The 57,390-nt window shown below is 55.0% G+C and carries 52 protein-coding genes and 1 tRNA gene; 15 read left to right on the top strand and 38 right to left on the bottom strand.

The features are described 5' to 3' along the window. Positions 1-188 precede the first annotated feature (188 nt). From GKAS_RS07000 to GKAS_RS06990, 3 genes are read right to left on the bottom strand one after another with little or no spacing between them, the layout of a single operon-like run. Positions 189-425, bottom strand: a complete 237-nt coding sequence (locus GKAS_RS07000) for a non-oxidative hydroxyarylic acid decarboxylases subunit D (protein WP_035892892.1) — start codon at positions 423-425, stop codon at positions 189-191. A 10-nt stretch (positions 426-435) separates the two neighbouring features. Further along, a complete protein-coding gene (locus GKAS_RS06995; protein ID WP_035892890.1) occupies positions 436-1,863 on the bottom strand; it encodes a non-oxidative hydroxyarylic acid decarboxylases subunit C in 1,428 nt (475 codons plus the stop codon). Then, positions 1,863-2,456 (bottom strand): non-oxidative hydroxyarylic acid decarboxylases subunit B, encoded by a 594-nt coding sequence (locus GKAS_RS06990; protein WP_035892889.1) that lies wholly within the window; start codon positions 2,454-2,456, stop codon positions 1,863-1,865. The genes GKAS_RS06995 and GKAS_RS06990 overlap by 1 nt, the downstream gene beginning before the upstream one ends. Before the next feature lie 161 nt (positions 2,457-2,617). Between GKAS_RS06990 and GKAS_RS06985 the strand changes: the two genes are divergently transcribed. Then, positions 2,618-3,022, top strand: a complete 405-nt coding sequence (locus GKAS_RS06985) for a MarR family winged helix-turn-helix transcriptional regulator (RefSeq protein WP_035892887.1) — start codon at positions 2,618-2,620, stop codon at positions 3,020-3,022. A gap of 61 nt (positions 3,023-3,083) precedes the next feature. On the opposite strand, the gene rpoS is transcribed toward GKAS_RS06985, so the two are convergent. The 12 genes from rpoS to cysD all read right to left on the bottom strand — a co-directional run bounded on the left by rpoS (position 3,084) and on the right by cysD (position 12,883). Then, positions 3,084-4,076 (bottom strand): RNA polymerase sigma factor RpoS, encoded by a 993-nt coding sequence (gene rpoS, locus GKAS_RS06980; protein WP_035892885.1) that lies wholly within the window; start codon positions 4,074-4,076, stop codon positions 3,084-3,086. Between the two features lie 115 nt (positions 4,077-4,191). Then, entirely contained in the window at positions 4,192-5,340 is a 1,149-nt protein-coding gene (gene nlpD / locus GKAS_RS06975; protein ID WP_035892883.1) for a murein hydrolase activator NlpD, read from the bottom strand. 122 nt (positions 5,341-5,462) lie between these two features. Continuing rightward, on the bottom strand, positions 5,463-6,092 hold the full coding sequence (locus tag GKAS_RS06970) for a protein-L-isoaspartate(D-aspartate) O-methyltransferase (RefSeq protein WP_035892881.1): 630 nt from the start codon (positions 6,090-6,092) through the stop codon (positions 5,463-5,465). Then, on the bottom strand, positions 6,086-6,847 hold the full coding sequence (surE, locus tag GKAS_RS06965; RefSeq protein WP_035892880.1) for a 5'/3'-nucleotidase SurE: 762 nt from the start codon (positions 6,845-6,847) through the stop codon (positions 6,086-6,088). Before surE ends, GKAS_RS06970 begins: the two co-directional genes overlap by 7 nt. After that, positions 6,828-7,877 carry a tRNA pseudouridine(13) synthase TruD gene (truD, locus tag GKAS_RS06960; RefSeq protein ID WP_035892878.1) on the bottom strand — a complete coding sequence of 350 codons (1,050 nt, stop codon included), beginning with the start codon at positions 7,875-7,877 and terminating at the stop codon, positions 6,828-6,830. Before truD ends, surE begins: the two co-directional genes overlap by 20 nt. Beyond that, positions 7,874-8,353, bottom strand: coding sequence for a 2-C-methyl-D-erythritol 2,4-cyclodiphosphate synthase (ispF, locus tag GKAS_RS06955; protein ID WP_035892877.1), 480 nt, complete (start codon positions 8,351-8,353; stop codon positions 7,874-7,876). The genes truD and ispF overlap by 4 nt, the downstream gene beginning before the upstream one ends. A gap of 15 nt (positions 8,354-8,368) precedes the next feature. Then, positions 8,369-9,064: a 2-C-methyl-D-erythritol 4-phosphate cytidylyltransferase gene (gene ispD / locus GKAS_RS06950; RefSeq protein ID WP_035892876.1), complete on the bottom strand. Its 696-nt coding sequence runs from the start codon at positions 9,062-9,064 to the stop codon at positions 8,369-8,371. A gap of 19 nt (positions 9,065-9,083) precedes the next feature. Further along, complete coding sequence (gene ftsB, locus GKAS_RS06945; protein WP_035892874.1) at positions 9,084-9,401, bottom strand: cell division protein FtsB; 318 nt, start codon at positions 9,399-9,401, stop codon at positions 9,084-9,086. A 161-nt stretch (positions 9,402-9,562) separates the two neighbouring features. Next, positions 9,563-9,889: a DUF3561 family protein gene (locus tag GKAS_RS06940; RefSeq protein ID WP_035892872.1), complete on the bottom strand. Its 327-nt coding sequence runs from the start codon at positions 9,887-9,889 to the stop codon at positions 9,563-9,565. Between the two features lie 43 nt (positions 9,890-9,932). Continuing rightward, positions 9,933-10,538 (bottom strand): adenylyl-sulfate kinase, encoded by a 606-nt coding sequence (cysC, locus tag GKAS_RS06935; RefSeq protein ID WP_035892870.1) that lies wholly within the window; start codon positions 10,536-10,538, stop codon positions 9,933-9,935. Then, complete coding sequence (gene cysN, locus GKAS_RS06930) at positions 10,538-11,965, bottom strand: sulfate adenylyltransferase subunit CysN (RefSeq protein WP_035892868.1); 1,428 nt, start codon at positions 11,963-11,965, stop codon at positions 10,538-10,540. The genes cysC and cysN overlap by 1 nt, the downstream gene beginning before the upstream one ends. Before the next feature lie 9 nt (positions 11,966-11,974). Further along, the gene (gene cysD / locus GKAS_RS06925) at positions 11,975-12,883 is read right to left on the bottom strand and encodes a sulfate adenylyltransferase subunit CysD (protein ID WP_035892866.1); all 909 of its coding nucleotides are present in this window, start codon (positions 12,881-12,883) and stop codon (positions 11,975-11,977) included. 330 nt (positions 12,884-13,213) lie between these two features. On the opposite strand from cysD, the gene GKAS_RS06920 reads away from it, so the two are divergent. Beyond that, positions 13,214-14,254 carry an aminopeptidase gene (locus GKAS_RS06920; protein WP_035892864.1) on the top strand — a complete coding sequence of 347 codons (1,041 nt, stop codon included), beginning with the start codon at positions 13,214-13,216 and terminating at the stop codon, positions 14,252-14,254. A gap of 53 nt (positions 14,255-14,307) precedes the next feature. Here the strand turns inward: GKAS_RS06920 and cysH are convergent, their stop codons facing one another. The 3 genes from cysH to cysJ all read right to left on the bottom strand — a co-directional run bounded on the left by cysH (position 14,308) and on the right by cysJ (position 18,658). Then, complete coding sequence (gene cysH, locus GKAS_RS06915) at positions 14,308-15,042, bottom strand: phosphoadenosine phosphosulfate reductase (protein ID WP_035892862.1); 735 nt, start codon at positions 15,040-15,042, stop codon at positions 14,308-14,310. Between the two features lie 101 nt (positions 15,043-15,143). Then, positions 15,144-16,856 (bottom strand): assimilatory sulfite reductase (NADPH) hemoprotein subunit, encoded by a 1,713-nt coding sequence (gene cysI / locus GKAS_RS06910; RefSeq protein WP_035892861.1) that lies wholly within the window; start codon positions 16,854-16,856, stop codon positions 15,144-15,146. Beyond that, positions 16,856-18,658 (bottom strand): NADPH-dependent assimilatory sulfite reductase flavoprotein subunit, encoded by a 1,803-nt coding sequence (gene cysJ, locus GKAS_RS06905; RefSeq protein ID WP_035892860.1) that lies wholly within the window; start codon positions 18,656-18,658, stop codon positions 16,856-16,858. The genes cysI and cysJ overlap by 1 nt, the downstream gene beginning before the upstream one ends. Before the next feature lie 304 nt (positions 18,659-18,962). Here cysJ and queD point away from each other — a divergent pair, with 304 nt between their 5' ends. Together queD and agp are read left to right on the top strand one after the other, a co-directional pair. Beyond that, a complete protein-coding gene (queD, locus tag GKAS_RS06900; RefSeq protein ID WP_163446301.1) occupies positions 18,963-19,328 on the top strand; it encodes a 6-carboxytetrahydropterin synthase QueD in 366 nt (121 codons plus the stop codon). Positions 19,329-19,493: 165 nt separating this feature from the next. Beyond that, on the top strand, positions 19,494-20,735 hold the full coding sequence (gene agp / locus GKAS_RS06895) for a bifunctional glucose-1-phosphatase/inositol phosphatase (protein WP_035892858.1): 1,242 nt from the start codon (positions 19,494-19,496) through the stop codon (positions 20,733-20,735). A gap of 93 nt (positions 20,736-20,828) precedes the next feature. Here the strand turns inward: agp and queE are convergent, their stop codons facing one another. Then, the gene (gene queE, locus GKAS_RS06890) at positions 20,829-21,500 is read right to left on the bottom strand and encodes a 7-carboxy-7-deazaguanine synthase QueE (RefSeq protein WP_035892896.1); all 672 of its coding nucleotides are present in this window, start codon (positions 21,498-21,500) and stop codon (positions 20,829-20,831) included. Positions 21,501-21,792: 292 nt separating this feature from the next. Between queE and GKAS_RS06885 the strand changes: the two genes are divergently transcribed. Both GKAS_RS06885 and GKAS_RS06880 read left to right on the top strand, forming a co-directional pair. Beyond that, positions 21,793-23,130: a gluconate:H+ symporter gene (locus GKAS_RS06885; protein WP_035892857.1), complete on the top strand. Its 1,338-nt coding sequence runs from the start codon at positions 21,793-21,795 to the stop codon at positions 23,128-23,130. A 341-nt stretch (positions 23,131-23,471) separates the two neighbouring features. Then, complete coding sequence (locus tag GKAS_RS06880) at positions 23,472-24,581, top strand: SDR family oxidoreductase (RefSeq protein ID WP_035892855.1); 1,110 nt, start codon at positions 23,472-23,474, stop codon at positions 24,579-24,581. 50 nt (positions 24,582-24,631) lie between these two features. On the opposite strand, the gene eno is transcribed toward GKAS_RS06880, so the two are convergent. The 5 genes from eno to rlmD form a co-directional block, all read right to left on the bottom strand. Continuing rightward, positions 24,632-25,930, bottom strand: a complete 1,299-nt coding sequence (gene eno, locus GKAS_RS06875; protein ID WP_035892853.1) for a phosphopyruvate hydratase — start codon at positions 25,928-25,930, stop codon at positions 24,632-24,634. Between the two features lie 79 nt (positions 25,931-26,009). After that, on the bottom strand, positions 26,010-27,644 hold the full coding sequence (pyrG, locus tag GKAS_RS06870; protein WP_035892851.1) for a glutamine hydrolyzing CTP synthase: 1,635 nt from the start codon (positions 27,642-27,644) through the stop codon (positions 26,010-26,012). Positions 27,645-27,867: 223 nt separating this feature from the next. After that, positions 27,868-28,659 (bottom strand): nucleoside triphosphate pyrophosphohydrolase, encoded by a 792-nt coding sequence (gene mazG, locus GKAS_RS06865; protein ID WP_035892850.1) that lies wholly within the window; start codon positions 28,657-28,659, stop codon positions 27,868-27,870. 61 nt (positions 28,660-28,720) lie between these two features. Next, positions 28,721-30,958 carry a GTP diphosphokinase gene (gene relA / locus GKAS_RS06860; RefSeq protein WP_035892849.1) on the bottom strand — a complete coding sequence of 746 codons (2,238 nt, stop codon included), beginning with the start codon at positions 30,956-30,958 and terminating at the stop codon, positions 28,721-28,723. A gap of 50 nt (positions 30,959-31,008) precedes the next feature. Further along, on the bottom strand, positions 31,009-32,307 hold the full coding sequence (gene rlmD / locus GKAS_RS06855) for a 23S rRNA (uracil(1939)-C(5))-methyltransferase RlmD (protein WP_035892848.1): 1,299 nt from the start codon (positions 32,305-32,307) through the stop codon (positions 31,009-31,011). Positions 32,308-32,363: 56 nt separating this feature from the next. On the opposite strand from rlmD, the gene barA reads away from it, so the two are divergent. Continuing rightward, complete coding sequence (barA, locus tag GKAS_RS06850) at positions 32,364-35,117, top strand: two-component sensor histidine kinase BarA (RefSeq protein ID WP_035892846.1); 2,754 nt, start codon at positions 32,364-32,366, stop codon at positions 35,115-35,117. Positions 35,118-35,197: 80 nt separating this feature from the next. On the opposite strand, the gene GKAS_RS06845 is transcribed toward barA, so the two are convergent. From GKAS_RS06845 to syd, 8 genes are all read right to left on the bottom strand, one after another. Then, positions 35,198-36,337 (bottom strand): glycerate kinase, encoded by a 1,140-nt coding sequence (locus GKAS_RS06845; RefSeq protein WP_035892844.1) that lies wholly within the window; start codon positions 36,335-36,337, stop codon positions 35,198-35,200. Between the two features lie 86 nt (positions 36,338-36,423). Next, entirely contained in the window at positions 36,424-37,764 is a 1,341-nt protein-coding gene (gudD, locus tag GKAS_RS06840; RefSeq protein WP_035892843.1) for a glucarate dehydratase, read from the bottom strand. A gap of 19 nt (positions 37,765-37,783) precedes the next feature. After that, the gene (locus GKAS_RS06835) at positions 37,784-39,124 is read right to left on the bottom strand and encodes an enolase C-terminal domain-like protein (protein WP_035892894.1); all 1,341 of its coding nucleotides are present in this window, start codon (positions 39,122-39,124) and stop codon (positions 37,784-37,786) included. After that, positions 39,124-40,479 carry a galactarate/glucarate/glycerate transporter GudP gene (gene gudP / locus GKAS_RS06830; RefSeq protein WP_035892841.1) on the bottom strand — a complete coding sequence of 452 codons (1,356 nt, stop codon included), beginning with the start codon at positions 40,477-40,479 and terminating at the stop codon, positions 39,124-39,126. The genes GKAS_RS06835 and gudP overlap by 1 nt, the downstream gene beginning before the upstream one ends. Positions 40,480-40,957: 478 nt before the next feature. Beyond that, positions 40,958-41,401 carry a flavodoxin gene (locus GKAS_RS06825; RefSeq protein ID WP_035892839.1) on the bottom strand — a complete coding sequence of 148 codons (444 nt, stop codon included), beginning with the start codon at positions 41,399-41,401 and terminating at the stop codon, positions 40,958-40,960. A gap of 15 nt (positions 41,402-41,416) precedes the next feature. Next, positions 41,417-42,199: a tRNA pseudouridine(65) synthase TruC gene (truC, locus tag GKAS_RS06820; RefSeq protein WP_035892837.1), complete on the bottom strand. Its 783-nt coding sequence runs from the start codon at positions 42,197-42,199 to the stop codon at positions 41,417-41,419. Continuing rightward, complete coding sequence (locus GKAS_RS06815) at positions 42,199-42,528, bottom strand: YqcC family protein (RefSeq protein WP_035892835.1); 330 nt, start codon at positions 42,526-42,528, stop codon at positions 42,199-42,201. The genes truC and GKAS_RS06815 overlap by 1 nt, the downstream gene beginning before the upstream one ends. 634 nt (positions 42,529-43,162) lie before the next feature. Next, positions 43,163-43,708, bottom strand: a complete 546-nt coding sequence (syd, locus tag GKAS_RS06810) for a SecY-interacting protein (protein WP_035892833.1) — start codon at positions 43,706-43,708, stop codon at positions 43,163-43,165. A 69-nt stretch (positions 43,709-43,777) separates the two neighbouring features. Here syd and queF point away from each other — a divergent pair, with 69 nt between their 5' ends. From queF to xni, 5 genes are all read left to right on the top strand, one after another. Beyond that, on the top strand, positions 43,778-44,623 hold the full coding sequence (gene queF, locus GKAS_RS06805) for an NADPH-dependent 7-cyano-7-deazaguanine reductase QueF (protein ID WP_035892832.1): 846 nt from the start codon (positions 43,778-43,780) through the stop codon (positions 44,621-44,623). Positions 44,624-44,738: 115 nt separating this feature from the next. Further along, on the top strand, positions 44,739-46,103 hold the full coding sequence (ppnN, locus tag GKAS_RS06800; protein ID WP_035892831.1) for a nucleotide 5'-monophosphate nucleosidase PpnN: 1,365 nt from the start codon (positions 44,739-44,741) through the stop codon (positions 46,101-46,103). 501 nt (positions 46,104-46,604) lie between these two features. Further along, positions 46,605-47,894 (top strand): HAAAP family serine/threonine permease, encoded by a 1,290-nt coding sequence (locus GKAS_RS06795; protein ID WP_035892829.1) that lies wholly within the window; start codon positions 46,605-46,607, stop codon positions 47,892-47,894. A 53-nt stretch (positions 47,895-47,947) separates the two neighbouring features. Continuing rightward, positions 47,948-49,315 (top strand): L-serine ammonia-lyase, encoded by a 1,368-nt coding sequence (locus GKAS_RS06790; RefSeq protein ID WP_035892828.1) that lies wholly within the window; start codon positions 47,948-47,950, stop codon positions 49,313-49,315. Positions 49,316-49,436: 121 nt separating this feature from the next. Beyond that, positions 49,437-50,192: a flap endonuclease Xni gene (xni, locus tag GKAS_RS06785; protein WP_035892827.1), complete on the top strand. Its 756-nt coding sequence runs from the start codon at positions 49,437-49,439 to the stop codon at positions 50,190-50,192. 64 nt (positions 50,193-50,256) lie between these two features. On the opposite strand, the gene rlmM is transcribed toward xni, so the two are convergent. From rlmM to GKAS_RS06765, 4 genes are all read right to left on the bottom strand, one after another. Continuing rightward, positions 50,257-51,357: a 23S rRNA (cytidine(2498)-2'-O)-methyltransferase RlmM gene (rlmM, locus tag GKAS_RS06780; protein WP_035892826.1), complete on the bottom strand. Its 1,101-nt coding sequence runs from the start codon at positions 51,355-51,357 to the stop codon at positions 50,257-50,259. Then, positions 51,350-51,745 carry a DUF423 domain-containing protein gene (locus tag GKAS_RS06775; protein ID WP_035892825.1) on the bottom strand — a complete coding sequence of 132 codons (396 nt, stop codon included), beginning with the start codon at positions 51,743-51,745 and terminating at the stop codon, positions 51,350-51,352. Before GKAS_RS06775 ends, rlmM begins: the two co-directional genes overlap by 8 nt. A gap of 19 nt (positions 51,746-51,764) precedes the next feature. Further along, positions 51,765-52,682: a glycine cleavage system transcriptional regulator GcvA gene (gene gcvA / locus GKAS_RS06770; protein ID WP_035892823.1), complete on the bottom strand. Its 918-nt coding sequence runs from the start codon at positions 52,680-52,682 to the stop codon at positions 51,765-51,767. Positions 52,683-53,034: 352 nt separating this feature from the next. Next, complete coding sequence (locus tag GKAS_RS06765) at positions 53,035-53,262, bottom strand: YgdI/YgdR family lipoprotein (protein ID WP_035892822.1); 228 nt, start codon at positions 53,260-53,262, stop codon at positions 53,035-53,037. Positions 53,263-53,454: 192 nt separating this feature from the next. Between GKAS_RS06765 and csdA the strand changes: the two genes are divergently transcribed. Both csdA and csdE read left to right on the top strand, forming a co-directional pair. Further along, complete coding sequence (csdA, locus tag GKAS_RS06760; RefSeq protein WP_035892821.1) at positions 53,455-54,660, top strand: cysteine desulfurase CsdA; 1,206 nt, start codon at positions 53,455-53,457, stop codon at positions 54,658-54,660. Continuing rightward, positions 54,660-55,109 (top strand): cysteine desulfurase sulfur acceptor subunit CsdE, encoded by a 450-nt coding sequence (csdE, locus tag GKAS_RS06755; RefSeq protein WP_035892820.1) that lies wholly within the window; start codon positions 54,660-54,662, stop codon positions 55,107-55,109. The genes csdA and csdE overlap by 1 nt, the downstream gene beginning before the upstream one ends. Here csdE and tcdA read toward each other — a convergent pair. Both tcdA and mltA read right to left on the bottom strand, forming a co-directional pair. Further along, positions 55,094-55,906 (bottom strand): tRNA cyclic N6-threonylcarbamoyladenosine(37) synthase TcdA, encoded by an 813-nt coding sequence (gene tcdA, locus GKAS_RS06750; protein ID WP_035892819.1) that lies wholly within the window; start codon positions 55,904-55,906, stop codon positions 55,094-55,096. The two genes, csdE and tcdA, sit on opposite strands and share 16 nt — an antisense overlap. 82 nt (positions 55,907-55,988) lie before the next feature. Beyond that, positions 55,989-57,086 (bottom strand): murein transglycosylase A, encoded by a 1,098-nt coding sequence (gene mltA, locus GKAS_RS06745; protein ID WP_035892818.1) that lies wholly within the window; start codon positions 57,084-57,086, stop codon positions 55,989-55,991. A gap of 207 nt (positions 57,087-57,293) precedes the next feature. Between mltA and GKAS_RS06740 the strand changes: the two genes are divergently transcribed. Next, positions 57,294-57,370 (top strand) — tRNA-Met (locus GKAS_RS06740). Positions 57,371-57,390 lie beyond the last annotated feature (20 nt).

The following is a 57,390-nucleotide window of genomic DNA, read 5'->3' as shown; positions in this document are numbered from 1 at the left end:
TGCTGTTAAAACTCAATTTACGCATTTACCACACGGTGTCAATACTGTTTTTAAAATCATGTCTATATTTACATACTTTGAAATATTGAGCGTCGCAGAAATAAGACCAGATCACAGTATGTGGGCAGTGTTCCCCATAAAAAAGCAGGCAATAGCGACGAGGTGAATCCCCATCGCTGTTGAGTACATTAACGCTTATCTTCCGCCAGCAGCGGCGGAATGCTTGGCACCATCGGCGCGTCATCAATATCTTTCTGCGTCATGCGGAACGCTTCTGGATAATGTTCACGGCTGGTGCGGCGTAGCGGTTCGGTATCGCGCCAGGTGTACAGGCAATGCTGGCACTGGTACACGGTCCAGACATCTTTTACCGGCGATTTCGCCATTACTTCAATATGTTCATCGGCGCAACGTGGACAAATCATCTTTTCCTCCTTACTTACGGTTAGCCAGCATAGCGGTCAGTTTCTCAGCCCAGGCTTTGGTTTCAGGCAAATCCTGTACCGGCTGGCTGTAGTGACCACGGTTGTCCGGCGCAACCGGGGTGGTAGCGTCGATAATCAGTTTGTCGGTAATCCCCGCCGGGCTTGAACCAGGGTCGAGTTCCAGCACCGACATGTTTGGCAGCTGCACCAGATCCCCCGCAGGGTTGACCTTCGACGACAGCGCCCACATCACCTGCGGCAAGTTGAACGGGTCGACGTCTTCATCAACCATAATCACCATCTTCACATAGCCCAGACCGTGCGGCGTGGTCATCGCACGCAGCCCAACCGCGCGGGCAAAGCCGCCATAGCGTTTTTTGGTGGAGATAATGGCCAGCAGGCCGTGGGTGTACATGGCGTTAACCGCCTGCACTTCCGGGAACTCCGCTTTCAACTGCTGATACAGTGGTACGCAGGTGGCCGGGCCCATCAGGTAGTCAATTTCAGTCCACGGCATACCGAGATAGAGAGACTCAAAAATAGGCTTGGTGCGATAAGAAACTTTATCGATACGGACCACCGTCATATTACGGCCGCCGGAATAGTGGCCAGTGAACTCGCCAAACGGGCCTTCGATTTCACGCTTACGACCTTCGATAACTCCTTCAATGATCACCTCAGAGCCCCACGGCACATCAAAACCGGTGAGCGGTGCGGTGGCAATAGGGTACGGGCTTTCGCGCAGCGCACCGGCCATCTCGTATTCGGACTGATCGTATTTCAGCGGCGTGGCACCCATCAGGGTAATCACCGGGTCGTTACCCAGGGTGATAGCAATCGGCAGGTCTTCACCACGCTCTTCCGCTTTATGCAGGTGCAGCGCGATATCGTGCATTGGCACCGGCTGCAGGCCAAGCTTACGCTTGCCCTTCACTTCCATACGGTAGATACCGACGTTCTGCTTGCCGAAGTTGTCCGGGTCCAGCGGGTCGCGGGAAACCACGCACGCTTTATCGAGATAGAAACCGCCGTCGCCGTCGTTCAGGCGGAACAGCGGCAGGATGTCGAACAGGTTAATGTCGTCACCATCGACGGTGTTTTCCGCCCATGCCGGGTTCGCGCGGCGTTCCGGAGCAATCGGGAATTTATCCCAGCGGCGAATAAACTCATCAATCTGTTTTTTGACCGGCGTATTCATCGGCAGGCCCATTGAAATGGCATGGTTCTGCCAGGAGCCAATGGTGTTCATCACCACGCGAGCATCGGTAAAGCCACGGATGTTATCGAACCATACGGCTGGCGCACCGTCGCCAATACGGCCTGTCGCATTGGCCGCGGCCGCCAGATCCGGCTCGGCGTTTACCTCTTCACTGATTTTCAGCAGTTGCCCCTGGTCTTCCAGCGCCTGCAAAAAACCGCGTAAGTCATCAAAAGCCATTATGCATTCTCCTGTGATAATTGTTTCGTCGCCGGTAAACCCTGCCAGCGGCGCGCTTTATCGTATTTGAGGCCGAACTGATCGAGCACCCGCGTGACCACGTGTTGAACGATGTCGTCGACCGTTTCCGGGTGGTTGTAGAACGCCGGCATGGGCGGCACCATCGCCACGCCCATGCGGGAGAGCGCCAGCATGTTTTCCAGATGGATAGTGCTGAGCGGCATTTCACGCGGCACCAGCACGAGCTTGCGCCCTTCTTTCATCACCACGTCAGCGGCGCGCCCTACCAGTCCGTCGGCGTAGCCTGCGCGGATACCGGCCAGCGTTTTCATGCTGCACGGAATAATAATCATGCCGTCGGTCTGGAAAGAACCGGAGGAAATGGTGGCCGCCTGGTCCGCCGGGCTGTGGCTAAAGTCGGCCATTGCCGCGACGTCGCGCGCGCTCCACGGCGTTTCCAGTTCGATGGTAGTTTTCGCCCATTTCGACATGACCAGGTGAGTTTCCACCTCCGGCATATCGCGTAGTGCCTGGAGCAGTGCAACACCTAACGGTGCCCCGGTGGCGCCGGTCATGCCAATAATCAGTCTCATTGCTCACCTCAATTTCGTTCGTGTACGAACAATATGAGTTAACTTACTCCTATTGCATGACGCTGACAAGATTGTTCGTATACGCACGCATTTTTTGTTCATTTTGTTCAACGTGCCTGAAACGGCTATCATAGAGACGCGCACACTGCCGGAGAGTCATCATGGAAATCAAAAACGAAGCATTCCACCTGCTTCGCCATCTTTTTCAACAGCATACTTCACGCTGGCAGCATGAATTACCCGAGCTGACCAAGCCGCAGTATGCGGTGATGCGCTCCATCGCCGAAAGCCCGGGTATTGAACAGGTGGCGTTGACCAGCGTGGCGGTCAGCACCAAGGCGACGCTCGCCGAGATGCTCAGCAGGATGGAAATTAAAGGATTAGTCAGACGCGAGCAGGACCCCGACGATAAGCGTCGTCGATTTGTCTTTTTGACCGAAGAAGGTGAAGCCTTGCTGGCAGCCAGCCAGCCGGTGGGAAACCGCGTGGACAACGAATTTTTGCAGCGTTTAACGCCCGAGGAGCAGGATCAGTTTACGCATCTGGTGCGTAAGATGATGGAATAGTTCGGAAAAAAGGCAAAGAAAAAGGCCAGCCTCGCGGCTGACCTCTTTGAACAAAACCGTATTACTCGCGGAACAGCGCTTCGATATTCAGCCCCTGAGTCTGCAAAATTTCACGCAGACGACGCAGACCTTCAACCTGAATCTGACGCACGCGCTCGCGGGTCAGGCCAATCTCGCGACCAACATCTTCCAGCGTCGCTGCTTCATACCCCAACAGACCAAAACGACGCGCCAGCACTTCTCGTTGTTTGGCGTTCAGTTCGAACAGCCATTTCACGATGCTTTGCTTCATGTCATCGTCCTGCGTGGTGTCTTCCGGACCGTTTTCATTTTCATCGGCCAGGATGTCGAGCAGTGCTTTCTCAGAGTCCCCGCCCAGCGGCGTATCAACTGAGGTGATGCGTTCGTTGAGACGAAGCATACGGCTTACGTCATCAACCGGTTTATCAAGCTGTTCGGCAATTTCTTCCGCACTCGGTTCGTGATCCAGCTTGTGCGACAGTTCACGCGCGGTACGCAGATAAACGTTCAGCTCTTTAACAATATGGATTGGCAGACGAATAGTACGGGTTTGGTTCATGATAGCCCGTTCAATGGTCTGACGGATCCACCAGGTGGCGTAGGTTGAAAAACGGAACCCACGTTCTGGGTCGAACTTTTCTACGGCACGAATCAGCCCCAGATTGCCCTCTTCGATAAGATCCAGCAGCGCCAGACCACGATTGCCGTAACGGCGGGCAATTTTCACGACCAGACGGAGGTTACTCTCAATCATCCGACGGCGTGAGGCAACATCGCCACGCAGAGCACGACGAGCAAAATAGACTTCTTCTTCAGCGGTCAATAACGGAGAATAGCCGATCTCGCCTAAGTAAAGCTGAGTCGCGTCGAGTACACGTTGAGTGGCACCCTGCGATAAGAGCTCTTCTTCTGCGAGTTCGTTGTCACTGGGTTCCTCTTCACTCAAGGCTTTCTCATCGAAAACCTCTACTCCATTCTCATCAAATTCCGCGTCTTCATTTAAATCATGAACTTTCAGCGTATTCTGACTCATTAAGGTGACTCCTACCCGTGATCCCCAGGCAATGCACCTTATCATGTCACTTTTCAGGCGGCTCCAGCAGCGGCCAGCGTCGCCTGAAAGCGTTCATGTGAAGTACTTTGCCGAATTATCGCTGCGGTAAATACTGCAGCGGGTTGACGGATTTCCCCTTGTAACGAATTTCAAAATGCAAACGTGTTGAACTGGTTCCGGTGCTACCCATGGTAGCGATTTTCTGCCCCGCTTTTACGTCCTGTTGTTCCCGGACCAGCATTGTATCGTTATGAGCGTAGGCACTCAGGTAATCATCGTTGTGTTTGATGATAATAAGATTACCGTAACCGCGCAGTGCGTTACCGGCATAGACGACGCGCCCATCGGCGGTTGCGACGATTGCCTGTCCTTTACTGCCCGCAATATCGATACCTTTGTTGCCACCGTCGGTGCCGCTAAAGTTTTCGATAATCTTGCCGTCAGTTGGCCAGCGCCATGAAGAGATTGGCGAACTGGTTGAAGTACTGCTGGCAGTCGGTATGGTCGTGCTCGCAGTTGGTGCCGTTACAGGCGCTGTGACGGTGCTCGTCGCAGGCTTGTTGTTAGGCAACATTTTGTTAGCACTTTGTTCACCTGAATCCTCAGAATACGTAATTGTCGGAGTCGACGCAACAACCGCGGTTGAATTTTGTGCAGGTTTTGAGACTAATCCGGAACTTCCATTGCTGGACTGTGAACTGGCTATCGCAACCGGGTTATTGCCGGTAATTGGCTGACCAGAAGCATTTCCTACCTGCAGCACCTGACCGACGTTCAGCGCATATGGCGCGGCGACGTTGTTGCGCTGGGCAAGGTCACGGAAGTCATTGCCGGTAACCCAGGCAATGTAGAACAGCGTATCGCCGTGCTTCACCGTATAGGTGCTGCCACCTGCGTAGCTGCCTTTTGGAATATCACCGTATTTACGGTTGTAGACGATATGGCCGTTTTCCATCTGCACCGGCTGCGCAGCAACAGGCTGAGCGACGCGCGGCTGGGTCTGAACGGGCTGCGTTTGGACCGGCTGTACCGGCTGAATCTGAGGAGTAGACTGCGCCGTGCTGCCCATTTTCGGCGGCGGCGTAATCAACATGCCGGAACTCGTGCTGCTGGAACCGTTACTGTTCACGGAGCTGACTGGCGCTGGTGCATTATTCGATGATGTACAACCGGCCAGCCAAAGTGAAGCCAGTGATAATGCCACAATACGATTAACGGTAAATTTAGGGCTTCCCGCGCTCATTTATCCCCCAGGAATAGGTTAACTGCCAGTGACTGAATACCGCGCAACGCACGTGCTGAACACTGGAAAACGTGTCCACCATACGCTGAATCAGGCCAAAAAACCTCAGAATAATCCGGGTCTCAGGCCAGTTCCCCTTTCACCAGGGGAACGAAGCGAACGGCCTCTACGGTATCGATAATGAATTCGTCTCCCCGCCGATGAACGCGCTTCAGGTACTGCTGATCATCGCCCACGGGTAAAACGAGAATACCGCCTTCGTCGAGCTGCGACATCAGCGCAGTCGGAATCTCCAGCGGAGCCGCCGTGACAATAATGGCATCAAACGGGGCGCGCGCCTGCCACCCCTGCCAGCCATCGCCGTGACGGGTAGATACATTGTGTAAATCAAGCTGTTTCAGGCGACGACGCGCGTGCCATTGCAGACTTTTTATACGCTCAACGGAACAGACGTGATGCACCAGATGTGCGAGGATTGCCGTTTGATACCCCGAGCCGGTACCAATTTCCAGCACCCTTGAATCAGGGGTCAACTCCAGCAATTCCGTCATTCGCGCCACCATATACGGCTGCGAAATGGTCTGCCCCTGCCCTATCGGCAGCGCCACGTTATCCCACGCGCTGTGTTCAAACGCTTCATCAATAAATTTTTCGCGCGGCACCTGCGCCATGGCGTCCAGCACCCGCTCGTCATGAATGCCAAGCTGGCGTAGCTGGTTCAACAGGCTCTGGATGCGTTTACTGACTACCATTGCGCATCAACCCTCGCTTGCTCAAGCCAGTCGTTGACGACCTCATTTGCGCTATGGGCAGTGAGATCGACGTGTAGAGGCGTGACGGAGACGTAGCCCGCATCCACGGCAGCAAAGTCGGTGTCCGGGCCAGCATCGCATTTGTCACCCGGCGGGCCAATCCAGTAGAGCGTATTGCCGCGTGGATCTTGCTGCGGGATGACTTTATCCGCCGGGTGGCGGCTGCCACAGCGCGTGACGCGAATGCCTTTGATTTGGTCGAGCGGCAAATCTGGCACGTTAACGTTCAGAATGCGCCCGGTGCGCAGCGGCTCGCGCGCTAAGGCGCGCAGCAGCGAGCAGGTAACGGCGGCGGCGGTGTCGTAATGCTGATGACCGTTTAATGAGACCGCCAGCGCAGGAAAGCCTAAGTGACGGCCTTCCATCGCGGCCGCCACCGTGCCGGAATAGATAACGTCGTCGCCCAGATTGGGGCCGGCGTTAATGCCAGAAACCACGATATCCGGGCGCGGACGCATCAGCGCATTAACACCCAGATAGACACAGTCCGTTGGCGTGCCCATCTGGACGGCGATGTCGCCGTTATCGAAAGTGAAGGTACGAAGCGAGGACTCAAGCGTCAGCGAATTCGACGCACCGCTGCGGTTACGATCGGGTGCAACTACCTGAACCTCGGCAAACTCCCGTAAGGCTCTGGCCAGCGTCTGAATGCCTGGCGCATGGATCCCGTCATCGTTACTCAGCAATATTCGCATAATCACCTGTTGTATTGATAAGTTCCCTTACCACGCTGGTCGCGAAGCTTCCCGCCGGCAGCCAGAAACGCAGTTCGACGGTGACGTCGTCCCACCAGTTCCAGCTGAACTGCTGCGGATAGAGCAGTTGAGCGCGACGTGCGGCTTCAACCTTTTCACGCTGCAGCAATGACTGCAACGCGGTCTCCTCAGCCAGCGTCGTTTGTTCAAACTCCAGGGCGGTTCGCTGCGTGCCCCAATCGCCGCTGCCTGGCAGCGCGGCGGTAATCATCAGTTCACGCGCGTCAACGCGGGCCTGCAGCACCGCAAGCTCGTCGTCGGTGGCAACAAACCAGCTGCCACGCCCCGATAATTGTAGCGCATCACCGTCAACAACTTGATTAAAGTCCGGTTTTTTTAGGCGCTCACTCACAATCTGATTAAACAACGCGCTGCGCGCCGCCGACAACCAAAAACTGCGTTTATTACGATCGCGCACCGGCGCACCGCTCTCGGCCCAGCGCAGCGCGCCAAGCAGGTTGCTGCCGCCAATACCAAAGCGCTGAGCGCCAAAATAGTTCGGCACGCCGCGCTCGGCGATCGCCTGCAGACGCGCTTCAACGTCCTCGCGGTCTTTAATTTCACGCAGCACCAGCGTGAACTGGTTGCCCTTCAGCGCGCCTAAACGCAGTTTACGCTTGTGCCGCGCGTATTCCAGCACCTGACAGCCTTCCAACTGGAACTGGCTGAGATCCGGCATCGCATTGCCCGGCACGCGCGCGCACAGCCACTGTTCGGTCACCGCGTGTTTATCTTTTTGCCCGGCAAAGCTCACTTCGCGGGCATGTATTTTAAGGAATTTTGCCAGCGCGTCGGCAACAAATCGGGTATTGCAGCCATTTTTCAGAATACGCACCAGAATATGTTCGCCTTCGCCATCTGGCTCAAAGCCTAAATCTTCGACCACCAGAAAATCTTCCGGGTTGGCCTTCAGCAGCCCGGTTCCCTGCGGTTTTCCGTGCAGGTAGGTGAGTGCATCAAACTGAATCATGGTTTCGCCTTATGCAACAGCGCGACCGCTTCGCAGGCAATGCCTTCACCACGCCCGGTAAAGCCGAGTTTTTCGGTGGTGGTCGCTTTGACGTTTACGTCGTCCATATGGCAGCCGAGGTCTTCGGCAATAAACACGCGCATCTGCGGGATGTGCGGCAGCATTTTCGGCGCCTGAGCAATAATCGTCACATCGACGTTGCCCAGCGTGTAGCCCTTGGCCTGCACGCGTTTCCAGGCTTCGCGCAGCAATGCACGGCTGTCCGCCCCTTTAAATGCAGGGTCGGTATCCGGGAACAGTTTGCCAATATCGCCCAGCGCCGCTGCGCCCAGCAGGGCGTCGGTCAGCGCATGCAGCGCCACGTCGCCGTCGGAGTGCGCCAGCAGCCCTTTTTCATAAGGGATACGTACGCCGCCGATAATAATCGGGCCAACACCGCCAAACGCGTGTACGTCAAATCCGTGTCCAATGCGCATTATGTCTTCTCCAGGTCAACCCAAGCGGGTGAGGTAAAATTCGGCAAGCGCCAGATCTTCCGGGCGAGTAACCTTAATATTATCAGCACGTCCAGCAATCAACTCAGGATGAAAGCCACAATATTCTAGTGCCGATGCTTCGTCGGTAATCGACGCCCCTTCGTTCAACGCCCGGGTTAAACACTCCAGCAGCAGTTCACGAGGGAAAAATTGCGGGGTCAGCGCGTGCCACAAATCGTTACGATCGACCGTGTGCGCAATCGCCGCTTTACCGGGCTCCGCACGCTTCATGGTATCTCGCACCGGCGCGGCCAGAATGCCGCCAACGCGGCTGGTGTCGCTGAGACTAAGTAGTCGAGTGAGGTCATCCTGATGCAGGCACGGACGCGCCGCATCGTGCACCAGTACCCATTCGGCGTCATCAATCACCCGCAGACCTGCCAGAACGGAATCGGCACGTTCGACACCGCCTTCGACGACGGTTATCTGCGGATGTTGTGCAAGGGAGGTTTGTTGGAAGCGTTCGTCTCCGGCGGAGACCGCGATAATCACCCGCTGGACGCGGGCATTAGCCAGCAGCGCATCCACCGAGTGTTCCAGAATCGTTTTGTTACCGATTGAGAGATATTGCTTTGGGCAGTCCGTTTGCATGCGGCGGCCAAATCCGGCTGCCGGCACCACGGCGCATACGCCCGGAAAAGTTACGGCCATGTCGTCATCCTGGGACTGATTATCGATTAGTTTGCGCTTGCCCCGCGCCCTGAGTGCGTTTAGACGCATCCGGAACCAGACGATAGAAAGTTTCGCCCGGACGGGTCATGCTGAGTTCGTTACGTGCGCGTTCCTCGATCGCTTCCTGGCCGCCGTTGAGGTCATCAATTTCGGCGAAGAGCTGATCGTTGCGCGCTTTTAATTTTGCGTTGGTTGACTGTTGTACGGTCACATCATCACGGACTTTACTGAAGTCATGCAGACCATTTTTTCCGAACCACAACGAATATTGTAGCCAGACCAGCAAAGCCAGTAATAGCAGCGTTAATTTACCCATCCTGCCCCCTGAAAAACGGCCCTATCATCCCATAACTTACCGTCATTCTCCACTCCGGCCGCAGGCGATACCGCATATCGCTGGAAATTTACCATATTTCAGCGGCACAGAGACACGTATTGTCATGGTCTAAGGTGCGGATAATCGCTAATGAAGAAGCATTAACTCATCAGCCACATGAATAACAAACCGCACAGAGCAGCGACCGTCAGCAGAGTTGCAACAATTGTGTAGCCTAGTTTGCCTTTTACTAATGAGTGAAAGGCAACACCAATAACGACCGCAACAGGCATGAGGGCGAGGAAGAATGGCCAGGTGTACAAAAAGAAGAACAGCGTGTTATTGCCGTAATGCAGGTAGGGAATACCCAGTGCCATCAACCACGCTACAAAGCCGACAAAAGCCCCTGACAAAGACCATGTGGTTTCATCATAGCTAGGGGCGAGTGACTCTGATTGGGCCACGTTGATGTTCTGAGTATTGCGCATAAATAATCCTGTTAGGCCGGAGCCAACAAACTCCGGCACGTTTTCAGGATCTGATAATATCGCTCTGCTTGAGTAGATCTAATAATTGCGCAACCAAATTTGTTACTAATTGTTCACCATCAAGGCGGACAGCAGGCCGCTCGGGAGATTCATACGATGAATCAATTCCGGTAAAATTACGCAGTTCACCGGCCCGCGCTTTTTTGTACAGCCCCTTCGGATCGCGCGCCTCGCAGGTCGCCAGCGACGTATCGACAAACACCTCAAAGAAACGGTCATCGCCCACGCGTTCGCGTACCATTTGACGTTCTGCACGGTGCGGCGAGATAAACGCGGTCAATACCACCAGCCCGGCATCAACCATTAGCTTCGCCACTTCACCCACACGACGAATATTTTCCTTACGGTCTGCATCGGTAAAGCCTAAATCGCTGCACAGGCCATGACGCACATTGTCACCATCCAGCAGATAGGTGCTGACGCCAAGCTCATGCAGCGCCTCTTCCAGCGCGCCGGCTACGGTGGATTTCCCCGAGCCCGAAAGCCCGGTGAACCACAGCACAACCCCACGATGACCGTGGAGTTGCTCGCGCTGTTGTGCGGTGACAGGATGGGCGTGCCAGACGACGTTTTCGTCATGCTGAGCCATTATTTGCCTCCCAGCAAATCGCGCGCACCCCAGTGTGGGAAGTGTTTGCGCACCAGCGCATTCAGCTCCAGCTCAAAGACGCTGAATTCTGAAGCCACTGCGGTTGCTTCGGTGTTCGGCTCGCGCACCATCCCCGCCCCCACGGTAACGTTAGTTAACCGGTCGATGAAAATAAGGCCGCCGGTCACCGGGTTCTCCTGATATTTGTCGAGCACCAGCGGCTCATCAAAGGTGAGATCCACAAGACCAATACCGTTCAGCGGCAGCGCATCCACTTCACGCTGGGTCAGGTTATTGATATCTACCTGATACTGAATGCCATCTACACGAGCGCGGGTTTTCTTGCCAGCGACTTTGATGTCGTAGCTCTGCCCTGCCGCCAGCGGCTGCTCGGCCATCCACACCACATCGACAGCCGCACGCTGCACCGACGGCAGGGCATCCTGCGCATCCAACAGCAGGTCACCACGGCTGATATCAATTTCATCTTTCAGTACCAGCGTGACCGCTTCACCGGCAAACGCTTCCGGCAGGTCGCCGTCAAAGGTCACGATACGGGCAATGCTGGATTCCACGCCTGACGGCAGCACCTTAACGCGCTGGCCGACCTTCACACTGCCCGAGGCAACGGTGCCTGAAAAACCACGGAAATCGAGGTTCGGACGGTTAACATACTGCACCGGGAAGCGCATTGGCTGCGTGTCCACCGTACGGCGGATCTCCACGGTTTCCAGTACTTCCAACAGCGTCGGGCCGCTGTACCAGGCAATGTTGTCGCTGCTGCTGGCCACGTTATCGCCTTCCAGCGCTGACAGCGGTACGAAGCGAATATCCAGGTTCCCCGGCAGCTGTTCAGCGAAGGTCAGGTACTCTTCACGAATGCGGTTAAACGTCTCTTCGCTGTAATCAACAAGATCCATTTTGTTGATAGCCACCACCAGGTGTTTGATCCCAAGTAGCGTCGAGATAAAGCTGTGGCGACGAGTTTGATCGAGCACGCCTTTACGGGCATCGATCAGCAGGATCGCCAGGTCACAGGTTGACGCACCGGTCGCCATGTTGCGGGTGTACTGCTCGTGCCCCGGGGTGTCGGCAATAATAAATTTGCGCTTCTCGGTGGAGAAGTAGCGGTACGCCACGTCGATGGTGATGCCCTGCTCGCGCTCGGCCTGTAGGCCGTCCACCAGCAGCGCCAGGTCGAGTTTTTCACCCTGGGTACCATGACGTTTGCTGTCGTTGTGCAGTGACGAAAGCTGGTCTTCATAAATCTGGCGAGTGTCGTGCAGCAGTCGGCCAATCAGCGTACTTTTACCGTCATCCACGCTGCCGCAGGTCAGGAAGCGCAGCAGGCTTTTATGCTGCTGAGCGTGCAGATACGCTTCAACGCCGCCTTCATCAGCGATTTGTTGTGCAATAGTGGTGTTCATGGCGGCTCCTTAGAAATAACCCTGACGTTTTTTAAGCTCCATGGAGCCGGCCTGGTCGCGGTCAATCATGCGCCCCTGACGTTCACTGGTGGTTGAGACCAGCATCTCTTCGATAATTTCCGGCAGCGTCTGCGCGTCGGACTCTACCGCGCCGGTCAGCGGCCAGCATCCCAGGGTACGGAAGCGCACCATCCGTTTTTTAATCACTTCACCCGGCTGGAGATCGATACGGTCGTCATCGATCATCATCAGCATACCGTCGCGCTCCAGCACCGGGCGCTCGGCGGCCAGGTACAGCGGAACGATCTCGATATTTTCCAGGTAGATGTACTGCCAGATATCCAGCTCAGTCCAGTTGGAGAGCGGGAAGACGCGGATGCTTTCGCCTTTGTTAATCTGGCCGTTGTAGTTGTGCCACAGCTCCGGACGCTGGTTTTTTGGGTCCCAACGATGGAAGCGGTCGCGGAAGGAGTAGATACGCTCTTTGGCGCGAGACTTCTCTTCGTCACGGCGCGCGCCGCCGAATGCGGCATCAAAGCCGTATTTGTTCAGCGCCTGCTTCAGCCCTTCCGTTTTCATGATATCGGTATGCTTAGCGCTGCCGTGTACGAACGGGCTAATCCCCATCGCCACCCCTTCCGGGTTTTTATGCACCAGCAGTTCGCAGCCGTAGGCCTTGGCGGTACGGTCACGGAATTCATACATCTCACGGAATTTCCAGCCGGTATCAACGTGCAGCAGCGGGAACGGCAGCGTGCCAGGATAAAACGCTTTGCGCGCCAGGTGCAGCATTACGCTGGAATCTTTGCCGATGGAATACATCATCACCGGATTTGCAAATTCGGCGGCCACCTCACGGATGATATGGATGCTTTCCGCCTCCAGTTGCCGTAGGTGAGTAAGTCGTTTTTGGTCCATAACCGTTCCTTAAGCCTGATTCATTGCACGTCTGTTGTGTTGGGTCTGATTGTGTCGTGTCGTCGATGCTTATTTTTTGTGGTGGCGGGTGTCGTGCTACAACTCGCTAACAATCAGCAATAGAGGGACTATAGGGGGTGGTTCAGGCCAAATGAAATTACGAAAAGGAATGAGTTGTTACTCAAAGGAATAACGAACTGAAAAAGCAAATATCAAAAAGTGCTTAACGCCCGCAATTTCCGGCATTTAGGAGGTTTTGAAATTGTGTAATGCCCCTCACAGTTTCATACTAGGTGCGTCTATTTTTTTGCACTGTTGTAAGGACTTCCTATGTTCTCCGCACTGCGCCACTGCATGGCAGCCCTGGCGCTTGGCGTTTGCACCCTCCTTCCCGCACAGGCAGCCACCGCGCCTCTGGGAACCATCGCTAATACGCAAGCTCGCTATATCGCCACCTATTTCCCGGGTCGTATTACCGGTACGCCAGCTGAAATGCTCTCTGCCGACTATATTCGCCAGCAGTTTGCGCAGATGGGTTATCAGAGCGATATCCGCACCTTTAATAGCCGTTATATCTACACCACCAAAGATAACCGTAAAAACTGGCATAACGTTGTCGGCAGCACGGTCATCGCGGCGCATGAAGGGAAGTCACCTCAGCAGATTATTGTGATGGCGCATCTGGACACCTATGCTCCGCACAGCGATAGCGACGTGGAGAAAAACCTCGGCGGCCTGACGCTTCAAGGCATTGACGATAACGCGCTGGGCCTCGGCGTGATGCTGGAACTGGCAGAACGCTTTAAAGGTATTCCGACGCAATATGGCATTCGCTTTATCGCTACCAGCGGTGAAGAAGAAGGTAAGCTCGGTGCGGAAAATTTATTGAAGCGCATGAGCAGCGCGGAGAAGAAAAACACCCTGCTGGTTATCAACCTCGATAACCTGGTGGTCGGCGATAAAATCTATTTCAACAGTGGCGTAAAAACCCCCGCGTCGATTCGTAAACTGACCCGCGACCGCGCGCTGGCCATTGCCCACAGCCGCGGTATTGCGGCGGCAACCAACCCCGGCCTGAATGCGGAGTATCCGCAAGGAACCGGCTGCTGCAACGACGCCGAGATTTTCGATAAAGCCGGAATTCCGGTGCTGTCCGTTGAGGCAACGAACTGGTCACTCGGTAAAAAAGATGGCTACCAGCAGCGGGCGAAGAGCGCTAGCTTCCCTGATGGCACCAGTTGGCACAACGCCCATATCGACAATCAACAGTATCTCGATAAAGCGCTGCCGGGGCGTATTGAGCGCCGCAGCCGTGAAGTGGTACGGGTGATGATGCCGCTGATGCGCGAGCTGGCGAAGGCGCGCAGCTAATCACCAGACAAGCTTGATAACGCGCAGCGGTGAATCCGCTGCGCGAGAATGTCTTACCCTTCGTGCAGCCCACACTCGCGCTTAAGCCCGAAGAAGCGGGTCTCTTCTTCCGCCATGCCCGGCTCCCATTTGCGGGTGGTGTGCGTATCGCCTACCGACAGATAGCCCTGATCCCACAGCGGGTGGTATTTCAGACCGTGCTTTTGCAGGTACTGGTAAACCGTACGGTTGTCCCAGTCGATGATCGGCAGCACTTTAAAGACCCCGCGCTGAATCGCCAGCACCGGCAGCGTAGCGCGGCTGCCAGACTGCTCGCGGCGCAGGCCGGCAAACCAGGTTTGTGCGTTGAGCTCTTTAAGCGCCCGGTTCATCGGCTCAACCTTGTTGATGTCATTGTATTTCTCAATGCCCTCAACGCCCTGCTCCCACAGTTTGCCGTAGCGTGCTTCCTGCCAGGCGGCGCTCTCTTTCGCGCTGTAGACCTGTAGGTTGAGTTTGAGTTTGTCCGTTAACTCGTCGATAAACTGATAGGTTTCCGGGAACAGATAGCCGGTATCGGTGAGGATCACCGGGATATCCGGGCGAATCTGGTTTACCAGATGCAGGCTTACCGCCGCCTGAATACCAAAGCTTGAGGAGAGCACGTATTCACCGGGCAGGTTTTCCAATGCCCAGGCCACACGCTCCTCGGCGCTTAGCTTTTCCAGTTGGGCGTTAGTTTCCGCCAGAGCCAGCACGCGTTCGACTTTTGGCAGTTCATTCAGCGCATTTAGATCGAGTTTGGACATAAGTTCCTCGCTGTATGCCTTGCCTGATGGCGCTTCGCTTATCAGGCCTACGCAGACGGTAGGCCGGATAAGGCATTTATGCCGCCATCCGGCAATTCAGGTTATTCCCAGAAATCACGCGCTGGATCGAGCACCGGGCGAATGATGCCCGCACGCACCGTAAAGTCGCCGAAGCCTTCACCCGCTTCGCGCTCTTTCGCCCAGCGCCCAACCAGTTCGTCTACGGAAGCGAGAATTTCGGTTTCCGTAATGTTTTCGCGATACATACGCGGAATGCGCGTACCCATGCGGTTACCGCCCAGATGCACGTTGTAGCGGCCCGGCGCTTTACCCACCAGCCCCAGTTCAGCCAGCATCGCTCGGCCACAGCCGTTCGGACAGCCGGTGACGCGCATCACGATGTGTTCTTCAGGAATGCCGTGTTTTTCCAGAATGGATTCCACTTTGTCAGTAAACGACGGCAGGAAACGCTCGGCTTCCGCCATCGCCAGCGGACAGGTTGGGAACGACACGCAGGCCATGGAGTTTTCACGCTGCGGCTTCACCGCATTCATCAGACCATGATCGCGAGCCAGCTTCTCTACTTTCGCCTTCTGGCTTTCCGGTACGCCAGCGATGATCAGGTTCTGGTTGGCGGTGATGCGGAAATCGCCTTTGTGGATCTTCGCGATCTCCAGCAGGCCGGTTTTCAGCGGACGGCCCGGATAATCCAGAATACGGCCATTTTCGATGAATAGCGTCAGGTGCCAGTTGTTGTCGATCCCTTTCACCCAACCAATTCTGTCGCCACGACCGGTGAACTCGTATGGGCGGATCGGTTCAAATTTGATCCCCGCACGGCGCTCAACTTCTTCCTTGAAGGTATCGACACCGACGCGCTCAAGGGTGTATTTGGTTTTAGCGTTTTTGCGGTCGGTACGGTTACCCCAATCGCGCTGCGTCGTCACCACCGCTTCCGCAACCGCCAGCGTGTGTTCAAGCGGCAGATAGCCGAATTCACTCGCCGTACGGGCGTAGGTTTTCTTATTCCCGTGCTCGATGGACAGACCGCCGCCGACCAGCAGGTTGAAGCCCACCAACTTGCCGTTTTCAGCAACAGCCACGAAGTTCATGTCGTTGGCGTGCAGATCGATATCGTTCTGCGGCGGGATCACCACAGTAGTTTTAAACTTACGCGGCAGATAAGTTGAACCGAGGATCGGCTCTTCGTCCGTCGTCGCGACTTTTTCCTGATCGAGCCAGATCTCCGCATAAGCGCGGGTGCGCGGCAGCAGATGTTCAGAAATTTTCTTCGCCCACTCGTAGGCTTCCGCGTGCAGCTCTGACTCATACGGGTTAGAGGTACACAGCACATTACGGTTCATGTCATTGGCGGTCGCCAGCGCATCAAGCCCGACGGAGTGCAGCATCTGGTGCACCGGCTTCACATTCTTCTTCAGAATACCGTGGAACTGGAAGGTCTGACGGTTAGTCAGACGGATGCTACCGTAAATGGTGTTATCAGCGGCAAATTTGTCGATGGCCTTCCACTGGGTAGTGGTGATCACCCCGCCCGGCAGACGACAGCGCAGCAGCATCGCATGGCGCGGCTCCAGCTTCTGCTCGGCGCGTTCGGCGCGGATATCGCGGTCATCCTGCTGATACATACCGTGGAAACGGATCAGCAGGAAGTTATCGCCGTGGAAGCCACCGGTCAGACCGTCGTTCAGGTCTTCCGCGATGGTGCCGCGCAGGAAATTACTTTCACGCTTCATGCGCTCGGCGTCAGTCAGTTTGCCTTCGACCACTAAAGGCCCTGGGTATTTTTCGCTCATTAGTAGACATCTCGCTGATAACGGCGCTCAACGCGCAGCTCACTTAAAAATTCATCCGCCGCTTCGATGTCCATTGCACCGAATTCAGCAATCACTTCCAGCAATGCCTGCTCAACGTCTTTCGCCATGCGATTAGCGTCGCCGCAGACATAAATGTGGGCACCGTCATTGATCCAGCGCCACAGTTCCGCGCCCTGTTCGCGCAGTTTGTCTTGTACGTAGATTTTTTCTTTTTGGTCGCGTGACCAGGCCATATCGATACGGCTCAGCACGCCTTCTTTCACGTAACGCTGCCATTCCACCTGATAGAGGAAATCCTCAGTGAAGTGCGGGTTACCGAAGAACAGCCAGTTCTTGCCTTCTGCACCATCGGCCGCGCGTTGCTGCATAAAGGCGCGGAACGGGGCAATACCGGTGCCCGGGCCAATCATGATAACCGGGGTCTGCGGGTTAGCCGGCAGGCGGAAGTTGTCGTTATGTTCGATGAAGACGCGGACTTCGCCTTCTTCTTCCACGCGGTCGGCGAGGAAGCTGGAGGCACCACCAGCGCGCGCTCGCCCTTCAATCTCGTAGCGTACAACGCCCAGCGTCACGTGCACTTCACTCTCGACTTCCGCCTGAGAGGAGGCAATGGAATAGAGGCGCGGCGTTAACGGACGCAGCAGGCCAATCAGCGCTTCAGCATCAAGCTGAGCGGGAGAGAAACGAACCATATCAACAATCGGCGTGGTCGCGGCGTACTGCTGCAACTGCGCTTTATCGCCCACCAGCGGCAACAGAGATTCGCTGCGGGTCAGCGTGGCGTAGTTTTCCACGATATTGGCGGTGTTAACCGTCAGCTCGAAGTGCCATTGCAGCGCGTCGGCCAGCGGCAGGGTTTTGCCGTCAACCGTGACCGGCTCGTCGCCCTTCAGCCACAGCAGCTCGACCAGCTCTTTGACCAGCTCGGGGTCGTTCTGATACCAGACGCCCAGCGCATCACCCGGCTGATAACGCAGGCCGGAGTCACCGAGATCGATTTCGATATGGCGAACGTCTTTTTCGGAATCACGGCCGGTGATTTTCTGGTTCACCGCGAGCGTTGCCGTTAATGGCGCTTCTTTGGTGTACGGGCTCGAATGAATATCATTAACCGCACCGCTCGCCGCCGCCTGAACGGAAGGCGCAGCTGGCGCACGCGCCTTCAGCACATCAACCAGTCGCGCGCGCCATTCGGCGGCGGCAGCCTGGTATTCTACGTCAGCATCCACGCGGTCGAGCAGACGTTCACCACCAAGCTCAGCCAGCTTGCTGTCGAAGTCTTTACCGGCCTGGCAGAAGAATTCATAAGAGGTGTCGCCCAGCCCCAGCACCGCAAAGGCGGTATCGGTGAGCTTCGGCGCTTTTTTCGAGAACAGGAATTTATGCAGCGCCACGGCTTCTTCCGGCGCTTCCCCTTCACCCTGTGTGGAAGCGACAATGACCAGCAGCTTTTCTGAAGCGATTTGTTTGAATTTATAATCCCCGGCGTTGACCAGGTTCACGTTCAGTTTAGCAGCCAGCAGGTCGTCACGAAGGGCTTCCGCCACGCGGCGAGCGTTGCCCGTCTGCGAGGCAGAGATAAGCGTAATGCTCGGGACTTCAGCAGCGACCGGTGCGGCAACAGCTGCGCCCGCGCCAGGCTGCTGATTAAGCACGCCCCAAAAATAGCCGGAAACCCAGGCAAGCTGGGTTGGTGATAAATCAGTAGTGGCCGCCTGAAGGCGTGCCATCTGCTCCGGGTTTAGCGGGAGCAACGCTGAAGGGGGGGACTGTGTTGTCATGTGTCGTTATGTTCCAGTAGCAAAGCTGTTTCTAATCAGGAAAAACAGAACTGAATGTAAGGTTAACGACGTCGATAATAACAATTAAAGAAGTGATAGAAATATCAAATAACCAAATGGACTAACCTGTTTTCCTGGTAGTTAATAGCACTAAAACAGGTTGAATAGGATGTTGATATAACTAAAGAATAATCATCACGGAGATTAATACTTATACTCGTCGCCTATTTGGCCGTTTTAGTTAATGCAGAAAAATGTGCATTCGGGTACTATGCGGCGTTTTTTTCCGCAATACTGAGAGTTCATGATGTCCACCACACTGTTTAAAGATTTCACCTTCGAAGCCGCCCACCATCTGCCGCACGTGCCAGAAGGACACAAATGCGGTCGTCTGCACGGCCACTCGTTTATGGTGCGTCTTGAGATAACCGGTGAAGTCGATCCGCATACCGGTTGGATCATGGATTTTGCCGAACTGAAAGCGGCATTCAAGCCAACCTACGATCGACTGGATCACTACTACCTGAACGATATTCCGGGCCTCGAAAACCCAACCAGCGAAGTGCTGTCCCGCTGGATTTGGGAACAGGTAAAACCGGTTGTTCCACTGCTTAGCGCAGTCATGGTTAAAGAAACCTGCACGGCGGGCTGCGTGTATCGCGGCGAGTAAATACGCCTGCAAGCGGGGAGTCGATTCACGCCTCCCCCGTTTCCTCTTCTGCTACTCCTATCACATTAATTTCCCTAATCTTTCAGAATGCGGTATCTGCCCAGGAAAAATGACGACGTTCTGTCACAATCATTGGGTTGGTTAATACATTGTGAGGAATAAGGGATGAAGAAAACGCTTCTCGCCGCAGCGATGCCGGCACTATTATTGTTCTCAGGATTGAGTCAGGCGCAAACCCCACCCGAAGGCTATCAGCTTCAGCAGGTGCTGATGATGAGCCGCCATAACCTACGTGCACCCTTAGCGACTAACGGTAGCGTGCTGGAGCAGTCGACGCCGAACGCCTGGCCTGAGTGGGACGTCCCCGGCGGCCAACTGACGACCAAAGGCGGCGTGCTCGAAGTCTATATGGGCCACTACATGCGTGAATGGCTGGCACAACAGGGCATGGTCACCAGCGGTGAATGCCCGGCACCAGACACGGTATACGCCTATGCCAACAGCCTGCAACGTACCGTCGCTACCGCTCAGTTCTTTATTAACGGCGCCTTCCCCGGCTGTGACGTTGTCGTCCACCACCAGGAAAAAATGGGCACCATGGACCCAACATTCAACCCGGTGATCACCGACGACTCTGAAGCATTCCGCGAAAAAGCGGTACAGGCGATGGAGAAAGCGCGGCAGTCCGAACAGCTCGACGAGAGCTATAAGCTACTGTCGCAGATTGCCCGCTATCAGGACTCTCCGTCCTGCAAAGAGAAACAGCAGTGTTCGCTAACCGAAGCAAAAGACAGCTTTAGCGCCAACTACCAAAAAGAGCCAAGCGTGAAAGGGCCGCTGGCGATAGGTAACTCGCTGGTCGATGCATTCACGCTGCAATATTACGAAGGGTTCCCGCTAGACCAGGTGGCCTGGGGTGAAATCAAAACCGACCAGCAGTGGCGTGTGCTTTCACAGCTGAAAAACGGCTATCAGGACAGTCTGTTCACTTCCCCGGAAGTGGCGCGCAACGTCGCGAAACCGCTGGTGAAATATATCGATAATGCGCTGGTCACCGAAGCGGCGAAAACGCCAAAAATCACGGTGTTGGTCGGCCATGACTCAAATATTGCTTCGATGCTGACGGCGCTCGATTTTAACGCCTACACCCTGCCGGGACAGTACGAACGTACGCCGATTGGCGGGAAAATTGTGTTCCAGCGCTGGCATGATACGAAAGCAAATCGGGAGTTGATGAAGATTGAGTATGTCTATCAGAGCGCCGATCAGCTGCGTAACGCCGATACGCTAACGCTGAAAACACCTCCGCAGCGCGTCACGCTGTCGCTGAAAGGCTGCCCGGTTGATGCTAACGGCTTCTGCCCGATGGATACCTTCTCGAAGGTGATGAACGACGCGGCGAAATAAAACATAACGTACTACCGTAGCCCGGCCGAGCGAAGCGACGCCGGGAATTCCCCGGAGTCGGCGCAATGCGCCTCGTCCGGGCTACGAATTGAATCAGGCAATATTCAGATACTTGTGCGTCTGCATCGACAGACGCCAGTTGCGCGCAATGCAGGTTTCAATACACAGGCGTGTGGCGTCATCTTTCTGGCTGATAGGCTGCAGCGCAATGATGCGAGGTTTGTCATCGCTCAGCGTTTCCAGCAATTCGTCCAGGGCTTCGATATCACGTACGCGTCCTACCGGATGCTTGATTTCATCAGCACGTTCCAGCGCCTGCGACAGCACGTCATAGCCTCCGCGCATATTCACTTTCGGCGACACCGTCACCCAGGTACCCGGCGTGCAGCGCACTTCATGCGTACCGCTGGTTTCAATCTGGCAGCTGTAGCCGTTTTGCTCGAGCAACGCGGTAAGAGGCGTTAAATCATGGATGCAGGGCTCACCGCCGGTGATCACCACATGACGCGCGGTCCAACCCTGGCGGCCAATAATCGCCAGCAGGTCTTCACTGCTCGCCGCACCCCATTTATCGCTCTCTTTGGTTTTCGCCAGAATACTGAACAGAGAAACTTCCCGATCGCTAAGCTTTTCCCAGGTATGTTTGGTATCACACCAGGCGCAGCCTACCGGGCATCCCTGTAAACGAATAAAAATGGCGGGGACGCCGGTAAAATAACCTTCACCCTGCAGGGTCTGGAACATCTCATTAATCGGGTACTGCATCATCAACTCTTCAGTAGTGGTAAACCGTTATTATTGCATACTTCGCGCCAACTATCCCTCGCACTTCTTGCGCAACCGTCTCAGAGCAACTGACTGGGGAACCTCAGCGCTGTTTTCTGTGATGAGTCAGCGTAAATTTATGAAATTAACGATTCCATTACATCAATATTTTGTCTCGCTTCACCGTTTAGCATGTTGCTACGTCAATCAAATTGGTATGACACATTCGTATGGGTAATATCCCGAGCTGGCTACATATCATACCAATTATAAATTTTGACAAGGAAAATGGATGAACGCGTTTGCTGAAGCCTTGCCGGTGATCTGGGTCGCCCTGGGCGTTGTACTACTGCTTATTCTCAATATGAAATTTAAGATCAATGGCATGCTGGCGCTGCTGCTGGCGGCTATTTTTGTCGGAATCTGCGAGGGGCTGCCGCTGGAAGCGATCGGCAAGTCGATCGAGGCCGGTGTGGGGAGTACCCTGGGGCATCTGGCGCTGATCATTCTGTTCGGGGCAATCCTCGGCAAGCTGATGGTGGATTCCGGTGCTGCCCAGCGCGTCTCTTCGACGCTGCTCAATAGTTTTGGGCCGAAGAAAGTGCAGTGGGCCATTATGGTTATCGGGCTTATCTTCGGCCTGGCCATGTTCTATGAAGTCGCCTTCCTGATCCTGGCACCACTGGTTATCAGTATTGCGCGTGAGGCAAAAATCCCGTTCCTGAAGCTCGGCATCACCATGGTAGCCGCAGCAACCACCGCACACAGCCTGTTTCCGCCGCAGCCGGGCCCAACGGCGCTAGTCGCCGCGTTCCACGCCGATATGGGGATGGTTTATATCTATGGGATTATCGTCGCCATCCCAACGGTGATTTGCTCCGGTATTCTGCTGCCAAAGCTGCTGGGCAACCTTGAACGCCCGATTCCACAGCTGCTGGAATCGCAAAAAGTATTCCGCGATGACGAAATGCCGTCGTTCGCCACTAGCCTGCTGGTTCCGCTGATCCCGGCGATTATCATCACCGGCGTTACCGTCATTAAACTGTTTATTCCGGCCTCCGCCAGCATCACCTCTTTCCTGAACTTTATCGGCAGCGCGCAGGTCAGCATGCTGATAGCCGTGCTGGTCGCGCTCTACGCTTTTGGCACCGCGCGCGGTAAATCGATGACTGAGGTGATGAGCTCCTACTCCACGGCTATCGAAAAAGTGGCGCTGGTTGTCTTTATCATCGGTGCAGGCGGTGCGTTCAAGCAAATCATCATGGATACCGGCGTGGGTGATTACATCGCCGATATGATGCGTACCTCTTCGGTCTCGCCGTTGATTATGGCTTGGTTTATCACCGTCCTGCTGCGTCTGGCAACCGGCGCGGGCACCGTCTCGGCCATTACCGCTGCGGGCATTGTAGGGCCAATGATTACCACTTTTAATGTTGATCCGGCGCTGATGGTGCTGGCGACCGCCTCGGGGAGCAACACGCTGACCCACGTCAACGATGCCGCCTTCTGGTTATTCAAAGAGTATTTTGGATTATCGATTAAAGACACCTTTAAAACCTGGGGTCTTTTAGAATTAACTAACTCCGTTGTCGGTTTGTTAATTGTATTATTACTCGATTTGATTATCTAAAAATCTTTAAGAACTCACTTAATAAATAATCCGTAGCCAAACCGACTGCGGATTATTTTATACTGCTTTCAGGAAGCCATTTATGATGTAACAAAAAATGTTTTATTTTACACTTATGAAATAAGTTATATTTTTACAAAAAACCATTAAAAACAAACAGATATACTTAAAAGTGAAATTTATTGAATCTTTTTAAATATCAAAATGTCCAATCTAATCCGTGCTGACATGTAAGCTTAAAATAAGCTTAAGACCACCCTTTATTCCCCCAATCTTTATTTAATCGCCGTTTACTTTTCCGATCCTAAAATCCGCAAACCAACCATGACGAGACAGTATTCATGAATACATTATTAATCACGGGCGTTACCGGTTTTCTGGGCGGGGCGGCACTGGAAGCAATCCTCAATAGCCATAGCGGCGTTAATTTACTGCTTTTAGTTCGCGCGAATAACGGTGAAGCCGCTGTCGCCAGGGTTAAGGAAAACTTACGTAAATTCAATATTGATGAGAAGAAGCTGGCGCAGATTACGTCACAGAATATCCTGCTTGGCGATCTCGCTTCACCGGAGGGTTTCCTCTCTGATGGGCGTCTGGATAGCGTGACCCACGTGCTGAACTGCGCCGCCGTGGCCTCTTTTGGCAGTAACCCGCTTATCTGGAAAGTGAACGTCGAAGGCACACTGCAGTTTGCGCAGCGCATGGCGCGTGTAGAAGGATTACAACGCTTCCTGCACGTCGGCACGGCGATGTCCTGCTCGCCAGAGCCGGATTCTCTGGTTGCTGAAAGCGCTGAGTTCCGCGAGCGTGCAGAGCATCTGGTGGAGTACACGCACTCCAAATCCACCATCGAACAGCTGATGCAAAAACAGTGCCCGAAGTTGCCGCTGGTGATTGCCCGCCCTTCTATCGTCGTGGGCCATACCCATCACGGCTGCCAGCCTTCCAGCAGTATTTTCTGGGTCTTCAGCATGGGGCTGATGCTGCAAAAATTCATGTGTTCTATGGAAGACCGTATTGATGTGATTCCGGTGGACTACTGTGCCAGCGCCCTGCTGATGCTGCTGACGGCACCGGTCGCTCAGGGAGAAGTTGTGCATATTTCAGCGGGCGAAGAGAACAGCGTTCGCTTTGCCGATATCGACAAGGCGATGGCTTCCGCGCTTGAGCAAGCGCCGGTGGGCGATAAGTACGCTCAGGTCAGCTATGAAACGCTGGTTAAAATGCGCCGCGAGCTGAAAACCATTTTTGGCCCGTGCAACGAACGCCTGATGCTGAAGGCCATGCGCCTGTACGGTGCCTTCGCCACGCTGAACGTGCGTTTTAGTAACGACAAGCTGCTGAGTATGGGGATGCCAAAACCGCCCCGCTTCACTGACTACATTGACCGCTGCGTGCAGACCACTCGCGGCCTGACCATCCCACAGCAAATGGCGGTCGATTTTAAGTAAAAAAAATGCCAGCCCGAGGGCTGGCATTTTTATATCAGAGAAAGTCGGGCTTATGCCTGACCTTTGATCTCTTTACGACCGTTGTACGGTGCTTGTTCACCCAGAGCTTCTTCGATACGAATCAGCTGGTTGTACTTAGCAACGCGGTCAGAACGGCTCATAGAACCAGTTTTGATCTGGCCAGCAGCGGTACCAACAGCCAGGTCAGCGATGGTAGCGTCTTCAGTTTCGCCAGAACGGTGAGAGATGACAGCGGTGTAGCCAGCGTCTTTCGCCATTTTGATCGCAGCCAGAGTTTCGGTCAGGGAACCGATCTGGTTGAATTTGATCAGGATGGAGTTAACGATGCCTTTTTCGATGCCTTCTTTCAGGATCTTGGTGTTGGTTACGAACAGATCGTCACCAACCAGCTGGATTTTGTCGCCCAGTACTTTGGTCTGGTATGCGAAACCAGCCCAGTCAGATTCGTCCAGGCCATCTTCGATGGAGACGATTGGGTACTGTTTGGTCAGTTCTTCCAGGAAGTGAGTGAATTCTTCGGAGGTGAATGCTTTGTTGCCTTCGCCAGCCAGAACGTATTTACCGTCTTTGTAGAATTCAGAAGCTGCACAGTCCATCGCCAGAGTGATGTCTTTGCCCAGCTCGTAACCAGCTGCTTTAACCGCTTCAGCGATAACAGCCAGAGCTTCAGCGTTGGAACCCAGGTTAGGAGCGTAGCCGCCTTCGTCACCAACAGCAGTGTTCATACCTTTAGCTTTCAGAACTTTAGCCAGGTTGTGGAACACTTCGGAACCCATACGTACGGCTTCTTTCAGGGATTTCGCGCCAACTGGCTGAATCATGAATTCCTGAATGTCGACGTTGTTGTCAGCGTGCTCGCCGCCGTTGATGATGTTCATCATCGGAACTGGCATGGAGTATTTGCCTGGGGTGCCGTTCAGTTCAGCGATGTGAGCGTACAGTGGCAGACCTTTAGCAGCAGCTGCTGCTTTGGCGTTCGCCAGAGATACGGCCAGGATTGCGTTCGCGCCGAAGTTGGATTTGTTCTCAGTACCGTCCAGATCGATCATGATCTTGTCGATGCCAGCCTGATCTTTAGCATCTTTACCCAGCAGAGCCTGAGCGATTGGGCCGTTTACCGCACCAACAGCTTTCAGTACGCCTTTACCCATGAAGCGAGATTTGTCGCCATCACGCAGTTCCAGTGCTTCGCGGGAACCAGTAGAAGCACCTGATGGAGCTGCTGCCATACCGACGAAACCACCTTCCAGGTGTACTTCTGCTTCAACAGTCGGGTTACCACGGGAGTCGATGATTTCACGACCGATGATTTTAACGATTTTGGACATTAGGTTTTCCTCAGTACAAGTTAAACTAAAACTCCAGACAAACAACGCCCCTCGTGGGGCGTTGCCGTTCTAACTTTTCTTACTTCTGACGCTTCTGGTACTCGCTCGCGGCTTTCACGAAGCCAGCAAACAGCGGGTGCCCATCACGCGGCGTGGAAGTAAACTCCGGATGGAACTGACAAGCAACAAACCACGGGTGGTTCGGTACTTCGATGATCTCGACCAACTGATCATCCCCGGAACGGCCCGCAACGCGCAGACCTGCAGCTTCAATCGGTTTCAACAACATGTTGTTGACTTCATAGCGGTGACGGTGACGCTCAACGATAGTTGGCTCGCCGTACATCTGGCGGACCAGGCTGTCATCGCTAAGCTGGCACTGCTGTGCGCCAAGGCGCATTGTGCCGCCGAGATCGCTCTTTTCAGTACGAACTTCGACATTGCCATCTTCATCACGCCATTCGGTAATGAGCGCCACAACCGGGTACTTACAGTCTGGCACAAATTCCGTAGAGTTGGCGTTTTCCATGCCTGCAACGTTACGCGCGAATTCGATCAGCGCAACCTGCATACCCAGGCAGATGCCCAGATAAGGAATTTTGTTTTCACGCGCATAGCGTGCGGTAGCGATCTTGCCTTCAACACCACGGTAGCCGAAGCCGCCAGGGATCAGGATAGCATCCAAATCTTTCAGAATTTCGACGCCGCGCGTTTCCACATCCTGCGAATCAATCAGCTTGATGTTGACGGTTACGCGATTTTTCAGGCCACCGTGTTTCAGCGCTTCAATCACAGATTTATAGGCATCTGGCAGTTCAATGTACTTGCCGACCATACCAATCGTGACTTCGCCTGCCGGGTTCGCTTCTTCGAAGATAACCTGTTCCCATTCGGCCAGGTTTGCTTCCGGGCAGTTCAAGCTGAATCGTTTACAAATATAATCGTCCAGCCCCTGAGATTTCAACAGGCCTGGAATTTTATAAATGGAATCGACATCTTTCATTGAAATAACGGCTTTTTCTGGCACGTTACAGAACAATGCAATTTTTGCACGTTCGTTGGCCGGAACCGCGCGATCGGAGCGGCAGATCAGGATATCTGGCTGAATACCGATGGACAGCAGTTCTTTCACGGAGTGCTGAGTCGGTTTGGTTTTGACTTCGCCCGCCGCTGCCATATATGGCACCAGGGTCAAGTGCATGAACAGCGCGTTTTCACGACCGATATCCACGGCCAGCTGACGAATCGCTTCCAGGAATGGCAGGGATTCGATATCACCGACGGTACCGCCGATTTCAACCAGCACCACATCGTGACCTTCGCCACCGGCGAGGACACGCTCTTTGATAGCGTTAGTGATGTGTGGGATAACCTGCACGGTTGCGCCCAGATAGTCACCGCGACGCTCTTTGCGCAGGACATCTGAGTAGATACGGCCGGTAGTGAAGTTGTTGCGGCGAGTCATTTTGGTACGAATGAAGCGCTCATAGTGACCCAGGTCCAGGTCGGTTTCAGCGCCGTCTTCGGTAACGAACACTTCCCCGTGTTGGATCGGGCTCATGGTGCCAGGATCGACGTTAATATACGGATCCAGTTTCATCATGGTCACGTTGAGGCCACGGGCTTCAAGAATGGCTGCCAGGGATGCTGCGGCAATGCCTTTACCCAGAGAGGATACGACCCCGCCGGTCACAAAAATATAGTTCGTTGTCATGCTGGACCTGAGAAGTTAGGGTGAAACGATGGAATAACCAAGACGGGAAAGTAGTATACCCGAACATGGCGAGCGCCACAAACTTTCATTCTCGCTCCTCAATCGCCGCAGAAACAAACATGGGGAGTGAGAAAATAGCCCCTTTGGGGTAAAAGTTTTTGACGCAAATCAAGCGCTTGTCATTTAAGATTTCGCACTTTTCGCCCTTTCCCACAAAATTTCTTTAGAGATCAGATTCCTGCCGTTTTACCTGCTGCCAAACTTCTTCCATCACATCCAGATCCACACCGGTCATTTCCAGGCCACGTGCGGCGACAATCCGCTCAACTTCGCGGAAACGGCGCTCAAATTTTTCGTTCGCCTTCTGCAATGCGGTCTCTGCTTTTACCCCTAAATGGCGAGACAGGTTAACGGTGGCAAACAGCAGGTCGCCCACCTCTTCTTCCAGTTTAGCTTCGTCGACCACCGCCTGCCTGGCTTCGTCCATGACTTCGTCGATCTCTTCATAGACTTTGTCCAGCACCGGGCCAAGTGTGGTCCAGTCAAAGCCAACCGCCGAGCAACGTTTCTGAATTTTATGTGCCCGCATCAACGCAGGAAAAGCGCGCGGGATATCGTCTAACGCCGAGTGCTGCGCTTTCTCTGCCCGTTCAGCGGTTTTGATTTTCTCCCAGCGGGTCAGCACTTCCTGACTGTTTTCCGCGCTGGCATCACCGAAGATGTGTGGGTGACGACGCTCCAGCTTGTCGCTGATAGCGGCGCAAATATCGTTAAAATCAAAGCGTCCCTCTTCCTGGGCCATCTGGGCGTAAAACACCACCTGGAACAGCAGGTCACCCAGCTCGCCGCGCAGGTCGTCAAAGTCTTCGCGCGCAATCGCGTCGAGCACTTCGTACGTCTCTTCCAGCGTGTAGGGCGCAATAGTGCTAAACGTCTGCTCTTTATCCCACGGACAGCCATTTTCAGGGTCGCGCAGGCGCTGCATGATGCCGAGCAGTCGGTCGATTTGAGTCATGGTGATTCCTTGCAAAAGAGAGTGTTACCCTCCCCTATCGGGAGAGGGTAACAAAAGAACATTACCCGCCGTGCAGTCGACGAGCGTCAATCACATCCGGCACCTGGTTCAGCTTGCCAAGCACGCGGCCCAGCACCTGCAGGTTGTAGATTTCGATGGTCATGTCGATAGTTGCCATCTGCTGCTTGGTGTCGCTACGGCTGGCCACGCCCAGCACGTTCACCTTCTCGTTGGCGAGGATGGTGGTGATATCGCGCAGCAGGCCGCTACGATCGTTGGCCTGAACGCGCACCACCAGCGAGTAACCCGCCGAGTAGCTTTCGCCCCAGACGGCGTCAACGATGCGCTCTGGCGCATGCGACTGCAGCTCCGCCAGCTGTTCACAGTCCGCCCGGTGCACGGAAATCCCGCGCCCCTGGGTGATAAAGCCGACAATCTCGTCACCAGGAATAGGCTGGCAGCAGCGCGCAATGTGATGCATCAGATTACCGACCCCTTCTACCACCACGCGGCCGTTGTCTTTGCTGCGGTTCTGCGGCGTATACGTCTTCTGCTGAAGCTGTTTCAGCGCGGCAGCATCCTGTTCGGCGGCGCTTGGCTTATTGAACTGCGCCTGCAGGAAGTTCACCATCTGGTTGAGGCGAATATCGCCGCCGCCAATGGCCGCCAGCAGCTCTTCCACGTCGTTAAAGTTATAGCGCGGCAGCAGGTGCTTCTCGGCTTCCTTGAGGCTGATGCCCAGATGTTCCAGCTCGTCATCGAGGATCTGACGGCCAGCCAGCACGTTTTTGTCTTTGTCCTGCTTACGGAACCAGGCGTGGATTTTCGAACGTCCACGGCTGGTCGTCACGTAACCGAGGTTCGGGTTCAGCCAATCGCGGCTCGGGTTCGGCTGCTTCTGGGTGATAATTTCAATCTGATCGCCCATCTGCAACTGATAGGTGAACGGCACGATGCGCCCACCAATCTTCGCGCCGATGCAGCGGTGGCCGACGTCGCTGTGAATGTGGTAGGCGAAGTCCAGCGGCGTTGAGCCCGCCGGGAGGTCCACCACGTCGCCTTTTGGCGTAAACACGTAGACGCGGTCATCGAAGACCTGGCTGCGCACTTCGTCGAGCATCTCGCCGGAGTCGGCCATCTCTTCCTGCCACGCAATCAGCTTACGCAGCCAGGCGATACGGTCTTCGTGGCCGGAACGTGGGCCGCTCGCCGCGCCAGCACCTTCTTTGTATTTCCAGTGTGCGGCAACGCCCAGCTCGGCGTCTTCGTGCATTTGCTTGGTACGAATCTGAATTTCAACCGTTTTGCCGCCCGGCCCTAATACCACCGTATGGATGGACTGGTAGCCGTTTGGTTTCGGGTTTGCGACGTAGTCGTCGAACTCATCTGGCAGGTGACGATAGTGAGTGTGCACTATCCCCAGCGCGGCGTAGCAGTCCTGCAAACGCTCCGCGACGATACGCACGGCGCGCACGTCAAACAACTCGTCAAAGGCGAGGTGTTTTTTCTGCATTTTGCGCCAGATGCTGTAGATGTGTTTCGGTCGACCATACACTTCGGCCTTCACGCCTTCGGTCTTCATTTCGCTGCGCAGATGGCCAACGAAATCAGAGATATAGTGTTCGCGGTCAATACGACGCTCGTGCAGCAGCTTCGCGATGCGCTTGTATTCAGCCGGGTGCAGATAGCGGAAGCAGTAATCTTCCAGCTCCCATTTGAGCTGACCGATACCTAAGCGGTTGGCGAGCGGTGCGTAGATGTTGGTACATTCTTTGGCTGCCAGCACGCGTTCGTCTTCCGGTGCGTCCTTCACTTCGCGCAGGTGAGCAATACGTTCGGCAAGCTTGATGACCACGCAGCGGAAGTCATCCACCATCGCCAGCAGCATGCGGCGGACGTTATCGACCTGCTCGGATGAGACCGCGTCGGTATGGGTGGCTTTCAGTTGGCGAATAGCCGCCATATCGCGCACGCCGTGAATCAGGGTCACGACCGATTGACCGGCGCTTTCGCTCAGCACTTCTTCGCTGACAACGTTAGCGTCTACTAACGGGAACAGCAGCGCGGCTCTCAGCGTGTCGTTATCCATGCTCAGCGTGGAGAGGATTTCAACCATCTCCACGCCACGCCATAGCATCAGCTCGGCGTCATCATGTCCCACGGTTTGGCGGCGACAATAATCCCAGGTCTCGGCTAAGCGTTCACACGACTGCTGGCTGGAAATTCCCAGACTTGCGATCCATTTCTGTGGGTCAAATTCACCAGCTTTATTGAGATGTGCACTTCTTACCGCAACCATTGTCCTCTCCTTTCAGGGACCGGCCTGTCGAAGTCGACAAGCCACCGTTATTACCTACGCTCAAACAGCACCATAGATTCCTGGTGCCCAGTGTGCGGGAACATATCAAGCATTGCCATACGCTGAATTTGGTACCCCGCGTTCAGCAACGCCTCGCTATCGCGCGCCAGCGTCGCCGGATTACAGGACACATACACCACCCGCGTCGGCGCTAATTTTATAACATGCTGCATCACGCCCGGTGCGCCAGCACGGGCAGGATCGAGTAAAACTTTGTCAAAACCGTGTTTCGCCCATGCCTGAAGTGTTACATCATCTTCCAGATTCTCGTGGAAGAAGGTGACATTCTCCAGCTGGTTTAGCGCGGCGTTTTCCCGCCCTTTCGCCACCAGCGCCGGGACGCCTTCAACGCCAACAACGCTTTGCGCACGTACAGCCAGCGGCAGGGTGAAGTTCCCCATTCCGCAAAACAGATCCAGCACCCGGTCGGTTGACTGTACATCAAGCCATGACAACGCCGTTGCAACCATCTGCTGATTCACGCCGTCGTTCACCTGAATAAAATCGCGCGGGCTGAAGGTTAAGCGTAGCCCGTCTGACGAATACCAGGGCTCCTCACCGGTAACGCGTTCAAGTATCTCGCTTTCTGGTGCCAGATAAAGCGCTACGCCGGAAGAATGCGAAAAGCGTTCCAATTTTTCTTTGTCGTCATCCGAGAGCGCCGCCGTGTGACGCAGCACCATCAGTGGACCGTTGTCGGCACTAACAAGTTCAACGTGCCCGAGCTGGCGTTTCCCCTTCAGGCTCTCCAGGCATTCCCGCACGGCAGGCAGTAACGCCTCAAGATTGGGCACCAAAACGGGGCATTGCACCACTTCGACAATATCGTTCGAATTCGCTTTGCGAAAACCCATCTGCAATTTTTGGGTTTTGGGCTGATAATTCACGCTCAGCCGCGCCCGACGGCGGTATCCCCAGGCTTCCCCCGAGATAACCTCGTCCACATCGTGCTTCATTAACCGATAAAGCGCCTCACGTTTGCTGCGCTGTTGTAGTGCAACGGACGCATGCTGTTGCTGGCAGCCGCCGCAGACGCCAAAATGCGGGCAACGCGGCGTTTCGCGCTCGGAACTGGTGGTCAGACGGCGTTTTACCTGCCCGCGCGCATACTGTTTTTTATCTTCCGTCAGGGTCACTTCCGCGCTTTCATCTGGCAATAACCCATTGATGAATAATGCTTTACCGTTGTGGCGCGCGACACCTTGCCCAAAGGGATCAAGACTGCTGACTGTCACGGTTATGATCTGGCGCGTCGTCACGCGCCGTTTTGCAGAGTAGAATTGCGCCATCGTAGAGATTTTTCTCAATCAAAAATATTGCTCTGATTCTCCCACAACGGACCTCCATGACCAACTACAGCCTGCGTGCAAGAATGATGATTTTGATCCTGGCACCAACCGTACTCATCGGTTTACTGCTCAGTATTTTCTTCGTCGTACACCGCTATCATGACCTGCAGCGTCAGCTGGAAGACGCCGGTGCCAGCATTATTGAACCGCTCGCCGTCTCCAGTGAATATGGTATGAATTTGCAAAATCGCGAATCCATCGGTCAATTAATTAGCGTGCTGCACCGCCGCCATTCCGATATTGTGCGCGCCATTTCCGTTTATGATGAACACAATAAGCTGTTCGTCACCTCCAACTATCAGTTGGACCCAAGCGAACTACAGCTCCCGCGCGGCACGGCGTTTCCCCGAAGGCTAAGCGTAACCCGGCACGGCGATATTATGATTTTGCGCACGCCGATTATCTCCGAGCATTATTCGCCGGATGAATCGCCGCAGTCGGATGCCAAGACGCCCATTAACATGCTGGGCTACGTGGCGCTGGAACTGGATCTCAAATCCGTCCGGCTCCAGCAGTACAAAGAGATTTTCATCTCCAGCGTGATGATGCTGTTCTGTATCGGCATTGCGCTCATTTTCGGCTGGCGGCTGATGCAGGACGTCACGGGGCCGATTCGCAACATGGTGAATACGGTTGACCGCATTCGACGAGGGCAGCTCGATAGCCGCGTTGAAGGCTTTATGCTCGGTGAGCTGGATATGCTGAAAAACGGCATTAACTCAATGGCGATGTCGCTCGCCGCCTATCACGAGGAGATGCAGCACAACGTCGACCAGGCTACGTCGGATTTACGCGAAACGCTTGAGCAGATGGAGATCCAGAACGTTGAACTGGATCTAGCGAAAAAGCGCGCGCAGGAAGCCGCGCGCATAAAGTCTGAGTTCCTCGCCAACATGTCGCACGAGCTGCGTACGCCGCTTAACGGGGTGATTGGCTTTACTCGTCTGACGCTCAAAACCGAACTCAACCCCACCCAGCGCGACCACCTCAATACCATTGAACGTTCGGCCAATAACCTGCTGGCCATTATCAATGACGTGCTCGACTTCTCGAAGCTGGAAGCCGGTAAACTCCTGCTGGAGAGCATTCCTTTCCCGCTGCGTAATTCGCTGGATGAAGTGGTCACCCTGCTGGCGCATTCGGCCCACGATAAAGGGCTGGAGCTGACGCTTAATATTAAAAACGACGTGCCGGATAACGTTATCGGCGACCCGCTGCGTCTCCAGCAGGTGATCACCAACCTGGTGGGTAACGCCATCAAGTTCACCGAAAACGGTAACATTGACGTGCTGGTCGAGCAGCGCGCGGTCAGCAATAACAAGGTGCAAATTGAAGTGCAGATCCGCGACACCGGAATTGGTATTCCGGAGCGCGATCAGTCACGTCTGTTCCAGGCCTTCCGCCAGGCGGATGCCAGTATCTCCCGTCGACACGGGGGGACAGGTCTGGGGCTGGTTATCACGCAAAAACTGGTGCGCGAGATGGGCGGCGACATTTCCTTCCACAGCCAGCCAAACCGGGGGTCCACTTTCTGGTTTAACATCAACCTCGATCTGAACCCGAATGTGATTACCGATGGCCCGGACACCAGCAGTCTGAAGGGCAAGCGCATTGCCTACGTGGAGGCCAACGCCTCTGCGGCACAGGCCACGCTGGATATGCTCACCTCTACGCCGCTGGAGGTGGTCTACGCCGTCAGCATCGCCGCGTTGCCCGCAGAGTTCTACGATATTTTGCTGGTTGCCGTACCGGTTTCCGTTCGCGATCTGAGCATCCACCGCGAGAAGCTGGGCATGGCGCTGGACATGACCGATCACCTGGTGCTGGCGCTACCGTGCCACGCGCAGGTAGACGCGGAAGCGCTGAAGAAAGACGGCGCATCGGCCTGCCTGCTGAAGCCGCTGACCATCACCCGACTGATGCCGGTGCTGCTGGAGTTTAGCCTCAGCACCTCTTCTCAGATTGCCGTCCCACATACCGAACATCGCCTGCCGATGACGGTCATGGCAGTGGACGATAACCCGGCTAACCTGAAGCTTATCGGCGCGCTGCTTGACGATCAGGTGCAGCACGTTGAGCTGTGCGAAAGCGGCCACCAGGCCGTTGAGTGCGCCAAACAGATGAAGTTCGACCTGATTCTGATGGATATCCAGATGCCGGATATCGATGGCATTCGCGCCTGTGAGCTGATTCGCCAGTTGCCGCATCAGCAGCAAACGCCGGTGATTGCCGTCACCGCCCACGCCCTCGCCGGACAGCGTGAGAAGCTGCTGACAGCCGGTATGAACGACTATCTGGCGAAGCCGATTGAAGAAAACCGGTTGCATGATTTACTGCTGCGCTACAAGCCAGGCGTCAACGTGGTGCCTCGCCCGGTGAACGCCGAACCGGTTGAGCCGCCGGTCGATTTGAATGCCACGTTAGATTGGCAACTGGCGCTACGTCAGGCGGCCTATAAACCTGACCTGGCGCGGGAAATGCTACAGATGCTGGTCGCCTTCCTGCCGGAGGTGCGCAATAAAGTGGAAGAGCAACTGGTCGGTGAGGAGCCGGAGAATCTGGTCGATGCGATCCATAAACTGCACGGTAGCTGCGGCTATAGCGGGGTTCCGCGTCTCAAACATCTCTGTCAACTGATTGAAAGCCAGCTGCGCGGCGGCACGCCGCCTGAAGAGCTGGAGCCGGAGCTGCTGGAACTGCTGGATGAGATGGACAATGTGACCCGCGAAACCCGGAAAATGTTGGGGTAAGAGCCATTCCCGGCGGCGCTTCGCTTGGCCGGGCTACCATTAAATGTAGCCCGGGCGAGCGCCAGCGACCCCGGGAAAACCTACAGCGTCTGCCCTAATTTAATCACCGCCGCAATATTCCGCGCCGCCATTCTCACGTTCTCACCCGCTTCCGACAGAGCTTCTTCCAGGGTGCAAATGCGATACATCACGCTGAACACCGCGTCAATACCGTGCTGGTGCACCACGCCGACGTCCGGCGTCAGGCTTCCGGCAATCCCAATCACCGGAATACGGTAGCGCTTCGCCACCTTCGCCACGCCTACCGGCACTTTGCCATGAATCGTCTGGCTATCCATGCGCCCTTCGCCGGTAATCACCAGACTGGCATCCGCCACCAGCGCATCAAGGTGCAGTGCATCGGTCACAATCTCAATCCCTGGACGCAGCGCTGCGCCGCAGAACGCATGCAATGCCGCCCCCATTCCCCCCGCCGCGCCGCCGCCCTCAAGCGTCAGCACGTCGCGGCCTAAATCTCGTTGAATACACGCCGCATAGTGCGCCAGGGCGCGATCCAGGAACGCGACCATCTCCGGCGTCGCCCCCTTTTGCGGGCCAAACACCGCGGAGGCACCCTCTTCGCCGGTCAATGGGTTGGTGACATCACAGGCGACATCAATCTGACAGCGCGACAGTCTGCTATCCAATCCGCTGATATCAATGGTTGCCAGCGTCTCCAGCCCGGCACCGCCCGGTGCAATAGGCTGGCCGCTCGCGGTCAGCAGTCGGGCACCCAGCGCCTGCACCATTCCGGCACCACCGTCGTTGGTCGCGCTACCGCCAAGACCAATGATGATACGGCTAACGCCGCATTCCAGCGCGTGACGAATAAGCTCTCCGGTTCCCCAGGAGGTGGTTTTCAGCGGGTTACGCTGAGCCACAGGTACGCTCTCCAGACCGCTTGCCGCCGCCATTTCAATAAACGCGCATCGGTTATCGCCGGAAATACCGTAGAAACCCCGCACGGGAGAGCCCAAAGGCCCAGTGACCTCTACGTCGACAACTCGCCCCTGCGTTGCCGCCACCATCGCTTCTACGGTACCTTCGCCACCGTCGGCAACCGGCAGTTTGACGTACTGCGCATCGGGGAAAATCTCGCGAAAACCGTCCTCTATCGCACAGGCAACATCCAGCGCGCTCAGGCTTTCCTTGTATGAGTCAGGGGCAATCACAATCTTCATGGGCTGTCCTTATGCGAATTTGCGGCAGTGCTCTGCACACCAGAGTATACAGAACACTGCCGACTCCAATGGAGTCGGCAGTAAGCTTAGCGCACCATGCAAGGACGTTTGTTATCAAATGTCCAGTTCGGGATCAGATACTGCATTCCCATCGCGTCATCGCGTGCGCCGAGTCCGTGCTTTTTGTACAGCGCATTGGCCTGCATCACCTGGTCCATATCCAACTCAACGCCCAGACCCGGTTTGTTCGGTACCTGCACCATACCGCCTTTGATTTCAAACGGTTCTTTGGTCAGGCGCTGATTACCTTCCTGCCAAATCCAGTGGGTGTCAATTGCGGTGATTTTCCCTGGTGCGGCGGCAGCCACGTGGGTGAACATCGCCAGCGAAATATCGAAGTGATTGTTAGAATGTGAGCCCCAGGTCAGGCCAAACTCATGGCACATCTGTGCCACGCGTACCGAGCCCTGCATGGTCCAGAAGTGCGGGTCCGCCAGCGGAATATCCACCGATTGCAGAGACAGCGTATGGCCCATCTGACGCCAGTCGGTGGCAATCATATTGGTGGCGGTTGGCAGCCCCGTAGCACGGCGGAATTCCGCCATCACTTCACGACCGGAGAAGCCCTGCTCAGCGCCGCACGGATCTTCAGCGTAGGCCAGCGATCCTTTCAGGTATTTACCGATCTGGATCGCTTCATTCAACGACCATGCGCCGTTTGGATCCAGCGTCACGCGCGCCTGCGGGAAACGTTTTGCCAGCGCCACGATAGACTCAGCTTCTTCTTCACCTGCCAGCACGCCGCCTTTCAGCTTAAAGTCGTTGAAGCCATACTTTTCATACGCCGCTTCTGCGAGGCGCACTACTGCATCCGGGGTCATGGCTTCGTCATGGCGCAGTCGATACCAGTCGCATTTCTCGTCCGGCTGACTCTGATACGGCAGCGGCGTGGCTTTACGGTTACCGACGAAGAACAGGTAGCCCAGCATCTCTACTTCGCTACGCTGTTGACCGTCGCCCAGCAGGGACGCTACGTTAACGCCCAGATGCTGACCCAACAGATCGAGCATCGCCGCTTCAATTCCCGTCACCACATGAATCGTGGTACGTAGGTCAAAAGTTTGCAGGCCGCGACCGGTCGCATCGCGGTCGGCAAAGGTGCTGCGCACGGTATTCAGTACGTTTTTGTACTCGCCGAGGGTTTTCCCCACCACCAGCGGAATGGCGTCTTCGAGGGTCAGGCGAATTTTCTCACCGCCGGGGATCTCCCCAACCCCCGTGTGCCCTGCGTTATCCTTGATAATCACAATATTGCGGGTAAAGAACGGCGCATGCGCTCCGCTCAGATTCATCAGCATGCTGTCGTGACCAGCAACCGGAATAACCTGCATCGAAGTGACTACTGGCGTTGAAGTTTGCATCGTCATTGTTCAATCCTTTCTTAAATTAATTGCGGCCGAAAACAGGGCGTTTACGGTCAAAGGTCCAGCCGGGAATCAGATACTGCATCGGGCCAGCGTCGTTACGTGCGCCCCCTGGCAGTTTTTTGTAGGCTTCATGCGCCCGATGAATCTGCTCCCAGTCCAGCTCTACGCCAAGCCCAGGCGCATCAGGTACGGCAATCTTACCGTCCTTAATCTGAAGTGGATTTTTGGTCAGGCGGGCATCACCTTCTTGCCAAATCCAGTGGGTATCAATGGCGGTTGGGTTACCCGGCGCAGCAGCACCGACATGGGTAAACATCGCCAGGGAAATATCAAAATGGTTGTTAGAGTGGCAGCCCCAGGTAAGCCCCCAATCGTCGCAAAGTTGGGCGACGCGAACCGCCCCGGAGAGAGTCCAGAAGTGCGGGTCGGCAAGCGGAATGTCGACTGAATTTAGCATCACCGCGTGCCCCATTTCTCGCCAGTTGGTGGCAATCATATTAGTCGCCACCGGCAGGCCGGTTGCGCGGCGAAACTCCGCCATCACTTCACGACCGGAGAATCCTTGTTCTGCGCCACAGGGGTCTTCTGCATAGGTCAGCACATCGTTCAACCCTTTGCACAGCGAAATCGCTTCATCCAGCAGCCAGGCACCGTTAGGATCAACCGTAATACGCGCGTCCGGGAACTGCTTTTTCAACTCCCGTACCGATTCAATCTCCTGTTCACCCGGCAATACACCGCCCTTTAGCTTGAAATCTTTAAACCCGTAACGATCCTGAGAGGCCTGCGCAAGACGCAGCACCGCGTCGCTGTTCAGCGCTTCCTGATGACGCAGGTGGTACCATTCGTGGTTGCCCGGTGTACTCTCCAGATAGGGCAAATCGGTCTTCGTACGATCGCCTATATAGAACAGGTAGCCCAGCACCGTGACCGCATCACGCTGTTTACCCGGCCCCAACAGTTCACACACCGGGACGTTCAGCGCTTTGCCCAATAGATCAAGCAGCGCCGCCTCTAGCGCGGCCACTGCGTTCACCCGCAGTTCAAACGTCCACGCGCCTTTACCAAAAGTATCAAAATCAGCAGACTGGTTGCCTTTATGCACCCGCTGCACCACTTTGTTCAGCCGCGCAACTTCCTGCCCCAATACCATCGGGATGGCATCGAGCAGCGTCTGATAAATCACCTCACCGCCCGGCGCTTCGCCTACGCCGGTATTCCCGGCGTTATCAGTTAACACCACAATATTTCGCGTGAACCAGGCATTGTGCGCGCCGCCAATGTTCAGCAGCATGCTGTCATGTCCGGCGACCGGAATGACTTTCATGTCCGTAATGATGGGGCTTGATTGTGTATTCATCATGCACGTCCCGTTATTGGTTTAAGTTCCACACGTTTGATATCGCCCACAAGCACCAGATAACTCAGAATCGCCACGAGCGCATGAATCCCCACATAAATCAGCGCACCGTTGAAGGAGCCGGTGGTCCCAACGATGTAGCCAATCGCGATTGGCGTTACGATGCCGGAAATATTACCGAACATGTTGAACAGGCCACCGGACAGACCGCTGATCTCTTTCGGTGCCGTATCGGCCATCACCGCCCAGCCCAGCGCACCGATACCTTTTCCGAAGAAGGCCAACGCCATAAAGCCGATAATCATCCACTCAACGTTGACGTAGTTACAGAACACCATCACCATCGATAACAGCATCCCCAGCACGATAGGCGTTTTACGCGCCACGTTGAGCGAGCCGGTGCGACGCATCAGCCAGTCAGAGATAATCCCGCCCAATACGCCGCCCGCAAAACCGCATACCGCCGGAACTGAGGCAACGAAACCGGCTTTGAGAATCGACATCCCGCGAGCCTGCACCAGATAAACCGGGAACCAGGTGATAAAGAAGTAGGTTAAGGCGTTGATACAGTACTGACCGATGTAAATACCAATCATCATGCGGGAGCCAATTAACTGTTTAATCTGCCCCCATTTTTCGCTGAAAGGAACCTTCGTCTTAGGGCCTTTCTGATCCATGTTAATCAGCGCGCCGCCCTCAGCAATGTACTCCAGCTCTTTTTTGTTCACGCCTGGGTGCTGATTTGGCTCGTGAATCACTTTCATCCAGACAAAGCTGATAACGATCCCCAGACCGCCCATAAAGAAGAAGACGTGTGACCAACCCACCTCATGGGTTAACCAGCCCATGATCGGGGCGAAGATCACGGTCGCGAAGTACTGCGCGGAGTTAAAAATAGCAACCGCCGTTCCCCTCTCCTGAGCCGGGAACCAGGCCGCGACAATACGGCTGTTGCCCGGGAAGGATGGCGATTCAGCAAGCCCGACGAGAAAACGCAAGGTAAAGAGCGCGATAATGATGCCAAAACCGCTAAAGATGTCGACAAATCCCTGTAACAGGGTGAAAACCGACCAGATAAAGATAGACCAGAAATAGACGCGTTTAGAGCCGAAGCGATCAAGCAACCAACCGTCTGGAATTTGGCCAATAACATAGGCCCATGAAAATGCTGAAAAAACATAACCCATACCGACAGGGTCAAGGCCAATATCTTTGGCCATCTCTGAGCCGGCGATGGAAAGCGTCGCACGGTCACCGTAGTTGAACGAGGTGACGATAAACAGCATCACCACAATCCAATAGCGAGCATTCGTCCGTTTTTCAACGGCACTCGCGGTCTGACTCAATGAACTCATTGTTGTACTCCTGAATTATAGCTTTTCGCTACATTCATTCTGAACAGCACAACCTGTAGGGTAATCAGAATGACGTATTTGTGTTTTATGCAGTATGTCGTTGCACTACTGCTTTTTAGTAACTGGCAGGAGAAAGTATAAAAAGAGGACTGCGTCGCCTCACTGTTCAAACGCACAGCATTTTCGTTCACTTAATGATAAATTTTCAGCATAAGCCCAATAACCTGGGCAGTCGCTCACGAAAATGAAAAACGCAGCCCTCTCATTCGAGGGGAAAGGCAGGAGCGTGAAACGCTTCTCTTGACGTTGTGAAAACGCCAGGCAAAGCCGCTATAAAAATAGGGTTTTAGGGCAAACGCCAGATGTGGGGCAGGAGAAGAGCCGTTATGATCTCTTTTGTCGTTGGTTTACAAAGGATTGGCTGGCAGCACGAACAAGGAGGCCCTCTGCGTAGGGAGAGGGCAGCCCTGTGATTTGGTTATTTCAGCAGCGTTGCCCACTGCTCAACCCACGGATTGGAAACGCTCTCCGGCTCCGGGTCTTCAGACGCATCAATCATCAGCATTTCGCCAATGCGCTGCGCGCCTTGTTCCTGTAAAAGCGCATCAAACCGCTTACCGCCGCCGCAGAAATTGGCATAGGTGCTATCACCCAGCGCGATAATACCGTAGCGCAGATGCGGCTGATACATATCCTGCAGATCGTTAAACAGCGGTACGATGCTGTCAGGTAAATCGCCTTGTCCGGTTGTGGAAGTCACCACCAGCACGTACTTTCCGGTGTAGCTTTCCCAATCAGAGACCATCGGGTCTTCAAATACCGTCGCTTTATGACCAAGACCGCTCAGAATGGTTTCTGCTTCTTCCGCCACCAACAGCGAATTGCCGTACATGGTGCCGACAAAAATCCCTACTTCAGCCATGATTTAACTCCCTGTTTACTTCTGGATAGCTTCATCCTGACCGCAGTCGCTCACAAACTCAACCCTTTCATTCTCAGGGAGAAGCCCACGCCAGCCGAAATGTGATAAAGCCTGCATCCAGACGTCATCTAGCCCAGCGCGAATGGTCAGCGGCTCACCGGTAAACGGGTGCGTTAACGAGAGTTGGCTAGCATGAAGCATTAAACGGTGACAGCCAAAATGCTCGGCACCGCTGCGATTCTGGCGCAGGTCGCCGTGCTTGCTGTCGCCAATAATCGGGTGACGAAGATGCGCCAGATGGCGGCGTAACTGATGCTTACGGCCGGTTTTCGGCTCCAGCTCGACCAGCCCGTAGCGGGTGGTAGGATAACGGCCCGTAGGCACCGGCATTTCCACCGTCGCCAGCCCACGATAATGGGTCACCGCCGGCTGCGGGTCTTTATTCTCGCGGGCAAACTTATCGGCAATTTTGTCGAGTTCTTCCACCAACGGATAGTCGAGAATGGCCTCGTCCATCAGCCAACCGCGCACGATAGCATGGTAGCGCTTCTGCATCTGGTGCTGTTCAAACTGCTGGGATAGCAGGCGGCCCGCTTCGCTGGAAAGCCCCATTAAAAGGACGCCAGAGGTTGGGCGGTCAAGGCGATGGGCGGTGAAAACGTGCTGGCCAATCTGGTCGCGCACCGTTTGCATCACCACGACTTTTTCATCGCGGTCGAGCCAGCTGCGATGTACCAGCCAGCCGGACGGTTTGTTCACCGCCACCAGCCACTCATCCTGGTAAATAATTTCCAGCATCAGTGCGTATCGCTCACGAAGAAGGCATCCAGCTGTTCCAGCGGCGGCAGAATGATCGCGCGCAGCGGGTGTGCGGCATCCAGCGCCATTTCATAGTATGGGGCAATAGCAAAACCGGTTGGCAGCGGCATTTCACTATCGAGCAGTTGGTGCATGCGCGGAATCAGCACCCATTGCAGCCACTCTAACGGCTCCAGCGTATCCATGCAGAATGGCTGATCGCTGGCGAATGCGCTCTCATGCGGTGCGGTCTCTTGCCAGTGTTGATGCTGGCGCATCAGGGTTTCAATAAGCAGTAGTTGATCGCGTAAGCTGTCGTGGCGTGTCATGGAAACCTCAGAGGAAACAAAATCGGGCGCAGGATATCACTAGTTGGCGGGAAACAAAAAAAAGGGAGCACTGTAAAAACAGTGCTCCCGGTTCGTTTCGCAGCAATCCAGCTACTTTTGGTGCTCCCTGCTCATCCGTGACAACTTTTCCTGTGGTCTCCTGACCATGTTCATCCATAAACGGTTGCTTCCTGCATCACACCACCCCGATGTGATTTCACCCAATCCTTGAGTGTGTCCTGATCTTCCTGATCCACCAGATATCCTGTCTGGCTCTCATTCTCCGTCCTGGAGGTGTCCTTTAACGCGTTCCTGCGTTGTCCTTTTGCTTCATCCTGAAGCCTTTCCTTGAATCACCTTCCCGGTGTGTCCTATGAAGTGCCATCATCCTAATGTTCACTTCATTGTGCGACTCCCTGTCGACGTAGATAGAATCCGCTATTCCGCCCCGTCTTACAAGTGCTTGTGAGACAACCCCTTAAGACTTACCTGAGCAATAATATGCTTAATATTTGAATACTATATTGATATAAAAGGAAATTACTAAATGGGTAGGATGAGTGTCTTACTTATCTTCTGGCGATCTCTCACAAGGCGTGTAAGAGATCTCTCACAAAGTGATGGGCAAACTGTCTTACAGGATAGGCTCAAGTTGAGTCAGGAAACTCGCAAGTGACGACGCTAAAGGCAGGCGATTACGGGTACCGAGCGTCTCTTTGATGACTTCACCGGTCACATTGCAGACGGAAATCACGTCTAGCTCGCTGTCGAGCGTCGCGATAAACAGCGTCGGTGAAAGTTTAAGTCGTTTTTGCGTGACCAGGTGACCAATCAGGTTTTCCTGCACGCGACGAAAATCGTCAGGGCTCCACGCCTGCAGCAACATCAGGGTTTCTCCCATAAACATTGCGCGCATATCACCCGCATACTGGGTGGTATAATAGGTGTGAATGGGTTGTTGTACCACAATGTCCATTGCGCGTTCAACGCCATTTACATTTTGCTCGCCGTCGAACGGCTGCGGCTGCCAGAGCACCTCATCATCGGTCGTCGAGACCTGGCACGGGGACGGAATGCCGTAAAGTTCCTCGCTGCGCGGCAGGCTGTTGCGCTCACGCTGCCAGGCATCGCAATAGCGTTGGGTAAATGCGTGTAATGCTTCTGCGGTCTGCTGATCCACGAATTTCTCTCTTCAGGTTAGCCAGGATACACTAGAAACAATAGTGTACCTGCTTTGTAACGGTGAAACATGTCTTCTTATGAGAACCATCAGGCGCTGTCTGGCCTGACCCTGGGTAAAACCACAGATTATCGCGATACCTACGATGCCTCCCTGCTTCAGGGCGTGCCGCGCAGCTTAAACCGCGACCCGCTCGGGCTGCACGCCGATACCTTGCCGTTTCATGGCGCGGATATCTGGACGCTGTATGAACTCTCCTGGCTGAATGCCAAAGGGCTGCCGCAGGTGGCCGTTGGCCACGTCGAGCTAAGCCACGCGACGGTCAATCTGGTGGAGTCCAAAAGCTTCAAGCTGTACCTCAACAGCTTCAACCAGACGCGTTTTGATAGCTGGGAAGCGGTGCAGCAGACGCTGGAACGCGACCTGTGCGCCTGCGCTGAAGGCCACGTGACCGTTGCGCTGTATCGCATTGACGAGCTGGAAGGTCAGCCTATTGCTCACTTCCACGGTAGCTGCATTGATAATCAGGATATCGAGATTGAGAGCTACGAATTTAACGCCGATTATCTCGACGGCGCGGCCGGTGAGAAGGTGGTGCAAGAGACGCTGGTCAGCCATCTGCTGAAATCAAACTGCCTTATCACCCATCAGCCGGACTGGGGCTCAGTGCAGATTCAATACCGTGGCCCGCAAATCGACCGTGAGAAGCTGCTGCGTTACCTGGTATCGTTCCGCCATCACAACGAATTCCACGAGCAGTGCGTCGAACGTATCTTCAATGACCTCCTACGTTTCTGCGCGCCGGAGAGCCTGAGCGTTTACGCACGCTATACGCGCCGCGGCGGTCTGGATATTAATCCGTGGCGCTCAAACGGTGAATTTGTTCCAGCTATTGGCCGACTGGTGCGCCAGTAAGCTTAACAAATTCTCAATTTTGCGCGCTTTGTTCCGCGCCGAGGTTGTAGAAAACAGGCCAGCGAGGCTATTGTAATCAGCAAGGAAGACGATTTTCGTCCCGTAAGGAGTTCACTTGATTACACATATTAGCCCGCTTGGCTCAATGGATATGTTGTCGCAGCTGGAAGTTGACATGCTTAAACGCACGGCCAGCAGCGACCTGTATCAATTGTTCCGTAACTGTTCTTTGGCCGTACTGAACTCAGGTAGCCTGACCGATAACAGCAAAGAGCTGCTGTCCCGTTTTGAGAGCTTCGACATTAACGTGCTGCGCCGCGAGCGCGGCGTGAAGCTTGAGCTTATCAATCCGCCGGAAGACGCCTTCGTTGATGGGCGAATTATTCGCTCGCTGCAGGCCAACCTGTTTGCCGTCCTACGCGACATCCTTTTCGTCTATGGGCAAATTCATAACACCGTCCGCTTCCCAAACCTCGATCTGGAAAGCTCAACCCACATTACCAACCTGGTGTTTTCGATTCTGCGTAACGCCCGCGCGTTGCACGTTGGCGAAGCGCCGAGCATGGTGGTGTGCTGGGGCGGCCACTCCATTAATGAAAACGAATACCTGTACGCTCGCCGCGTCGGTAATCAGCTTGGCCTGCGCGAGCTGAACATCTGTACCGGCTGTGGTCCGGGCGCAATGGAAGCGCCGATGAAAGGTGCCGCGGTGGGTCACGCGCAGCAGCGCTATAAAGAAGGCCGTTTTATCGGCATGACCGAGCCGTCCATTATTGCCGCTGAGCCACCTAACCCGCTGGTGAACGAACTGATCATCATGCCGGATATCGAAAAACGTCTGGAAGCCTTTGTCCGTATTGCCCACGGGATAATCATCTTCCCTGGCGGCGTCGGTACGGCGGAAGAGCTGCTGTATCTGCTGGGCATTCTGATGAACCCAGCGAACAAAGACCAGGTGCTGCCGCTTATCCTCACCGGCCCGAAAGAGAGCGCCGACTACTTCCGCGTACTGGACGATTTTGTCGTGCATACGCTTGGCGAAGGCGCGCGCCGCCATTACAAAATCATCATTGATGATGAAGTCGAAGTGGCGCGGCAGATGAAGAAAGCGATGCCGCTGGTGAAAGAGAACCGTCGCGATACCGGTGATGCCTACAGCTTTAACTGGTCGATTCGCATTGCGCCAGACCTGCAAATGCCGTTCGAGCCGTCACACGAAAACATGGCTAGCCTGAAGCTCTATCCGGATCAGCCGGTTGAAGTACTGGCCGCCGACCTGCGACGCGCCTTCTCCGGCATCGTGGCGGGTAACGTGAAGGAAGTGGGCATTCGCGCTATCGAAGAGTTTGGGCCGTATAAGATCCACGGCGATAAAGAGATGATGCGCCGTATGGATGAACTGCTGCAGGGCTTCGTCGCCCAGCATCGTATGAAACTGCCCGGCTCGGCCTACATTCCCTGCTACGAAATCTGCGCCTGAGTCTGACCTCAGCGTAATTCACTCCCCTTCCGGCGGTCTTTTCCGCCGGAATTCTCCCCAAAATAACCCGCTTAACCCCGCCTATTCATTCACAGCCAATCGTTTGCGTATGTTATCCGACCACATATTATTAGTCATAGTTATGTTTAAGCGCTAAAAAACGCCATTTTCACCATTTTTATCAGCAAAAACATCGTATTTACCCCCTCCACCATTTACCACACATACTGCGAATGGTAGCCTTCGCGACCATTAATTTCTGCATATGTTGCAATTACAGGAAAAATACCTGCAATAACCCACACTGAAAGTGGATTATTACATTTGCGATCATGATCACTGATACATTTACCAGTTAAATGTACATTTGCGCTCGTCTAAAACGGCATCGGGTAAAAATCACAAAAAAGCCGGTGCTTATAAAATTTAATATTGGTTTTAACGTTCTTTTTATTTTATTTGACTAAAAAATTAGCATTTTCCTTCCTCCAGGAGATACAGATGGAAAACACTCAAACCAGCACTATCGTCACAGCAGAATCTGCTAGCGGATGGCGCAAAACAGATACAATGTGGATGCTGGGTCTTTACGGTACCGCAATTGGCGCGGGCGTACTGTTCCTGCCAATTAACGCCGGCGTTGGTGGCATGATCCCGCTTATCATCATGGCTATCCTTGCGTTCCCAATGACTTTCTTCGCACACCGCGGCCTGACCCGCTTCGTACTGTCCGGTAAAAACCCGGGCGAAGACATCACTGAAGTGGTTGAAGAGCACTTTGGTATCGGCGCAGGTAAACTGATTACCCTGCTCTACTTCTTCGCTATCTACCCAATCCTGCTGGTTTACAGCGTAGCAATCACCAACACCGTTGAGAGCTTCCTGGCTCACCAGCTGCACATCACGCCGCCACCGCGCGCGCTGCTGTCACTGATTCTGATCGTCGGTATGATGACCATCGTTCGCTTCGGTGAGCAGATGATTGTTAAAGCGATGAGCATCCTGGTGTTCCCGTTTGTAGCAGCCCTGATGGTGCTGGCTCTGTATCTGATCCCACAGTGGAGCGGTGCGGCGCTGGAAACGCTGTCCTTCAGCAGCGCAGCCTCTACCGGCAACGGCCTGTGGATGACCCTGTGGCTGGCAATCCCGGTTATGGTGTTCTCCTTCAACCACTCACCAATCATCTCCTCCTTCGCGGTCGCGAAGCGTGAAGAATACGGCCAGGGCGCAGAGAAAAAATGCTCCTCTATTCTGGCTCGTGCTCACGTGATGATGGTGCTGACCGTTATGTTCTTCGTCTTCAGCTGCGTACTGAGCCTGTCCCCAGCGGACCTGGCGGCGGCAAAAGAGCAGAACATCTCCATCCTGTCTTACCTGGCGAACCACTTCAACGCGCCGGTCATTGCCTGGATGGCACCGATTATCGCGATTATCGCTATCACCAAATCCTTCCTGGGCCACTACCTGGGCGCACGCGAAGGCTTTAACGGTATGGTTATCAAGTCTCTGCGTAGCAAAGGCAAAACCATCGAAATCAACAAACTGAACAAAATCACTGCGCTGTTCATGCTGATTACCACCTGGATCGTGGCAACCTTGAACCCAAGCATCCTGGGGATGATTGAAACCCTGGGCGGCCCAATCATCGCAATGATTCTGTTCCTGATGCCGATGTATGCCATTCAGAAAGTACCGGCAATGCGTAAGTACAGCGGTCACATTAGCAACGTCTTCGTTGTCCTGATGGGCCTCATCGCTATCTCCGCCATCTCCTACTCTCTGTTTAGTTAATCACCCTGCGCCGTCCCTCGGGGCGGCGCACTTCAATACCATAGGGACGCCTCATGATTAGCGTATTCGATATTTTCAAAATCGGCATTGGTCCTTCCAGCTCACACACCGTGGGGCCAATGAAAGCAGGCAAACAGTTCACGGACGACTTGATTGCGCGTGGGATCCTCAATGATATTACTCGCGTAGTCGTCGATGTTTACGGCTCACTCTCTCTGACCGGTAAAGGTCACCATACCGATATCGCCATCATTATGGGTCTGGCAGGAAATCTGCCTGATACGGTTGATATCGACGCTATCCCGTCGTTTATCCAGGACGTGAACACCCACGGTCGCCTGATGCTGGCCAACGGTCAGCACGAAGTGGAGTTCCCGGTTGACCAGTGCATGAACTTCCATGCCGACAACCTCTCCCTGCATGAAAACGGCATGCGTATCACCGCACTGGCGGGCGACAACGCCGTTTACAGCAAAACCTATTATTCCATCGGCGGTGGCTTTATCGTCGATGAAGAGCACTTCGGTCAGACGACTGAAGCGCCAGTTGCCGTACCTTACCCGTACAAAAACGCCGCCGATTTGCAGCGTCACTGCAACGAAACCGGGCTGTCGCTCTCCGGCCTGATGATGCAAAACGAACTGGCGCTACACAGCAAAGAAGAGCTGGAAAAGCACTTCGCTGACGTCTGGGCAGTGATGAAGGGTGGTATCGAACACGGCACCACCACTGAAGGTGTCCTGCCGGGTAAACTGCGCGTTCCGCGCCGCGCCGCCGCGCTGCGTCGTATGCTGGTAAGCCAGGATAAAATCAGCAGCGACCCAATGGCGGTTGTCGACTGGATCAACATGTTCGCGCTGGCCGTTAACGAAGAGAACGCCGCCGGTGGCCGCGTGGTAACGGCACCAACCAACGGCGCCTGCGGGATTGTTCCTGCGGTGCTGGCGTACTACGACAAGTTTATCCGTGAAGTGAACGCTAACTCGCTGGCGCGCTACATGCTGGTCGCGAGCGCGATTGGCTCACTGTACAAGATGAACGCTTCTATCTCCGGTGCCGAAGTGGGCTGTCAGGGTGAGGTCGGCGTAGCCTGCTCCATGGCCGCTGCGGGTCTGGCTGAACTGCTAGGCGCAAGCCCTGCGCAGGTATGCATCGCCGCAGAAATCGGTATGGAACATAACCTCGGTCTGACCTGCGACCCGGTTGCCGGCCAGGTACAGGTACCGTGCATCGAGCGTAACGCCATTGCTTCAGTCAAAGCGGTGAACGCCGCACGTATGGCGCTTCGCCGTACCAGCGAGCCGCGCGTCTGCCTCGATAAGGTTATCGAGACTATGTACGAAACCGGTAAAGACATGAACGCCAAGTATCGCGAAACCTCTCGCGGCGGCCTGGCGATGAAAGTGGTCGCCTGCGACTAACGTCATCCCCCCAGAGGCCTCGTGCAGTTTTGCGAGGCCTCTTCCCGTTTTATCCCTCGCCAATAGCCTCACTGTGCCGTGAATGTTACCCTTGTCGCTCGAATCGTTAGGGAGAACACCTGTGGCCGTCCATTTGCTGATTGTTGATGCACTCAACCTGATACGCCGTATCCATGCCGTTCAGGGTTCCCCTTGTGTGGAAACCTGCCAGCACGCGCTGGATCTGCTGATTGCCCACAGCCAGCCAACTCACGCGGTGGCGGTGTTTGACGACGAGGCGCGCAATAGCGGCTGGCGTCACCAGCGCCTTCCTGACTACAAAGCGGGCCGTCCGCCCATGCCAGACGACCTGCATGCTGAAATGCCCGCGCTGCGCGCTGCCTTCGAACTACGCGGCGTGCGCTGCTGGGTTTCCAGCGGAAACGAAGCCGACGATTTAGCGGCAACGCTGGCGGTGAAAGTCGCTGGAGCAGGCCATCAGGCCACCATCGTCTCCACCGATAAAGGCTACTGCCAGCTGCTCTCGCCCAACCTGCGCATTCGCGACTATTTCCAGAAGCGCTGGCTCGACGTGCCGTTTATCGAAAAAGAGTTCGGCGTCCAGCCGCATCAGCTGCCGGACTACTGGGGGCTTGCAGGGATCAGCAGTTCAAAGGTGCCGGGCGTGGCGGGGATTGGCCCAAAGAGCGCTACCCAGTTGTTAACGCAGTTCCCCACGCTGGAGACGCTGTATGCGCATCTGGATGACATACCGGAGAAGTGGCGCAAGAAACTGATTGAGCACCAGGAGATGGCGTTTTTATGCCGCGATATCGCGCGGCTGGAGACGGATTTGCATATCGATGGCAATTTGCAGCAGTTAAGGCTTAACCGATAACGCCGCCCCCGATGCAGGCTCGGAGCTAACCCCGGCGTCGCTGCGCTCGGCCGGGCTACAATCATTAACGCTCGTCGCGACGACCGCCGACGGCGGCCCACAGACGGCGTACGTGAACGGTCACTTCCTCGCGATCATGGTACAGCTGGCGCGCCTGAATCTGGGCGTTAATCCCGTTTTCATCAAGCCTTGCCTGGATGTGCGCCAGGTTCTGCGACAGCTCTTCATAGCGCTTTTTCATCGGCAGCTTGAGGTTGAAGATGGTCTCACGGCACCAGCCGTTCACCAGCCAATCGGCCATCAGCGCCGCCACTTTCGCCGGCTTCTCAACCATATCGCACACCATCCACGAGATGTTGCTGCGGGTTGGGCGGTAGCGGAAACCATCTTCACGCAGCCAGGTCACCTGGCCGGTATCCATCAGGCTCTGCGCCATCGGGCCGTTATCCACGGAGGAGACCCACATGTTGCGCTTCACCAACTGATAGGTCCAGCCGCCAGGGCACGCGCCCAGATCGACCGCGTACATGCCGTTTGCCAGACGCTCGTCCCACTCGTCGGCCGGGATAAAGACATGGAACGCCTCTTCCAGCTTCAGGGTTGAGCGGCTTGGGGCATCGGCCGGGAACTTCAGGCGTGGAATACCCATGTAGAACGGTGAGTTGTTGTTGCTATAGGAGTACCCGGTATAGCAGCAGCCCGGCGCGATAAAGAACACGTGCACCACCGGACGCTTAGTGGTCTCGTACGGCGCCAGCACGTTAGCTTCACGTAGCGCAGCGCGCAGCGGCACGGTGAACTTACGGCAAAACTTCATCAGCTCTTTGCTTTCGTTGGTGTCTGCCACTTCAACGCGCAGATCGCCACCTTTCTCCACCACGCCTTGCAGCATACCGACAACCGGCGTTACGCGGTCTTCGGCAGGTAAATCTTTCAGCAGTTCGCCAACCACAATCATCTGGCGGGCAAACACCAGCGAGCTAAACGGCAGCTCTCGCGCCAGCTTGTCGGCGTCCCCTTCCTGATAGCATTCGAAAATCACATAGCCGGAGTTATCTTTAACGCGCGCAAAGCCAAACACTTCGCGGCGACCGGCTTTATCAGTAATTTCCGCAGCACACTCTTTCTCAAACCCAGGGCGGCAATACAGCACAACCTTATTCATGAACAACACCCTTACGCTTAAGTCGAATGGCACCAATCAACATCAAAATCCAACCGGCAAGGAAGCTGACGCCGCCCACCGGGGTAACATACGCCCACAGGCGTAAATGGGAGAGCGCAAGGCAATACAGGCTACCGCTGAACATCACGGTACCCAGCGCCAGGAATACGCTGCTCCAGTAGAACCAGATACTAATGCGGCGCTGCATCGCGACCGCCAGTCCAAAAATCGCCAACGTGTGAAATGCCTGATATTCCAGACCGGTCTGGATCCAACCCATTTCGACAACGCCCAACGATTTACTCAGCACGTGCGCGCCAAACGCGCCCAGTGCGACAAAAATAAAGCCACTGATTGCGGCAAAAATCAGCATAAAACGGCTGGTCATGGTATTACCCTAAATTCATTTATTGTTCGTAACGGAAACGGAACGTTTCTTGTTCATTCGCCGCTTTCGCCAGAATCCACTGACGAAAGGCCGCTATTTTACCCAGTTCAGCCTGACTGTCATGACAAACCAGATAAAACGCATTCTTACTGACCAGAACATCATTAAACGGGCACACCAGACGGCCTGCCTCAATCTCCGACTGCGCCATCACGTTATTCGCGAGCGCAACCCCCTGTCCGTGGATGGCAGCCTGTAGCACCATGGCGCTATGGCTGAAGATCGGTCCCTGTTGTACGTTAATATGAGTGAGCCCCAGCTGGCGCGTATACGTTTGCCAGTCGCGGCGGGAAGCATCGTGCAGCAGCGTGTGTTTTGCCAGGTCAGCGGGCGTTTTTAACGCTTTCTCACCGGTCAGCAGCAGCGGGGAACAGACGGGGAGCAGATACTCGGCGTACAGTTTTTCCACGCGCAGCCCCGGCCAGTTGCCGCGGCCATAAAAAATCGCCACGTCGACATCGTCCGCCAGCTTGTCTTCCTGACGGTCTACGGCCTGGATTCTGACATCAATTCCCGGATAAGCTGAGTTAAAGCTTGAGAGACGCGGCACCAGCCACTGAATAGCAAAACTGGGCAATAAACTAACGGTTAACGCCCCTTTCGCGCTTCGTGCCTGTAGTTTACGCGTTGCCTCTGTTAATTGCGAAAAGATCTCTTTGATGTCCTGAAAATAGCTCTGCCCTTCTTCGGTCAAAAGCAGAGAACGATTGCGCCGCCGAAACAGCTTCAACCCCAGAAAATCCTCAAGAGACTTGATTTGGTGGCTTACTGCGGCCTGCGTCACAAAAAGCTCATCGGCCGCGCGAGTGAAGCTTAAATGGCGTGCGGCTGCATCAAATACACGTAATGCATTAAGTGGTGGCAAACGCTTTGACATGGTCCCAGAACTCAATTGTTAATTGATTTTAACAAATAGGAAACAACAGTTAACCTATTAGTTTTTTTATCTGAGCCATTATAATTTGTCCGTTGAGCTTCTACCAGCAAATACCTATCATGGCGGCACTTCCTGAGCCGGAACGAGAAGCTTTTTTTGGAATGCGTGTTCTGAAGGGCTTTTGGCTTACGGTTGTGATGTTGTGTTGTTGTGTTTGCAATTGGTCTGCAATTCAGATCACGGTAGCAAGGCTACCCTTTTTCACTTCCTGTACATTTACCCTGTCTGTCCATAGTGATTAATGTAGCACCGCCTAATTGCGGTGCTTTTTTTTGCCTGGACGATCGCCTTTTTATTTCTCCAGCGCAACCATCTCTTTCACTTCGCTGTGGTTAATCTGCTGTTTCACACCGTTCGCATCTTTATACGAAATCAAACCAGTATCATTATCCGTCTGAGGTTTCCCTTCAGACACGATGCTTCGGCCATCATTAGTGTGTATCACGTAGTTCGGCCCCGCGCAGGCGCTCAGCGCGAAAGTCAGCATACAGGCAGAGAGTACGGCGGCAGTCTTTTTCATTTTGTTCTCCTTAAAGCGACTTATGCTATTCAATATTAGATTAACAACAGGGATTAATTTTTCCCCAACACTAAACAGCATAAGACACTGACGCGGCTTCGTATGCAGTTCCGGATAATTCCGACGATGAGCACAAGCCTTGTATCAACGCGCATTTTGCGCGACGATCTCCTTATTGATATGAGGAATTCCATGAACGCCTTCTCCCCAGCGCAGTTTCGCGCCCAGTTTCCCGCCCTGCACGATGCCGGGGTGTACCTTGATAGCGCCGCCACCGCGTTAAAACCGCAGGCGGTCATCGAGGCGACGACGCATTTCTACTCGCTGAGCGCGGGTAACGTCCACCGCAGCCAGTTTGCCGAAGCACAGCGCCTGACGGCACGCTATGAAGCCGCACGCGACCAGGTGGCCCGCTGGCTCAACGCGCCAGGCGGCAAGGATATCGTCTGGACGCGCGGTACCACCGAAGCCATCAATATGGTGGCCCAGTGCTATGCGCGCCCTCGCCTGCAGCCGGGCGATGAAATCATCGTCAGCGTCGCCGAGCACCATGCCAACCTGGTGCCGTGGCTGATGGTGGCTGAACAGACCGGCGCAAAAATAGTCCAGCTGCCGCTGGGCGCAGACCGCCTGCCCGACGTTGAACGACTCACCGCACTGATTACCCCACGCAGCCGTATTCTGGCGCTGGGGCAAATGTCCAACGTCACCGGCGGTTGCCCGGACCTGGCCCGCGCAATCGCGCTCGCCCATCAGTCGAATATGGTCGTGATGGTCGACGGGGCGCAAGGTGCCGTCCACTTCCCGGCAGATGTGCAGGCGCTGGATATCGACTTCTACGCCTTTTCCGGCCATAAGCTCTACGGGCCCACCGGCATTGGCGCCTTGTACGGCAAAAGCGAGCTGCTCGACGCCATGACGCCGTGGCTCGGCGGCGGCAAAATGATCAGCGAAGTGACCTTCGACGGTTTCACCACTCAGCCGGTGCCTTATCGTCTGGAGGCCGGTACGCCAAACGTTGCCGGGGTGATTGGCCTCAGCGCGGCACTGGAGTGGCTGTCCGATATCGACATGGTACAGGCCGAATCCTGGAGCCGGGGTCTGGCGACGCTTGCGGAGGAAGAACTGGCAAAACGCCCAGGCTTCCGCTCTTTCCGTTGTCAGGACTCCAGCCTGCTGGCCTTTGATTTTGCTGGCGTTCACCACAGCGATATGGTGACGCTGATGGCGGAATACGGCATTGCGCTGCGCGCCGGTCAGCACTGCGCTCAACCGCTGCTGGCGGCAATGGGCGTGAGCGGTACGCTGCGCGCCTCGTTTGCCCCTTACAATACGCAGGACGACGTTCAAGCGCTGGTCAGCGCCGTCGACCGTGCGCTCGAACTTCTGGTGGACTAATGACGACGCCTTCACTCGCCGGACACCCGTTCGGCACCACCGTAACGCCTGAAACGTTACGAAAACAGTTTGCGGCGCTTTCGCAGTGGGAAGAGAAATACCGCCAGTTGATCCTGTTAGGAAAACAGCTTCCAGCGCTGTCGGACGAGCTTAAAGCGCAGGCGCGCGAGATCCCCGGCTGCGAAAACCGCGTCTGGCTGGGCTATACCCAATCTCCAGACGGCACGCTGCACTTCTTTGGCGATAGCGAAGGAAGGATTGTACGTGGGCTACTGGCGGTGCTGCTGACGGCGGCGGAAGGCAAACAGCCAGCGGAGATTCTGGCAGACGATCCGCTCAACCTGTTTGATGAACTAGGGCTACGCGGTCAACTAAGCGCCTCTCGCGCTCAGGGCCTGATGGCCCTGAGCGAGGCAATGATGGAAGCCGCGCGTCAGACGCTAGCCTGACGCTCCGCTTTCGCGAGCATTTTCTTCAGCGCATGGGAAACCGCCACGAAGCCAAAAGTGGCGGTGACCATAGTCGCTGCACCGAATCCAGCGGCGCAGTCCATCCGCTTCGGGCCTTCCGCCGTGCTTTTCATTGCACAGACCGAACCGTCCGCCTGCGGGTAAACCAGCGCTTCAGTTGAGAATACGCAGTCGACGCCGAGCTTGCCTTTGCTGTTCTTCACCACGCCAAAATCGCTTTTCAGCCGCTCACGCAGCTTCGCCGCCAATGGGTCCTGGATGGTTTTCGCCAGATCGCTTACCTGAATCTGCGTTGGGTCAATCTGCCCGCCCGCGCCGCCGGTAGTAATCAATGGGACTTTATAGCGACGGCAGTAGGCAATCAGCGCGGCTTTCGGGCGAATGCTGTCGATAGCGTCCACCACGTAGCTGTAGCCCGCGCCCATGTACTCGGCGACGTTATCCGGCGTGACGAAATCATCCACCACGGTGACGCGGCACTCAGGGTTTATCAGGCGAATACGCTCGGCCATCACTTCCGCTTTCGCCAGCCCGACGTTGCCGCCAAGGGCGTGGATCTGACGGTTGGTGTTGGTAACGCACACGTCATCCATGTCGATAAGCGTGATCGCACCGATGCCGGTACGCGCCAGCGCTTCCGCCGCCCAGCTGCCAACGCCGCCAATACCGACCACGCACACATGCGCGTCAGCAAAGACCTGTAGCGCTTTTTCACCGTACAAACGTGCCGTGCCGCCAAAACGCTGGCGCCAGGCGTCACTGATAACCACAGACATAAAACCTCAAATTCATTGATATCGAGCGTTCCCGGCGTCGCGTTGCTCGGCCGGGCTACAAGACGCCGGGGAAATCACGGACTTAACCGCTAAACACATTCCCGCCGTTGGACGCTGTCTTCAGCACCCATACGCGTCCGTAGTGATTATACCAGCCCGCACGGTGCCCGGCATCCGGGCCGATGCCCTGGTAGATGTCAAAGTGCTGGCCTTTAATCGCGCCGCCGACGTCCAGCGCCACCATCAGGCGCAGCTCGTACTGGCCGTTAAACTTACCGTTATTGTCGAGCTGCGGCACTTCAGCCAGCAGCGTGGTGCCCGGCGGAATAATGCTGCGGTCAGACGCCACTGAAGCGCGGCCAATCAGCGGCACGGCGCTGGCGCCTTTCACCGGAGCAAACGACTGCGGTTTAAAGAAGACGAATGACGGGTTCTGCTCCAGCAGCTCGCGGACTTCCGCTTCGCTGTGGGTTTCGCCCCAGTGACGGATCGCCTGCATCGACATATCTTCGCGCTTCACTTCACCACGGTCGATCAGCACCTTGCCGATACTTTTATAGGGCCAGCCGTTTTTGCCGCTGTAGCTAAAGAAGTTCAGCGGCGAGCCGTCGCCGAAATCAATATAGCCGCTGCCCTGCACGTCCATGATGAAGTTATCCATCAGCGAATTACTGTAGGCCAGTATGTAGTTATCGCTCAGCCCACCGGCATAAATGCTCGCGCGGGACGGCAGCTTGCCGCGTTTAGGCGGCATACGGTAGATAGGATACTGGAATTCGCCCTGACGTGTATGACGAGCCTGGACAACCGGCGTGTAGTAGCCGGTAAACTGCACGTTGCCGTAGTTGTCGGTCCCTTCCATCTGCCAGGCGTCAATGCCGTACTGGCGCATGGTGCGGGTGTCGCCGCCCGCGAGCAGCCACTGCTGCACGGCGCTATAAAGGTTGCTCTGGTTGCCGTAGAGGCGCGGAGAGGCGTTACGAATCTCATTTAACTGCTGCGCAAAGTCGCCCGCGTTAATTGGTGCGCCGACGGCATCAGGTTGATTCACGAGTGAGAAAGGCTGGGTGAGTTTCCCGTCTTTATACTGTTGACCGCGATCGGTCGGTTTTGACGAACAGGCAGCCAGCATCGCCAGCATTGCACCCGTTGCCACATATTTGGCCCAACGTCCTTTCATGGTATTTTGTATTCCGCATTATCGAAAGTGCCCGGTGAAGATAACAAACCCCCAGGGGTATTTAAATGCGAACGCGAAGCCCAGTTACCAATTCGCACAAAAAAAACGCAAATTGCGCCACATACGTACAAGTTATAAAAAAATGAGTGATTTGCCACAAAAATGGTTGCAACAAATGCTGAGCGGAGTATAGTGCGCATCCACGGACGCGGGGTGGAGCAGCCTGGTAGCTCGTCGGGCTCATAACCCGAAGGTCGTCAGTTCAAATCTGGCCCCCGCAACCAATTAAAATCAGAAGCAGTAA

The sequence above is a fragment of the Kluyvera ascorbata ATCC 33433 genome, from assembly GCF_000735365.1.
In the GTDB taxonomy this organism is placed as follows: domain Bacteria; phylum Pseudomonadota; class Gammaproteobacteria; order Enterobacterales; family Enterobacteriaceae; genus Kluyvera; species Kluyvera ascorbata.
The sequence above is the reverse complement of the archived record's forward strand: the minus strand, read 5'-3'. Positions and strand labels throughout refer to the sequence as shown.

Coding starts and splice junctions, on each gene's coding strand:
- GKAS_RS07000 (WP_035892892.1), bottom strand. CDS start 425: ATGATTTGTCCACGTTGCGCCGATGAACATATTGAAGTAATGGCGAAA.
- GKAS_RS06995 (WP_035892890.1), bottom strand. CDS start 1,863: ATGGCTTTTGATGACTTACGCGGTTTTTTGCAGGCGCTGGAAGACCAG.
- GKAS_RS06990 (WP_035892889.1), bottom strand. CDS start 2,456: ATGAGACTGATTATTGGCATGACCGGCGCCACCGGGGCACCGTTAGGT.
- GKAS_RS06985 (WP_035892887.1), top strand. CDS start 2,618: ATGGAAATCAAAAACGAAGCATTCCACCTGCTTCGCCATCTTTTTCAA.
- rpoS (WP_035892885.1), bottom strand. CDS start 4,076: ATGAGTCAGAATACGCTGAAAGTTCATGATTTAAATGAAGACGCGGAA.
- nlpD (WP_035892883.1), bottom strand. CDS start 5,340: ATGAGCGCGGGAAGCCCTAAATTTACCGTTAATCGTATTGTGGCATTA.
- GKAS_RS06970 (WP_035892881.1), bottom strand. CDS start 6,092: ATGGTAGTCAGTAAACGCATCCAGAGCCTGTTGAACCAGCTACGCCAG.
- surE (WP_035892880.1), bottom strand. CDS start 6,847: ATGCGAATATTGCTGAGTAACGATGACGGGATCCATGCGCCAGGCATT.
- truD (WP_035892878.1), bottom strand. CDS start 7,877: ATGATTCAGTTTGATGCACTCACCTACCTGCACGGAAAACCGCAGGGA.
- ispF (WP_035892877.1), bottom strand. CDS start 8,353: ATGCGCATTGGACACGGATTTGACGTACACGCGTTTGGCGGTGTTGGC.
- ispD (WP_035892876.1), bottom strand. CDS start 9,064: ATGGCCGTAACTTTTCCGGGCGTATGCGCCGTGGTGCCGGCAGCCGGA.
- ftsB (WP_035892874.1), bottom strand. CDS start 9,401: ATGGGTAAATTAACGCTGCTATTACTGGCTTTGCTGGTCTGGCTACAA.
- GKAS_RS06940 (WP_035892872.1), bottom strand. CDS start 9,889: ATGCGCAATACTCAGAACATCAACGTGGCCCAATCAGAGTCACTCGCC.
- cysC (WP_035892870.1), bottom strand. CDS start 10,538: ATGGCTCAGCATGACGAAAACGTCGTCTGGCACGCCCATCCTGTCACC.
- cysN (WP_035892868.1), bottom strand. CDS start 11,965: ATGAACACCACTATTGCACAACAAATCGCTGATGAAGGCGGCGTTGAA.
- cysD (WP_035892866.1), bottom strand. CDS start 12,883: ATGGACCAAAAACGACTTACTCACCTACGGCAACTGGAGGCGGAAAGC.
- GKAS_RS06920 (WP_035892864.1), top strand. CDS start 13,214: ATGTTCTCCGCACTGCGCCACTGCATGGCAGCCCTGGCGCTTGGCGTT.
- cysH (WP_035892862.1), bottom strand. CDS start 15,042: ATGTCCAAACTCGATCTAAATGCGCTGAATGAACTGCCAAAAGTCGAA.
- cysI (WP_035892861.1), bottom strand. CDS start 16,856: ATGAGCGAAAAATACCCAGGGCCTTTAGTGGTCGAAGGCAAACTGACT.
- cysJ (WP_035892860.1), bottom strand. CDS start 18,658: ATGACAACACAGTCCCCCCCTTCAGCGTTGCTCCCGCTAAACCCGGAG.
- queD (WP_163446301.1), top strand. CDS start 18,963: ATGATGTCCACCACACTGTTTAAAGATTTCACCTTCGAAGCCGCCCAC.
- agp (WP_035892858.1), top strand. CDS start 19,494: ATGAAGAAAACGCTTCTCGCCGCAGCGATGCCGGCACTATTATTGTTC.
- queE (WP_035892896.1), bottom strand. CDS start 21,500: ATGCAGTACCCGATTAATGAGATGTTCCAGACCCTGCAGGGTGAAGGT.
- GKAS_RS06885 (WP_035892857.1), top strand. CDS start 21,793: ATGAACGCGTTTGCTGAAGCCTTGCCGGTGATCTGGGTCGCCCTGGGC.
- GKAS_RS06880 (WP_035892855.1), top strand. CDS start 23,472: ATGAATACATTATTAATCACGGGCGTTACCGGTTTTCTGGGCGGGGCG.
- eno (WP_035892853.1), bottom strand. CDS start 25,930: ATGTCCAAAATCGTTAAAATCATCGGTCGTGAAATCATCGACTCCCGT.
- pyrG (WP_035892851.1), bottom strand. CDS start 27,644: ATGACAACGAACTATATTTTTGTGACCGGCGGGGTCGTATCCTCTCTG.
- mazG (WP_035892850.1), bottom strand. CDS start 28,659: ATGACTCAAATCGACCGACTGCTCGGCATCATGCAGCGCCTGCGCGAC.
- relA (WP_035892849.1), bottom strand. CDS start 30,958: ATGGTTGCGGTAAGAAGTGCACATCTCAATAAAGCTGGTGAATTTGAC.
- rlmD (WP_035892848.1), bottom strand. CDS start 32,307: ATGGCGCAATTCTACTCTGCAAAACGGCGCGTGACGACGCGCCAGATC.
- barA (WP_035892846.1), top strand. CDS start 32,364: ATGACCAACTACAGCCTGCGTGCAAGAATGATGATTTTGATCCTGGCA.
- GKAS_RS06845 (WP_035892844.1), bottom strand. CDS start 36,337: ATGAAGATTGTGATTGCCCCTGACTCATACAAGGAAAGCCTGAGCGCG.
- gudD (WP_035892843.1), bottom strand. CDS start 37,764: ATGACGATGCAAACTTCAACGCCAGTAGTCACTTCGATGCAGGTTATT.
- GKAS_RS06835 (WP_035892894.1), bottom strand. CDS start 39,124: ATGAATACACAATCAAGCCCCATCATTACGGACATGAAAGTCATTCCG.
- gudP (WP_035892841.1), bottom strand. CDS start 40,479: ATGAGTTCATTGAGTCAGACCGCGAGTGCCGTTGAAAAACGGACGAAT.
- GKAS_RS06825 (WP_035892839.1), bottom strand. CDS start 41,401: ATGGCTGAAGTAGGGATTTTTGTCGGCACCATGTACGGCAATTCGCTG.
- truC (WP_035892837.1), bottom strand. CDS start 42,199: ATGCTGGAAATTATTTACCAGGATGAGTGGCTGGTGGCGGTGAACAAA.
- GKAS_RS06815 (WP_035892835.1), bottom strand. CDS start 42,528: ATGACACGCCACGACAGCTTACGCGATCAACTACTGCTTATTGAAACC.
- queF (WP_035892832.1), top strand. CDS start 43,778: ATGTCTTCTTATGAGAACCATCAGGCGCTGTCTGGCCTGACCCTGGGT.
- GKAS_RS06795 (WP_035892829.1), top strand. CDS start 46,605: ATGGAAAACACTCAAACCAGCACTATCGTCACAGCAGAATCTGCTAGC.
- GKAS_RS06790 (WP_035892828.1), top strand. CDS start 47,948: ATGATTAGCGTATTCGATATTTTCAAAATCGGCATTGGTCCTTCCAGC.
- rlmM (WP_035892826.1), bottom strand. CDS start 51,357: ATGAATAAGGTTGTGCTGTATTGCCGCCCTGGGTTTGAGAAAGAGTGT.
- GKAS_RS06775 (WP_035892825.1), bottom strand. CDS start 51,745: ATGACCAGCCGTTTTATGCTGATTTTTGCCGCAATCAGTGGCTTTATT.
- gcvA (WP_035892823.1), bottom strand. CDS start 52,682: ATGTCAAAGCGTTTGCCACCACTTAATGCATTACGTGTATTTGATGCA.
- GKAS_RS06765 (WP_035892822.1), bottom strand. CDS start 53,262: ATGAAAAAGACTGCCGCCGTACTCTCTGCCTGTATGCTGACTTTCGCG.
- csdA (WP_035892821.1), top strand. CDS start 53,455: ATGAACGCCTTCTCCCCAGCGCAGTTTCGCGCCCAGTTTCCCGCCCTG.
- csdE (WP_035892820.1), top strand. CDS start 54,660: ATGACGACGCCTTCACTCGCCGGACACCCGTTCGGCACCACCGTAACG.
- tcdA (WP_035892819.1), bottom strand. CDS start 55,906: ATGTCTGTGGTTATCAGTGACGCCTGGCGCCAGCGTTTTGGCGGCACG.
- mltA (WP_035892818.1), bottom strand. CDS start 57,086: ATGAAAGGACGTTGGGCCAAATATGTGGCAACGGGTGCAATGCTGGCG.